The 51,614-nt window shown below is 40.0% G+C and carries 54 protein-coding genes and 2 rRNA genes; 54 read left to right on the forward strand and 2 right to left on the reverse strand.

Annotated features, from left to right (window positions below; genetic code table 11):
• Positions 1-14 precede the first annotated feature (14 nt).
• The 11 genes from rrf (at position 15) to rsmI (ending at position 7,336) form a co-directional block, all read left to right on the forward strand.
• A 5S ribosomal RNA gene (gene rrf, locus J7E81_RS22495) occupies positions 15-130 on the forward strand.
• Between the two features lie 207 nt (positions 131-337).
• Entirely contained in the window at positions 338-556 is a 219-nt protein-coding gene (locus J7E81_RS22500; protein WP_215045694.1) for a sigma factor G inhibitor Gin, read from the forward strand.
• A 94-nt stretch (positions 557-650) separates the two neighbouring features.
• On the forward strand, positions 651-2,093 hold the full coding sequence (locus tag J7E81_RS22505) for an aminotransferase class I/II-fold pyridoxal phosphate-dependent enzyme (protein ID WP_215045695.1): 1,443 nt from the start codon (positions 651-653) through the stop codon (positions 2,091-2,093).
• A gap of 25 nt (positions 2,094-2,118) precedes the next feature.
• Positions 2,119-2,751 carry a dTMP kinase gene (gene tmk / locus J7E81_RS22510; protein WP_251028824.1) on the forward strand — a complete coding sequence of 211 codons (633 nt, stop codon included), beginning with the start codon at positions 2,119-2,121 and terminating at the stop codon, positions 2,749-2,751.
• An 81-nt stretch (positions 2,752-2,832) separates the two neighbouring features.
• Entirely contained in the window at positions 2,833-3,162 is a 330-nt protein-coding gene (locus J7E81_RS22515; protein WP_098530279.1) for a cyclic-di-AMP receptor, read from the forward strand.
• A gap of 22 nt (positions 3,163-3,184) precedes the next feature.
• A complete protein-coding gene (gene holB, locus J7E81_RS22520; RefSeq protein ID WP_215045697.1) occupies positions 3,185-4,192 on the forward strand; it encodes a DNA polymerase III subunit delta' in 1,008 nt (335 codons plus the stop codon).
• Positions 4,185-5,012, forward strand: coding sequence for a PSP1 domain-containing protein (locus J7E81_RS22525; protein WP_215045698.1), 828 nt, complete (start codon positions 4,185-4,187; stop codon positions 5,010-5,012). The genes holB and J7E81_RS22525 overlap by 8 nt, the downstream gene beginning before the upstream one ends.
• 12 nt (positions 5,013-5,024) lie before the next feature.
• Complete coding sequence (yabA, locus tag J7E81_RS22530) at positions 5,025-5,399, forward strand: DNA replication initiation control protein YabA (protein WP_215045699.1); 375 nt, start codon at positions 5,025-5,027, stop codon at positions 5,397-5,399.
• A gap of 18 nt (positions 5,400-5,417) precedes the next feature.
• Positions 5,418-6,203 (forward strand): tRNA1(Val) (adenine(37)-N6)-methyltransferase, encoded by a 786-nt coding sequence (locus tag J7E81_RS22535; RefSeq protein ID WP_235741773.1) that lies wholly within the window; start codon positions 5,418-5,420, stop codon positions 6,201-6,203.
• The gene (locus J7E81_RS22540; protein WP_215045700.1) at positions 6,193-6,477 is read left to right on the forward strand and encodes a GIY-YIG nuclease family protein; all 285 of its coding nucleotides are present in this window, start codon (positions 6,193-6,195) and stop codon (positions 6,475-6,477) included. Before J7E81_RS22535 ends, J7E81_RS22540 begins: the two co-directional genes overlap by 11 nt.
• Entirely contained in the window at positions 6,455-7,336 is an 882-nt protein-coding gene (rsmI, locus tag J7E81_RS22545) for a 16S rRNA (cytidine(1402)-2'-O)-methyltransferase (RefSeq protein ID WP_215045701.1), read from the forward strand. Before J7E81_RS22540 ends, rsmI begins: the two co-directional genes overlap by 23 nt.
• A gap of 277 nt (positions 7,337-7,613) precedes the next feature.
• On the opposite strand, the gene J7E81_RS22550 is transcribed toward rsmI, so the two are convergent.
• Positions 7,614-7,898 (reverse strand): transition state genes transcriptional regulator AbrB, encoded by a 285-nt coding sequence (locus J7E81_RS22550; protein ID WP_098530272.1) that lies wholly within the window; start codon positions 7,896-7,898, stop codon positions 7,614-7,616.
• Between the two features lie 478 nt (positions 7,899-8,376).
• Here J7E81_RS22550 and metG point away from each other — a divergent pair, with 478 nt between their 5' ends.
• The 26 genes from metG (at position 8,377) to J7E81_RS22680 (ending at position 33,381) form a co-directional block, all read left to right on the forward strand.
• Positions 8,377-10,335 (forward strand): methionine--tRNA ligase, encoded by a 1,959-nt coding sequence (gene metG / locus J7E81_RS22555; RefSeq protein ID WP_215045702.1) that lies wholly within the window; start codon positions 8,377-8,379, stop codon positions 10,333-10,335.
• Between the two features lie 171 nt (positions 10,336-10,506).
• Positions 10,507-11,274, forward strand: coding sequence for a TatD family hydrolase (locus J7E81_RS22560; RefSeq protein WP_215045703.1), 768 nt, complete (start codon positions 10,507-10,509; stop codon positions 11,272-11,274).
• A gap of 237 nt (positions 11,275-11,511) precedes the next feature.
• The gene (locus tag J7E81_RS22565; RefSeq protein ID WP_215045779.1) at positions 11,512-12,693 is read left to right on the forward strand and encodes a G5 and 3D domain-containing protein; all 1,182 of its coding nucleotides are present in this window, start codon (positions 11,512-11,514) and stop codon (positions 12,691-12,693) included.
• A 207-nt stretch (positions 12,694-12,900) separates the two neighbouring features.
• Entirely contained in the window at positions 12,901-13,461 is a 561-nt protein-coding gene (gene rnmV, locus J7E81_RS22570) for a ribonuclease M5 (RefSeq protein ID WP_215045704.1), read from the forward strand.
• Positions 13,454-14,332 (forward strand): 16S rRNA (adenine(1518)-N(6)/adenine(1519)-N(6))-dimethyltransferase RsmA, encoded by an 879-nt coding sequence (gene rsmA, locus J7E81_RS22575; RefSeq protein ID WP_215045710.1) that lies wholly within the window; start codon positions 13,454-13,456, stop codon positions 14,330-14,332. The genes rnmV and rsmA overlap by 8 nt, the downstream gene beginning before the upstream one ends.
• Positions 14,333-14,505: 173 nt before the next feature.
• Positions 14,506-15,390 (forward strand): sporulation peptidase YabG, encoded by an 885-nt coding sequence (gene yabG / locus J7E81_RS22580; RefSeq protein WP_308162264.1) that lies wholly within the window; start codon positions 14,506-14,508, stop codon positions 15,388-15,390.
• 236 nt (positions 15,391-15,626) lie between these two features.
• A complete protein-coding gene (gene veg / locus J7E81_RS22585) occupies positions 15,627-15,890 on the forward strand; it encodes a biofilm formation stimulator Veg (protein ID WP_007084178.1) in 264 nt (87 codons plus the stop codon).
• 129 nt (positions 15,891-16,019) lie between these two features.
• Entirely contained in the window at positions 16,020-16,205 is a 186-nt protein-coding gene (locus J7E81_RS22590; protein WP_215045712.1) for a small, acid-soluble spore protein, alpha/beta type, read from the forward strand.
• Positions 16,206-16,508: 303 nt separating this feature from the next.
• Positions 16,509-17,378 (forward strand): 4-(cytidine 5'-diphospho)-2-C-methyl-D-erythritol kinase, encoded by an 870-nt coding sequence (ispE, locus tag J7E81_RS22595; protein ID WP_215045783.1) that lies wholly within the window; start codon positions 16,509-16,511, stop codon positions 17,376-17,378.
• A gap of 56 nt (positions 17,379-17,434) precedes the next feature.
• Complete coding sequence (gene purR, locus J7E81_RS22600) at positions 17,435-18,262, forward strand: pur operon repressor (RefSeq protein WP_215045714.1); 828 nt, start codon at positions 17,435-17,437, stop codon at positions 18,260-18,262.
• 1 nt (position 18,263) lies between these two features.
• On the forward strand, positions 18,264-18,638 hold the full coding sequence (gene ridA, locus J7E81_RS22605; RefSeq protein WP_215045716.1) for a 2-iminobutanoate/2-iminopropanoate deaminase: 375 nt from the start codon (positions 18,264-18,266) through the stop codon (positions 18,636-18,638).
• Positions 18,639-18,885: 247 nt separating this feature from the next.
• Positions 18,886-19,176: a septation regulator SpoVG gene (spoVG, locus tag J7E81_RS22610; protein WP_003347151.1), complete on the forward strand. Its 291-nt coding sequence runs from the start codon at positions 18,886-18,888 to the stop codon at positions 19,174-19,176.
• Between the two features lie 202 nt (positions 19,177-19,378).
• Positions 19,379-20,752, forward strand: coding sequence for a bifunctional UDP-N-acetylglucosamine diphosphorylase/glucosamine-1-phosphate N-acetyltransferase GlmU (glmU, locus tag J7E81_RS22615; RefSeq protein ID WP_215045718.1), 1,374 nt, complete (start codon positions 19,379-19,381; stop codon positions 20,750-20,752).
• Between the two features lie 24 nt (positions 20,753-20,776).
• Entirely contained in the window at positions 20,777-21,733 is a 957-nt protein-coding gene (locus J7E81_RS22620) for a ribose-phosphate diphosphokinase (protein ID WP_215045720.1), read from the forward strand.
• 75 nt (positions 21,734-21,808) lie between these two features.
• The gene (locus tag J7E81_RS22625) at positions 21,809-22,447 is read left to right on the forward strand and encodes a 50S ribosomal protein L25/general stress protein Ctc (protein ID WP_215045722.1); all 639 of its coding nucleotides are present in this window, start codon (positions 21,809-21,811) and stop codon (positions 22,445-22,447) included.
• 131 nt (positions 22,448-22,578) lie between these two features.
• A complete protein-coding gene (gene pth, locus J7E81_RS22630; protein ID WP_215045724.1) occupies positions 22,579-23,139 on the forward strand; it encodes an aminoacyl-tRNA hydrolase in 561 nt (186 codons plus the stop codon).
• Between the two features lie 131 nt (positions 23,140-23,270).
• Positions 23,271-23,501, forward strand: coding sequence for an anti-sigma-F factor Fin (gene fin, locus J7E81_RS22635; protein WP_215045726.1), 231 nt, complete (start codon positions 23,271-23,273; stop codon positions 23,499-23,501).
• A gap of 191 nt (positions 23,502-23,692) precedes the next feature.
• On the forward strand, positions 23,693-27,229 hold the full coding sequence (mfd, locus tag J7E81_RS22640; RefSeq protein ID WP_215045728.1) for a transcription-repair coupling factor: 3,537 nt from the start codon (positions 23,693-23,695) through the stop codon (positions 27,227-27,229).
• Positions 27,230-27,434: 205 nt separating this feature from the next.
• On the forward strand, positions 27,435-27,971 hold the full coding sequence (gene spoVT, locus J7E81_RS22645) for a stage V sporulation protein T (protein WP_098530257.1): 537 nt from the start codon (positions 27,435-27,437) through the stop codon (positions 27,969-27,971).
• An 89-nt stretch (positions 27,972-28,060) separates the two neighbouring features.
• On the forward strand, positions 28,061-29,704 hold the full coding sequence (locus J7E81_RS22650) for a putative polysaccharide biosynthesis protein (RefSeq protein ID WP_215045730.1): 1,644 nt from the start codon (positions 28,061-28,063) through the stop codon (positions 29,702-29,704).
• Positions 29,688-31,157, forward strand: coding sequence for a bifunctional methyltransferase/pyrophosphohydrolase YabN (gene yabN / locus J7E81_RS22655; protein ID WP_215045732.1), 1,470 nt, complete (start codon positions 29,688-29,690; stop codon positions 31,155-31,157). The genes J7E81_RS22650 and yabN overlap by 17 nt, the downstream gene beginning before the upstream one ends.
• An 18-nt stretch (positions 31,158-31,175) precedes the next feature.
• Complete coding sequence (locus J7E81_RS22660) at positions 31,176-31,448, forward strand: RNA-binding S4 domain-containing protein (protein WP_215045734.1); 273 nt, start codon at positions 31,176-31,178, stop codon at positions 31,446-31,448.
• Positions 31,449-31,523: 75 nt separating this feature from the next.
• A complete protein-coding gene (yabP, locus tag J7E81_RS22665) occupies positions 31,524-31,826 on the forward strand; it encodes a sporulation protein YabP (protein ID WP_215045736.1) in 303 nt (100 codons plus the stop codon).
• Positions 31,823-32,455 carry a spore cortex biosynthesis protein YabQ gene (gene yabQ, locus J7E81_RS22670; RefSeq protein ID WP_215045738.1) on the forward strand — a complete coding sequence of 211 codons (633 nt, stop codon included), beginning with the start codon at positions 31,823-31,825 and terminating at the stop codon, positions 32,453-32,455. The genes yabP and yabQ overlap by 4 nt, the downstream gene beginning before the upstream one ends.
• 16 nt (positions 32,456-32,471) lie before the next feature.
• Entirely contained in the window at positions 32,472-32,855 is a 384-nt protein-coding gene (locus J7E81_RS22675) for an FtsB family cell division protein (RefSeq protein ID WP_215045740.1), read from the forward strand.
• A 94-nt stretch (positions 32,856-32,949) separates the two neighbouring features.
• On the forward strand, positions 32,950-33,381 hold the full coding sequence (locus tag J7E81_RS22680; protein WP_215045742.1) for a S1 domain-containing RNA-binding protein: 432 nt from the start codon (positions 32,950-32,952) through the stop codon (positions 33,379-33,381).
• A 32-nt stretch (positions 33,382-33,413) separates the two neighbouring features.
• Here J7E81_RS22680 and J7E81_RS22685 read toward each other — a convergent pair whose 3' ends face one another.
• Entirely contained in the window at positions 33,414-33,674 is a 261-nt protein-coding gene (locus tag J7E81_RS22685; RefSeq protein WP_215045744.1) for a hypothetical protein, read from the reverse strand.
• Between the two features lie 176 nt (positions 33,675-33,850).
• Here J7E81_RS22685 and spoIIE point away from each other — a divergent pair, with 176 nt between their 5' ends.
• The 17 genes from spoIIE to J7E81_RS22770 all read left to right on the forward strand — a co-directional run.
• Positions 33,851-36,325 (forward strand): stage II sporulation protein E, encoded by a 2,475-nt coding sequence (gene spoIIE / locus J7E81_RS22690; protein WP_215045745.1) that lies wholly within the window; start codon positions 33,851-33,853, stop codon positions 36,323-36,325.
• A gap of 94 nt (positions 36,326-36,419) precedes the next feature.
• Positions 36,420-37,160, forward strand: coding sequence for a VWA domain-containing protein (locus J7E81_RS22695; protein WP_215045747.1), 741 nt, complete (start codon positions 36,420-36,422; stop codon positions 37,158-37,160).
• Positions 37,129-38,142 (forward strand): protein kinase domain-containing protein, encoded by a 1,014-nt coding sequence (locus tag J7E81_RS22700; RefSeq protein WP_215045749.1) that lies wholly within the window; start codon positions 37,129-37,131, stop codon positions 38,140-38,142. The genes J7E81_RS22695 and J7E81_RS22700 overlap by 32 nt, the downstream gene beginning before the upstream one ends.
• Before the next feature lie 329 nt (positions 38,143-38,471).
• Positions 38,472-39,857, forward strand: coding sequence for a tRNA lysidine(34) synthetase TilS (gene tilS, locus J7E81_RS22705; protein ID WP_215045751.1), 1,386 nt, complete (start codon positions 38,472-38,474; stop codon positions 39,855-39,857).
• A gap of 23 nt (positions 39,858-39,880) precedes the next feature.
• Positions 39,881-40,423 (forward strand): hypoxanthine phosphoribosyltransferase, encoded by a 543-nt coding sequence (hpt, locus tag J7E81_RS22710; protein ID WP_215045754.1) that lies wholly within the window; start codon positions 39,881-39,883, stop codon positions 40,421-40,423.
• Positions 40,424-40,547: 124 nt separating this feature from the next.
• On the forward strand, positions 40,548-42,506 hold the full coding sequence (ftsH, locus tag J7E81_RS22715; protein ID WP_215045755.1) for an ATP-dependent zinc metalloprotease FtsH: 1,959 nt from the start codon (positions 40,548-40,550) through the stop codon (positions 42,504-42,506).
• A 112-nt stretch (positions 42,507-42,618) separates the two neighbouring features.
• Positions 42,619-43,386, forward strand: a complete 768-nt coding sequence (locus J7E81_RS22720; RefSeq protein WP_215045757.1) for a type III pantothenate kinase — start codon at positions 42,619-42,621, stop codon at positions 43,384-43,386.
• A gap of 33 nt (positions 43,387-43,419) precedes the next feature.
• Positions 43,420-44,298: an Hsp33 family molecular chaperone HslO gene (hslO, locus tag J7E81_RS22725; RefSeq protein WP_215045759.1), complete on the forward strand. Its 879-nt coding sequence runs from the start codon at positions 43,420-43,422 to the stop codon at positions 44,296-44,298.
• 90 nt (positions 44,299-44,388) lie between these two features.
• A complete protein-coding gene (locus J7E81_RS22730) occupies positions 44,389-45,285 on the forward strand; it encodes a peptidyl-prolyl cis-trans isomerase (RefSeq protein ID WP_215045761.1) in 897 nt (298 codons plus the stop codon).
• A 199-nt stretch (positions 45,286-45,484) separates the two neighbouring features.
• The gene (gene cysK, locus J7E81_RS22735) at positions 45,485-46,411 is read left to right on the forward strand and encodes a cysteine synthase A (RefSeq protein WP_215045763.1); all 927 of its coding nucleotides are present in this window, start codon (positions 45,485-45,487) and stop codon (positions 46,409-46,411) included.
• A 95-nt stretch (positions 46,412-46,506) separates the two neighbouring features.
• Entirely contained in the window at positions 46,507-47,349 is an 843-nt protein-coding gene (gene folP / locus J7E81_RS22740) for a dihydropteroate synthase (RefSeq protein WP_215045765.1), read from the forward strand.
• Positions 47,342-47,701: a dihydroneopterin aldolase gene (gene folB, locus J7E81_RS22745; RefSeq protein WP_215045767.1), complete on the forward strand. Its 360-nt coding sequence runs from the start codon at positions 47,342-47,344 to the stop codon at positions 47,699-47,701. The genes folP and folB overlap by 8 nt, the downstream gene beginning before the upstream one ends.
• A 2-nt stretch (positions 47,702-47,703) precedes the next feature.
• Positions 47,704-48,231, forward strand: a complete 528-nt coding sequence (gene folK, locus J7E81_RS22750; protein WP_215045769.1) for a 2-amino-4-hydroxy-6-hydroxymethyldihydropteridine diphosphokinase — start codon at positions 47,704-47,706, stop codon at positions 48,229-48,231.
• On the forward strand, positions 48,183-48,389 hold the full coding sequence (locus J7E81_RS22755; protein WP_215045771.1) for a helix-turn-helix domain-containing protein: 207 nt from the start codon (positions 48,183-48,185) through the stop codon (positions 48,387-48,389). Before folK ends, J7E81_RS22755 begins: the two co-directional genes overlap by 49 nt.
• Before the next feature lie 17 nt (positions 48,390-48,406).
• A complete protein-coding gene (dusB, locus tag J7E81_RS22760) occupies positions 48,407-49,408 on the forward strand; it encodes a tRNA dihydrouridine synthase DusB (RefSeq protein ID WP_215045773.1) in 1,002 nt (333 codons plus the stop codon).
• A gap of 286 nt (positions 49,409-49,694) precedes the next feature.
• The gene (gene lysS, locus J7E81_RS22765; RefSeq protein ID WP_215045775.1) at positions 49,695-51,179 is read left to right on the forward strand and encodes a lysine--tRNA ligase; all 1,485 of its coding nucleotides are present in this window, start codon (positions 49,695-49,697) and stop codon (positions 51,177-51,179) included.
• 319 nt (positions 51,180-51,498) lie between these two features.
• Positions 51,499-51,614 (forward strand): 16S ribosomal RNA (locus J7E81_RS22770); the annotation flags it as partial.

The following is a 51,614-nucleotide window of genomic DNA, read 5'->3' on the forward strand; positions in this document are numbered from 1 at the left end:
TTTCAATTGAATAGTCTGGTAATTAAGGCGAGAAGGTCACACCCGTTCCCATACCGAACACGGAAGTTAAGCTTCTCAGCGCCGATGGTAGTTGGGACTTTGTCCCTGTGAGAGTAGGACGTTGCCAGGCATGTTTAGGACAATCCGGAAGGATTGTCCTTTTTCATTTATGGAAGAAAAAGATGCTTAAAAAGCAAATAGTACGAAGTGTTTTCAAAGAAAATACATATAGACATACACCCAATTAGAGGCATTAACATAAGATAATACAGGAGCCGGGTGAAAAGATTATTCAAAAAATTGTATACAAATCTGCGGTAATGGACAGAATGGATGTATGGAGGTGGAGGGATTGAATTCAATATTAGCACATAATCATTTTGAGGAAACGTGCGTTATTTGTGAAAGTCTAAAACCAAAAGGCATACATCTATACACTTCTTTTATTTGTACAGACTGCGAAAATGATTTAATTCATACTGATACAAATGATCCAAGATATAAATATTTCCTTAAACAGCTAAAAAAGATTACTACACCTGAAATATTTTCATAATAAGTCCTTAAAGGGCTTTATTTTTTTGTTGAAAAATAGGAAACTAGATAAAGTGATCTTTAAAAATGTCGTTTAATAGGCAAGGTAGATATAAATGAAAAATCAATTAGAAATCCCTTTGTATAATGCGTTGAAGAGGCATATAAGTAATAATCCTGTATCCTTTCATGTTCCCGGCCATAAATATGGTGAAATAGCTGCATATAAACAGGATGAATTTTTTAAAGGAATAGTAAAAATAGATGCAACAGAATTAACGGGTTTAGATGACCTTCATTCACCAGAGGGACCCATTAAAAAAGCAGAAGAGCTGTTAGCTGCGTTATATGGATCGAAAAAAAGCTACTTTCTTGTGAATGGTTCAACCGTTGGCAACTTGGCTATGATTATGGCTGTCTGTACGGTGGATTCAACAGTCCTCGTTCAAAGAAACTGCCATAAATCGGTGTTAAATGCTCTGAAGTTAGCAAAGGTAAGGCCTGTCTTTCTTGAGCCTGAGATCGATCAGGATTGGAAGGTAGCTGCATGCATCAGCATTCAAACCGTCCAACAAGCCATTAACCAGTATCCTGGCGCTAAGGCACTGATCTTAACTTACCCGAATTATTATGGGATGGTCGATGATTTAAAGGGAATAATTGAGTTGGCTCACCTCCATCAAATTCCGGTATTGGTGGATGAGGCACATGGTCCACATTTTATCATTGGAGAACCTTTTCCCCCATCTGCACAGCAATTGGGTGCGGATGTGGTTGTTCACTCTGCACATAAGACCCTTCCAGCGATGACAATGGGTTCCTTTTTGCACGTGAATGGGAACTTGGTAAACCTAACAAGGGTAGAAGAATATCTAGGGATATTTCAATCAAGCAGCCCGTCCTATCCAATTATGGCATCACTAGATATTTCCCGATATTATTTAGCAGGATATGAACCTGAAGATGTAGACTTTCTTCTATCTGAAATTCAATCGTTTAAAGAAGCTTTAGCTAAGATTGAAAGCATAAAAGTGTTAACCTATCCAAAGAACGAGGGTGACCCTCTTAAAATCACGATCCAATCTAAATCTAATTTAACAGGAATTGAATTACAAAAAAGGTTGGAAGCGAATGGAATCTATACGGAGTTAGCTGATCCGTATAATGTCCTCTTTATTTTACCTCTTTTAAAAAAAGGACAAGTCTATCCATTATTCGATACTGCGGAAAAAATGAAAAGTGTGCTTGCCGGATTGCCGTTTAACGACATAATAGAAGAAATTCCGACAGGCGGTGAAAGGATTTCGGAATTAGCCATCCGTTATAGTGAAATGGAAAAACTAAATGTAACGGAGGTCAAGATAGAGAGGGCATTAGGATTGGTTTGTGCGGATACGATCATACCCTATCCACCTGGAATACCTTTGCTAATGAAGGGAGAAAGAATAACAAGTGGAAAAATTGGACAGCTTAATCGTTTAATGCAAACAGATGCAAGATTTCAAGGGGATGTCTCTCTATTAAAAGCAGGTTATTTAAAGACTTTTTCTATAACGTAGGATGATACATACTGGAGGTTTTATTTTGAAAGAAAACGGAACTTTTATTACATTTGAAGGTCCGGATGGGGCTGGAAAGACAACGATTATCAATCTGATAGCCAAAGAGTTGGATCACGCTTTGTTGACCAGGGAACCAGGAGGCATTGAAATAGCTGAGCAAATTAGAAAGGTTATTTTAGATAAAGAAAATACCGCTATGGACCCTCGGACAGAAGCACTATTATATGCCGCGGCAAGAAGGCAGCATTTAATTGAAAAAGTAAAGCCGGCATTACAAGATGGAAAAGTAGTTCTATGTGATCGATTTGTTGATAGTTCATTAGCGTATCAGGGATATGCCCGTGGATTAGGAATGGATGAGGTTTATGCAATTAATCAATTTGCCATTGAGGACTTGAGCCCAGAGCTGACTATTTATTTTGATATAGAACCAGAATTAGGAATGAAGCGAATTAATCGTAATAAAGGAAGAGAAGTAAACCGCCTCGACTTAGAAAATCTCGATTTTCACCATAAAGTCAGAGAAGGATATCTTCTACTTTTGAAGCGTTTCCCAGATCGAATGGTCCGGATTGATGCGTCAGGTACCATTGATGAGGTCTATCAAAAAACATTAAATATAATCAAAGCAAGATTAGCAGAGAAAAGCCTTTAGCATAAGGCTTTTTTATTTAGGTATACCGGCAGATAACCTGTTATAATAAAATAAAGGAAAAAAGAGGAGAGGGTGTTCCATATGAAAATGATCATAGCCGTCGTTCAAGATCAAGATAGCAATCGTTTATCTAAAGCATTAGTAGATAATAATTTTAGAGCAACCAAACTAGCTAGTACAGGTGGTTTTTTGAAGTCGGGGAACACAACCTTTATGATAGGTACCGAAGATATCCGGGTAGACCGGGCTCTGCAAATTATTAAGGATAACTGCAAATCCAGGGATCAGCTGGTTGCCCCTGTTTCACCAATGGGAGGAAACGCTGACTCTTATGTCCCTTATCCGGTAGAAGTAGAAGTAGGCGGAGCAACGGTATTTGTATTACCAATTGAGCAATATATGCATTTTTAATTATAGATAGTGAGTGATTAATTTGGTTAAAACATGGGATCAACTACTAGAGCTGCAGCCGAAGGTATTGAAAATGTTAAAAAACAGCTTGCTGAAAAATCGAGTGGCCCATGCTTACCTTTTTGAAGGCATGAGAGGAACAGGAAAAAAGGAAATAGCCTTATTGCTCACAAAGTCTTTATTTTGTGAAAAGGTAATAGAAGGCTATAAACCCTGCGAGTCCTGTAATAACTGCCTTCGAATCAATAATGGTAACCATCCAGATGTTCATATGGTGGAGCCGGATGGATTATCGATTAAAGTAGAGCAGATTCGAGCTCTTCAAGCAGAGTTCTCGAAAAAGGGAGTAGAATCATTTAATAAAGTTTACTTGATCTCTCATGCTGATAAAATGAGTGTGAGTGCTTCAAACAGCTTACTAAAATTTCTCGAGGAACCAAATCCGGGTACGGTTGCATTTCTATTAACAGAGCAGGTTCAGCAGTTGCTGCCAACGATTTTATCTAGATGTCAAATGTTGGTATTTCAACCCTTAGCACCGCAGATGATGTTTAAACAGTTAATTGAAAACGGGGTCCATCCTGCTAAAGCACCTTTATTAGCACAGCTAACCAATAATTTGGAAGAAGCTCTCAAATTAAATGTCGATGAATGGTTTGCACAAGCCCAAAAAATAGTGGTAAAATTATATGAGGTGTTAAAAAAAAATCCGCTGGAGGCAATGGTTACACTCCAGGGAGATTGGTTTTTACACTTTAAAGAGAAAGAACAGATTCAACGTGGTTTAGATCTATTACTTTTAGTTTTTAAAGATTTACTATATATACAATTGGATAGGCAGGAGCAGCTTGTTTTTATTGAGGAGAATGAGCGGTTAAGACAATATGCTCTGCAAACATCTGGACGGCGCTTATCGGATCAAATGTCAGCTATTCTTGATGCCAAAAGGAAGCTGCAGGCAAATATGAATCCTCAGCTGATGATGGAACAGCTTGTGTTAAAATTGCAGGAGGGATCTTCATTTGTATGATGTTGTAGGAGTACGCTTTAAAAAAGCGGGGAAAATCTATTATTTTGATCCGGGAGACCTCTCAATTGCTAAGGATGACTACGTCATTGTTGAAACAGTTCGCGGTGTAGAATATGGGAAGGCAGTGATTGCCCGTAAACAGGTGGAAGAACATGATGTAGTTCTTCCGTTAAAAAAGGTAGTCAGAATTGCCGACCAAAAGGATCGAATGATTGTTGAAGAAAATAAGCAGGCAGCCCAAGAAGCTTATGAGGTTTGTAATGAAAAAGTGAATGAACATCAGCTGGATATGAAACTAGTGGATGTTGAATATACATTTGACAGAAATAAGGTAATCTTCTACTTTACAGCGGATGGAAGAGTTGATTTCCGAGAGCTTGTAAAAGATTTAGCAGCTATTTTTCGGACACGCATTGAATTACGCCAAATTGGTGTCCGCGATGAAGCAAAAATGCTTGGCGGTATTGGACCATGTGGAAGAATGCTATGCTGTTCAACCTTTCTAGGTGATTTTGATCCTGTCTCGATAAAAATGGCAAAAGATCAAAATCTTTCATTAAATCCAACGAAGATTTCCGGTTTATGCGGAAGACTTATGTGCTGCTTGAAATATGAAAATGATGAATACGAATCCGCTAAAGAAGCTCTGCCAGATTTAGGGGAAATCATTGAAACACCACAGGGTAAAGGAAAAGTGGTTGGATTAAATATATTAGAGCGGGTACTTCAGATTGAACTAAAGGAACAAGAACGGGTTCTGGAGTATACTTTGGATGAAATCATTAAAGAAGGTGCCTTTTCTATACAATCCACAGATTAAGAGGTGGAAGCCGTGGATAAAAAGGAAATTTTTGAATCAGTAAGTAATATGGAAACACAAATTGGCCATCTTTATCAGCAATTAGGGGAATTAAAGCAGCATTTAGCCGAGATACTAGAAGAGAATCATTATTTAAAGCTTGAAAATGAACATTTAAGGCGCCGTTTAGATGTAACCATGGAAGATGAAAAGAAAGAAACGGATCCAGCACAAGGCGCTGAAGCAGCTGTAGAAACTCCAAGGAGTAAGCATTTTGATGTTGGTGAAGGATATGATAACCTCGCAAGGCTCTATCAAGAGGGGTTTCATATTTGTAACCTTCATTTTGGCAGTTTGCGTAAGGAAGGCGATTGTTTGTTTTGTCTTTCTTTTCTTAATAAGAAATAATCTTAAGAGGCTGATTTGATGCAGCCTCTATTTTCATATCTTTTTGACAGGGTGATGGATATAGTGGTGTATTTAAAGGAAGATGAACGGCTTGATTATTTACTAGCTGAGAAGCTCCGAATTATTCAAAGCCCATCTGTATTTGCTTTTTCTCTCGATGCAGTCCTGCTGGCCCGGTTTGTATATGTTCCCATTCAAAAGGGGAACTTAATCGACCTCTGCAGCGGCAATGGGGTGATCCCTTTATTTTTAAGTACACGGACAAAAGGACAAATTACAGGTGTGGAGATACAAGAACGATTATATGATATGGCAGTTCGAAGCATTGAGCACAATGAGCTCAAAGACCGTTTAAAAATGATTCATGGCGATATTAAGGAAATGCCAAAAGCATTAGGGCATGGTAAATTTGATGTGGTTACCTGCAATCCTCCTTACTTTACCACTCCTTCTAAGGAAGAAATAAATCCTAATGAGCATTTAGCTATTGCCCGACATGAAATACTCTGCACACTTGAAGATGCAATCAAAGCTTCAAGTCAGTTAGTCAAACAAGGGGGCAAGGTTGCTTTCGTGCACCGTCCTGGCCGTCTCATTGATATCATTACATTAATGCGCCAGTACAAACTTGAGCCAAAGCGGATTCAGTTTGTTTACCCAAAGCAGGGAAAGGAAGCAAATATCCTTCTAGTAGAAGCGACTAAAAACGGCAGTCCAGATTTAAAAATACTTCCCCCATTGATCGTATACAATGAGGCGGGCGAATACACTCCTGAAATCAGTGGAATTTTATATGGAGAGTAATCGTCATTATTTTTATGTCTTAACATGCAGCGATGGAAGTCTGTATGGGGGCTATACAAATGATCTTAAACGTCGGGTTGAGCAGCATAATGAAGGCAAGGGAGCAAAATACACACGAGGCAGAGGACCGGTCAAATTGACGTATTATCAAGTTTTTGCGGGCAAAGGTGAGGCCTTAAGAGCAGAATATCAGTTTAAACAGTTAACAAGAAAGAAAAAGCTGGAGTATTTAAAGAAAGCAGGTGAATCGGATGTGGCAGCAAAAAAGCTTTGAAAACGAAGCGAATAAGGGAATCCTTTATCTTGTTCCTACTCCAATAGGAAATCTAGAGGATATGAGCTTTCGAGCCATTAGAATTCTGAAAGAGGCAGATTTGATAGCAGCGGAGGATACAAGGAATACAAAAAAACTCTGTAATTACTTTGAAATCGATACCCAGATTGTCAGCTATCATGAACATAATAAAGAAACTAGCGGAGAAAAGCTGATTGCAAAGGTCAAGCAGGGACTAAAAGTAGCACTGGTCAGTGATGCTGGAATGCCAGCCATCTCTGATCCAGGATATGAGCTCGTCCAAGCAGCGATTAGTGAACAAGTAGCGGTCGTTCCATTACCTGGAGCAAACGCAGCACTGACTGCTTTAATTGCCTCAGGAATTTCCTGTCAGCCCTTTTACTTTTATGGGTTTTTACATCGAAGCAAGAAAGAAAAGCGGGCAGAATTAGATAGTTTGAGGAAACAAAATGCGACCTTAATCTTTTATGAATCGCCCCATCGGATTAAAGAAACGTTAGCTATTATGCTTGATATTCTAGGTAATCGAAAAATTGTCATCTGCAGGGAATTAACAAAAAAGTATGAGGAATTTATTCGTGGAACCCTCGAGGAAATCATTGAGTGGGCTCATTCCGATGAAATTCGCGGAGAATTTTGTCTGATTGTAGAAGGAACTGAATATCAAGAAGTTAATGAAGAGGCAAATTGGTGGCAGGATTTATCTATAGAGGAACATGTTAAACACTACATAACCGTTAATAGCATTTCTTCAAAGGAAGCCATTAAGCAAACCGCAAAAGATCGAGATCTGAATAAGCGCGAGGTGTATCAAGCTTATCATATAGAAGAACATTAAAAATAAGAGGCTGACCAAAAAGGGTTGATGAATAATTTTTGCGGAAGGCACGAAGACTCCTCGAAAATGCTATCGCATTTCCTTCGTGCGTGGGCGGATTCGAGGATGCAAATTCAAAATCCTGCGGGAGTACGGGGCAGGGGAGACCCCGCAGGAGCGAAGCGACGAGGAGGCTCCCCGTACCGCCCGCGAACCGCTTGTGCCTGGAGCGGAAATCAACAGACTAGTTTAATGTATAAAAAAAGGTGCCCCGAAATTTGGGACACCTTCTATTATTTTATTTTACAAGTTCAAAATTCTTTTGAATTTCTTCTATTAATTGTTCTGCACCTTCACGGCTAAGGATTAATTTTCCGCCGGCAAGAGCCATGTTATCATCAGAAACTTCACCAGTTACTTGGCAAGTCATATTTGGCTTGTATTTTTTCAAGATAATACGCTCATCATCGACATAGATTTCAAGAGCATCCTTTTCTGCAATACCAAGTGTACGTCTTAATTCAATTGGAATAACGACGCGGCCTAACTCATCAACTTTACGAACAATACCAGTAGATTTCATTTTATAATCTCCTCTCATAACCACTCAAATTATTTATCTATCTTTCCTTTAGATTCGCCATTATTCGACAAATTTCTTATAAATTTATAATACCAGTACTTCCCAGATTCGTCAATTATTTTATTTTCAAAAGTATTAGTGAAAATTTTTCCATTTACAATATTGTTGATATAACAAGGATTGATATTAAAATTCAGTCGTCGTGCTGGTTAATAATACTATTGCAGGGGAAACATACTTCTTGTCGTAAAATAAATTAGAATTTCGACAAAGTTCTACAATAATCCTGTTGTCGTTCATAAGTTTCGTAGATTTTAACTCCTTTATGGGTGTAATAGGAAATAATTTTAAAAATCTGGAAGTCTAGCATTACGCTTTCTTGCACAAAAGTTTATTTTTCGGTATATTTTGATGATAGAAGTGTTAAAAAGAGGCAATAATGGTTTAATGGGTTTTGCATTGTTTAGGAGGGAATATAATGGAGGAAAAATCAAAGACTTTTTATTTAACCACACCGATTTATTATCCAAGCGGGAATTTACATATTGGACATGCGTATACCACCGTTGCTGGTGATGCCATGGCTCGTTATAAGCGGATGCGCGGTTTTGATGTTATGTATCTAACAGGTACGGATGAACATGGTCAAAAAATCCAGCGCAAAGCCGAGGAAAAGGGAATTACACCGCAGCAATATGTAGATGAAATTGTTGGAGGTATTAAAGACCTCTGGAATAAGCTTGATATATCTTATGATGATTTTATTCGGACAACAGAAGATAGACATAAACAAGTAGTAGAAAAAATCTTTGCTAAACTTCTTGAGCAGGGAGACATCTATCTTGATCAGTATGAAGGCTGGTATTGTACACCATGTGAATCCTTTTTTACAGACCGTCAGTTAGTGGAAGGAAATTGTCCTGATTGCGGCCGGCCTGTCGAAAAAGTGAAAGAAGAATCATACTTTTTTAGAATGAGTAAGTATGTTGACAGGCTTTTGCAATATTACGAGGAAAATCCAGAGTTTATTCAGCCTGAATCCCGTAAAAATGAAATGATTAATAACTTCATTAAGCCTGGTCTTGAGGATCTAGCTGTATCTAGGACAACATTTGACTGGGGTATCAAGGTGCCAGGTAATCCTAAACATGTCATCTATGTATGGATTGACGCGCTTTCCAATTATATTACTGCGCTAGGATATGGTACAGAGGATGATAGCAAATACAAAAAGTTTTGGCCAGCAGATGTTCATCTTGTTGGTAAAGAAATTGTCCGTTTCCACACGATTTATTGGCCGATTATGTTAATGGCATTAGATTTACCACTGCCAAAGAAGGTATTTGCTCATGGCTGGTTGTTGATGAAAGATGGCAAAATGTCAAAATCTAAAGGAAATGTAGTGGACCCGGTTACCTTAATTGACCGCTATGGTTTAGATGCCCTTCGCTACTATTTATTACGTGAAGTTCCATTTGGTGCAGACGGAGTATTTACACCAGAAGGATTTGTTGAAAGAATTAATTTTGACCTGGCTAATGACCTAGGCAACTTACTAAACCGGACAGTGGCGATGATTGAAAAGTATTTTGCCGGTGTGATTCCTGAATATGCTGGTTCTGTTGGTGACTTTGATGAATCGCTGCTCCAGGTAAACCGTGAAACAGTTGCAAAATACGAAGAGGCAATGGAAAAAATGGAATTCTCCGTGGCATTAACTTCCATCTGGCAATTAGTTAGTCGGACAAATAAGTACATTGACGAAACACAACCATGGACATTGGCTAAAGATGAAGAGCGAAAAGGAGAACTTGCTAGTGTAATGGTTCACTTGGCAGAATCTTTACGCCGTACGGCGATCTTATTAAAGCCATTTTTAACTCGTACGCCTAATGGGATTTTTGCACAATTAGGTATTCAAGATGAGGAATTGAAAACATGGGAGAGTCTCGAAGGCTTTGGTAAGATTCCAAGTGGAGTTAAGGTACAAAAGGATGCTCCGTTATTCCCGAGATTGGATATTGCTGAGGAAGTAGAATTCATCAAAACAAAAATGCAAGGAAGCGCGCCGGTTATTGAAGAAAAGAAAGAAGAAGAGAAACCAAAGGAGCCTGCGGAAATTTCTATCGACGATTTTATGAAAGTGGACCTGCGTGTAGCTGAGGTTATTCAAGCAGAGCCGGTAAAAAAGGCAGATAAATTACTCAAGCTTCAGTTAGATTTAGGGTATGAAAAACGGCAAGTGGTTTCTGGTATTGCCCAATATTATAAGCCTGAAGAACTTGTCGGCCGGAAGGTAATTTGTATTACCAACTTAAAGCCGGTTAAACTCCGCGGCGAATTGTCACAAGGTATGATTTTGGCTGGTTCTAAAGATGGCCAACTTTCGATTGCTACTGTGGATCAATCATTGCCAAATGGATCGAAGGTAAAATAAATATAGACAAAGGCGCCCGATTTGGGCGCTTTTTACTTAGAAAAATGTCGGGATTTGCATTAAAATGTTTCACGTGGAACATTTATCCTGTTCATTAGTTGTCTTTAGACAATGGAATACTAGAAGTACAAAATAGCGAGAAATTAACAAAAAAAGAGGAGTTTGATCCGTATGTTATTCGACACACATGCACATTTAAACGACACGCAATTTATTGAAGACCTTGAAGAGGTGATTGATCGGGCCCAAACGGAAGGAGTCTCCAATATGGTCATTGTAGGTTTTGATCGTCCAACGATTCAACGGGCTATGGAGTTAGTCGAACGCTATGATTTTATGTACGCCTGTGTGGGCTGGCATCCAGTTGATGCGATCGACATGACCAATGAAGACTTAAGCTGGATTGAGGAATTGACTTCCCATCCTAAAGTGGTTGCTATAGGTGAAATGGGCTTAGATTACCACTGGGACAAGTCACCAAAGGAGGTCCAGAAAGATGTTTTCCGCCGGCAAATCCGATTGGCTAAAAAGGTGAAACTGCCCATTGTGATTCATAATCGTGAAGCAACGGCTGATATCGTTGAAATTTTAAAAGAAGAAGGGGCAGAGGAAGTAGGAGGGATTATGCACTGTTTTAGCGGCAGCCCAGAGGTAGCAAAAGAATGTATAAAAATGAACTTTAGTATTTCTCTTGGGGGACCAGTTACCTTTAAAAATGCTAAAAAACCAAAAGAGGTAGCGGCAGAAGTACCAATTGAAAGGCTTTTAATTGAAACAGATTGCCCATATTTGGCACCTCATCCCCATCGGGGAAAGCGAAATGAACCAAGTTATGTGAAGCTGGTTGCCGAACAAATTGCCGAAATAAAGGGCTTGACTTTTGAAGAAGTGGCCCAAGCCACGACACAAAATGCTAAGAAATTATTCGGCATAAAATGATAAGGGATTTTGTCGAAACGACAAGAAGCCTGTCCTAATTTTTTCTGATAACAAAAAGTTCTACATGTCTCCTTTTCAACATAGGATGAACGTGTCGATAAGTTTTTCTTTGCAAAGCTTCTAAGGTTGTGCATAATTAGAACTACCTTCACAGGATTAGCAAGGATTGACAGCCGGCATATGGTTCTCTATAATCTCTCCAAAGAAAAGGAGGCGTTTTTCATCGTATTCCCAAACATGAAAAACCTGTTCCCAACGTCTTTGAGCGGGAGGTCATGGACCATCATATTTGCTAGTTTTATAGTTTTGCTTACAACTCTGGGAATTCTTTTATTTGAAGGCTCAAAGCATACTGTAGCAATGACACTAGATGGCAAGAAGATGGTTGTGAACACACATGCAGTTACCATCAAGGAACTTTTAGATGAACTGGATGTACCCCTCACGTCAAAAGACTACTTGTATCCAAGGGCAAGTACGAAGGTCAGGGATGACCTTAATGTCGTTTGGAAGCAGGCGAACATGGTTCACATTGTGAAAGACAACGAGAAGAAAACGATCTGGACTACAGCCGATACTGTGGCTGAACTCCTAAAAGAACAGAAGATTGTATTAAAGGAACACGATCAAATTTCACCAAATCCACAAACGGCAATTGAAAATAAGATGAATGTAAAGCTTAATATTGCGTTGCATCTTACATATGTGGACGGCGGAAAATCGCAAAAGGTTTGGTCCACTTCGACTACGGTCGCTGACTTTTTAACACAACAGGGCATTAAACTAAATGAATTAGACCGAGTGGAACCGTCACTAACAGATAAAATAACAGAGAATGGTGTTGTGAACGTCATTCGGGTAGAAAAAGTCACCGATGTAGTGGAAGAACCCGTTCAATTTGCCGTGGTAACGAAAAAGGATGAAAAATTGCAAAAAGGGCAGGAAAAAGTCATTGCTCCTGGAAAGCAGGGACGTGTCTCAAGACAGTACGACGTCGTGCTTGAAAATGGCAGGGAAGTTTCAAGAAAGTTGATCAACGAACAGAATATCTTACAAAAACAGGATAAAATTGTGGCTGTCGGTACGAAGGATTTGGCGTTACAGGTTTCCCGCGGTGAGGCTCCAAATGGACAGGAGTTTTATGTGACGGCAACTGCGTATACGGCCTATTGTAATGGCTGCTCCGGACATACAGCTACAGGTCTTAATCTTCGTGCTAATCCAAATATGAAAGTAATCGCGGTTGACCCAAGGATTATTCCACTTGGTTCGAAGGTGTATGTAGAAGGCTACGGCTACGCTGTAGCGGCTGATACAGGCGGAGCAATCAAAGGGTATATTGTTGATTTATTAATGCCATCACATGCGGATGCATACCGCTGGGGGCGTAAGAAAGTAAAGATTACCGTCCTAAACTAATTACTCAGGTGCAGAGGATTTTATTCCTCTGCATTTTGCTTTTTTTCTAAAATTCTTTATACTAACAACGAATACTTGCTTCAAATTTCTTTACCAAAGCCTATATCTAAATGTATGAAATCAATCCATAATATAGACGAACGATATTACAAAAATGTTTCAATTTTTTCATTTTTAATTTATTTCGATGGAGGCATTTATTTTTACATGAAAATTAAAGAAATCATTGTCGTTGAAGGAAAAGATGATACGACAACAATAAAAAGAGCCGTTGATGCTGATACAATTGAAACGAATGGATCGGCCGTCAATCAAACTACTATTGAAAAAGTAAAACGGGCCCAAGCAACACGTGGTGTCATCATCTTTACTGATCCAGACTATCCTGGTGAAAAAATCAGAAAGACGATTGCTGCAGCTGTTCCCGGCTGTAAACATGCCTTCTTGCCAAAAGAGGCGGCTATAGCTAAAAGAGGAAAGGGTGTGGGCGTAGAACATGCCAGCCCAGAGGATATTAGGGAAGCGTTAAAGGATGCGCAAATCATGCATGAGGTGATTTCAGAAGAAATTACCCAAGAGGACTTAGTAACGGCCGGCTTAATCGGCGGAGAGGGCGCTAAGGAGCGGAGAATCTTGCTGGGCAAGCTGTTAAAAATCGGTTATACAAATGGAAAACAGCTTCATAAACGATTAATGATGTTCCGCATTAGCAGACAAGAGTTTGCAGAAGCATTACGTGTTTTACGACAGGAGGAAAAGAATGGATAAGGATATAGCAACACCAGTCAGAACGAGGGCGATCCTCGAAAAATATGGTTTTTCTTTTAAGAAAAGCCTGGGACAGAATTTTTTAATTGATACAAATATATTAAAGAAAATTGTTAGTTTTGCCGATTTAAGCGAAAGTTCTGGTGCGATTGAAATTGGTCCTGGAATTGGCGCGCTGACAGAGCAGCTGGCACGGTCAAGCAAAAAAGTGGTTGCCTTTGAAATCGATCAAAGATTGCTGCCGATTTTACAGGATACCCTGTTGCCCTATGAAAATGTAAAGGTTATACATAAGGACGTGTTAGAAGCAGATGTTCGAATGGTAATGGAAGAGGAGTTTCCAGGAACGAATGATATTATGGTGGTGGCGAATCTTCCTTATTATGTAACGACCCCGATCATTATGAAGCTCCTTGAAGACCGGCTGCCGATTCGCGGGATTGTTTGTATGCTGCAAAAGGAAGTGGCAGACCGAATCTCTGCCAAGCCAGGCACAAAGGAGTATGGATCGCTTTCGATTGCTATTCAATACTACACAGAGGCTGAGACTGTCATGATTGTACCAAAGACGGTGTTTGTCCCGCAGCCAAATGTTGATTCTGCTGTGATTAGATTAACGAAGCGAGAGAAGCCTGCTGTTGTGGTAAAGGATGAAGATTTCTTTTTCCAAGTGACCAAGGCGAGCTTTGCACAGCGGCGGAAAACGCTATTAAATAATTTAACAAGTCAGCTGCCGGATGGGAAAGAGAAGAAAGAAGAGATTCTCACGGCCCTAAGTGCAAGTGGAATTGAGCCTGTTCGCCGGGGAGAAACCCTTTCTCTAGAAGAATTTGGCCGGTTAGCAGATGAACTATATTCATACTTTCATTAATACGAATGTCCTCATGATGAATTCATGAGGGCATTTGTTTTATCCACCGCGAAATACTCCCCTCCAAATGTCTCATTTTTCCTAAATTTTTAACAAGGACAACTTTCCATGCATAGCCTATGAAAGAACCCATAATTAAAAGGCCTAAGCTGGTCTTATTGGAGTGACGGGCAGTGGATATTAAGCAAATGGATATTGTCGGAAGGAAATCGTATAACTGCGACATCATGTTCCGCGTTATCGATTTTCAAAACATAAACAACCAGAAGGTAGCCATTCTCTATGGGGAGGATTTCCGTCTAGCTGCAGATGCACCATACACTGATTTGGTTATCCTTAATCAAAATGAACGGGTAAAATTGCAGCAAGAATATAGAACGCTTGAAGAACAGTCATTAAGACTATTTCGGCAGGATGCCGATTTAGTGAAACATCGTCAGGAATATGAATCGACCAGCGGTTATGTGAGACCAAGCAACTATTTTCAAATTCCTGGAAAGGTTCTTCACTTGGACGGTGATCCCTCCTATTTAAAAAAATGCATGGCCGTATACGAAAAAATCGGTATCCCTGTGGTAGGGATACACTGTAATGAAAAAGAAATGCCGGAACGAATTGGCGCCTTAATGGATCAGTACCGTCCCGATATCTTGGTTATTACTGGCCACGATGCCTATTCAAAGGCGAAGGGAAAGATGTCTGATATCAATGCCTATCGACATTCAAGGCATTTCGTCCAAGCGGTCAGAGAAGCTCGAAAAAGGGTTCCTCATTTAGATCAACTCGTTATCTTTGCAGGCGCCTGCCAATCTCATTTTGAATCACTCATCCATGCAGGGGCAAACTATGCCAGTTCTCCATCAAGGATCAATATTCATGCACTCGACCCGGTTTATATCGTCGCAAAAATAAGTTTCACCCCGTTTATGGAACGCATCAACGTCTGGGATGTATTAAGGAATACTCTAACAGGTGAAAAGGGTCTCGGAGGGATTGAAACGAGGGGTGTATTGCGGACAGGAATGCCTTTTCGGCCCATTATTGATGAGGCTGAATAAGTGATTAGAATAGTGGAGCTGCTAGTTTCATACTTGGCTCCCCTTATTCTAATCTTGCTTAATTTTTTTTAGATACATATTAACCACTAAATAAGGCAACGATAACAATGTTGAAAATTAGAAGAAAAAGTAGAAGAAAAAATATTGACAATCATTTTGTTGGACTGATATAATTTATATTTTTGTTTGACAGAACTATGTCAGTGTGTTATACTTTACACAGTGAGGTGGACCGAATGCCAAAAACCTTAGCCGATATTAAAAAGGCTCTTGACACAAATTTGGGAAAAAGATTATTGCTGAAAGCCAACGGTGGACGCAGAAAAACAATCGAACGTTCTGGAGTTTTAGCAGAAACTTACCCATCCGTTTTTGTTATTGAGTTAGATCAAGATGAGAATTCGTTTGAGCGTGTTTCATACAGCTATGCGGATGTTCTTACAGAAACAGTTCAAATTACTTTCTATGATGATGCAGCAGGACATGTAGCTTTAAGCTAGTATATAAGCAATGGGTGGCAGTAAACTAAGGTTTACTGCTTTTTGCTGTCTATATAATCTAAAATTCTTCATGAAAAGGATTGTTCTTTTACATACTAAGAATGCTGTGGTATGAAAGGGGTTGTTTAGATGGGCCGAAGAAGAGGGATTATGTCCCATCGCTTTAAAGAGGAGCTAGCCAAGGAACTTGGGTTTTATGATGTGGTTCAGAAAGAAGGCTGGGGCGGTATCCGTGCAAAAGATGCAGGGAATATGGTGAAGCGTGCCGTAGAACTTGCCCAGCAGCAGTTAGTCAATCAGAATCGTCAAACGTAACATAGATTAGCACCTCCGCATTAAACAAATCTTCACCACAGCTTGGTCAGTGCAAGGAACCGAAAGGGCCTCTTTTGCACTGGCCTTTTTCTTTTTTTGGCTGCGGCTTTTTTACTTTTGTCGAAAAAGTGGCTTTTTTCGACGAAAAACGACTGATATAATTATAAAATTGGGTAGATATCTTATATCTGACGTCTTACATTTATCTTTTTGTGGTAAAATAGGACAAAATGTGGATTTTTGGAATCGTATGCAAAAGCACCCCTTGGGTGCTAAGTGGATAAAACAAAAGTAGGTGACGTAGTGAAGCTTTTAGTCAAAGCACCGGCTAAAATCAATTTAGCATTAGATGTTTTACATAAACGCCCAGATGGCTATCATGAAGTTGAAATGATCATGACCACGATTGATTTAGCCGACCGGGTTGAACTAACCCTATTAGAACAGGACAAAATACATATTCTTTCCCATAATCGCTATGTACCGGATGATCAGCGAAATCTAGCCTATCAAGCAGCCCAGCTGTTAAAGGATCGTTTTGGCGTTAAAAAGGGTGTACTCATTTCAATCGAGAAAACAATTCCCGTGGCAGCCGGCTTAGCAGGAGGCAGCAGTGATGCTGCAGCCACGCTAAGGGGCCTGAATAAACTATGGGACCTTGGTTTAAGTTTGGATGAATTAGCAGCGCTCGGCAGCGAAATTGGCTCGGACGTTTCTTTCTGTGTCTATGGAGGTACAGCCTTGGCAAAGGGCAGAGGTGAAATCATTACGGAGCTTCCACCGCCGCCAACATGCTGGGTTATTTTAGCAAAACCCTTTATTGGGGTTTCGACAGCCGAGGTTTATCGCCGGCTTGATCTGAATGGAACCAAACATCCGGATATCTATGGAATGATCCAGGCAATTAAAGAACATGATTACCAGCGAGTCTGTGATAATGTCGGAAACGTTCTTGAAGGGGTCACTTTGAGTCTTTACCCAGAAGTTGCCCAAATCAAAGAACAAATGAAGCGTTTTGGGGCAGATGCGGTGTTAATGAGCGGAAGCGGACCGACCGTATTTGGAATTGTACAGCATGATTCAAGAATGCATCGAATCTATAATGGCTTAAGGGGCTTTTGTGACCAAGTTTTTGCAGTCCGCATGCTGGGAGAACGCCACTCACTTGATTAAAGACGTACAATAATGATATTCTTTAAATAGAATATTCGGGTTCTGGGAGGGTAGTTATGAAATTTCGCCGTAGTGAACGTTTGATTGATATGACCAATTATTTATTAGACCATCCTCGCCAGCTTGTGCCGCTCACTTTTTTTGCTGATCGATACGCATCCGCAAAGTCCTCGATTAGTGAAGACCTGGCAATTGTCAAAGAGACTTTTGAACAACGAGGAATTGGCACCTTACAAACCGTGCCGGGGGCGGCCGGTGGTGTGAAATTTTTTGTAAAAGTAAGCCAGGAAAAAGCAGAACCATTTGTAAATGAACTTTGTCAGTTAATCGCCAATTCCGAACGGCTATTACCAGGCGGTTATTTATATTTAACCGATATCTTGGGGGATCCGCAAATTGTTCAGAAAGCTGGACGAATTATTGCTTCCGCCTATGCGAACACAAAAATTGATGTGGTCATGACCGTAGCCACAAAAGGAATTCCTTTAGCATATGCTGTTGCCAGTCAATTAAATGTGCCGGTAGTCATTGTTCGAAGAGATAGTAAAGTGACGGAAGGTCCGACGGTTAGTATTAATTATGTATCTGGATCGGCTAAGAGGATTCAAACGATGGTACTCTCTAAAAGGAGTATGAGACAGGATTCCCGTGTCCTTATTGTAGATGATTTTATGAAGGCAGGCGGAACGGTAATGGGAATGATCAGTATGCTTGAGGAGTTTAATTCTCAGCTCGCTGGTATTGCTGTTCTAGTGGAAGATGAGAAAATCCAGGAACGGTTAGTGGATGAATATTTATCGCTGGTACAACTAGCCGATGTGGATGTAAAAGAAAAAAGGATAAGTGTTCAAGCAGGTAATTATTTTAATATATGGAGGGATTAACATGAAAGTTGTTCAAACCATTCAAGCACCAGCAGCCATTGGTCCTTATTCTCAAGGGATAGTGGTCAATAATTTATTCTATAGTTCGGGACAAATCCCATTAACTGCAGAAGGGGTTATGGTAACCGGAGATGTAAAGGAACAAACCCATCAAGTATTTAAAAATTTACAGGCAGTATTAGCTGAAGCAGGAGCATCGCTTGAAACGGTAGTAAAGGCAACTGTTTTTATTAAAAACATGGATGAGTTTGCTGATGTCAATGAGGTCTATGGCGAATATTTCTCCACTCATAAACCTGCCCGTTCTTGTGTAGAGGTAGCAAGGCTGCCAAAAGATGCATTAGTTGAAATTGAAGTAATCGCGCTCGTGAAGTAATTCGGGCGCTTTTTTATTTTAATTTGAAAATGTTTCCGCTTCATTCTTGTCCTAGGCTAAAACAGGAAATTCCGCATTTCTATTCGACGCTTTTCTACTGTACACGTGTTGAAAACGCTATTTTTTACAAATGTTCACGATTCCGCCCTAATTTTTCAAAAAAATTTTAAAATTCGAGAAGGATAATAGAATTAATTGTTGAATTTATTTAACTAGCATTTTATATAACAAAAAAGGGTGTGAGCACATGGAAGTAACTGACGTAAGATTACGCCGGGTTAATACGGATGGAAGAATGAGAGCGATTGCATCAATCACATTGGACAATGAATTTGTTGTTCACGACATTCGTGTTATTGACGGAAACAACGGTTTATTTGTAGCTATGCCAAGTAAACGTACTCCAGATGGAGAATTTCGTGACATTGCGCATCCAATCAATTCAGGAACACGCGGTAAAATCCAAGAAGCTGTTTTGGCGGAGTATCACCGTTTAGGTGAATTGGAAGTAGAATTTGAAGAAGCCGGAGCTTCCTAAAGATTTTAACAACTAGGGCCTTTCTTCTATGTAAGGCTCTTTTTATATTTTTTACCCCAAAACAATCTCCTCGACACATTTTCTTTTATCTAAAATTCTACATATTATGACAAAATTAGACACTTTCCCTTCATTCCTTGAAAAGCGAGCCCATTTACGTTAATATTTTTAATGGATAAAAAGGTAAATTGGAGGACTGTCCATGTCTAATCGTTATGCTGTGATTTTAGCTGCAGGGCAAGGAACGCGGATGAAATCTAAGCTTTATAAAGTTTTACACCCAGTGTGCGGTAAACCTATGGTACAACATGTAGTTGATCAAATAACGAAGCTTACTATTAAAGAGATAGTTACTATTATTGGCCATGGAGCTGAAATGGTCCAAACGCAATTAGGTGATCAAAGTCTCTATGCATTGCAAAAAGAACAGCTGGGTACTGCTCATGCCGTGATGCAGGCTCAAGATAGCTTAATGGGAAAAGAAGGCATAACTATAGTGGTGTGCGGTGACACTCCTTTAATTAAAGCTGAAACGATGGAATCTCTCTTTAACCATCATGAAAAGTTAAAGGCAAAAGCGACAATCCTTACAGCCAAAATAGATAACCCAACAGGTTATGGTCGAATTATCCGTAACCAAGAGGGCCTAGTCGAAAAGATCGTAGAGCATAAAGATGCTACAGAAGAAGAACGGAAAATCAATGAAATAAATACAGGTACGTATTGTTTTGACAACCAGGCATTGTTTGAAGCATTAAAAAAGGTATCCAATGACAATGTGCAAGGGGAATACTATTTACCAGATGTAATTGAGATTCTGAAGAAACAAGGGGAAGTAGTTACAGCTTACCAGACAGGTGAATTCGAAGAAACCCTCGGTGTAAATGACCGGGTTGCCTTAGCAGAGGCTGAACGGATTATGCGTTCCCGGATTAATGAATCCCATATGCGCAATGGGGTAACCATTATTGATCCTGCAAATACTTACATAGAAGCAGATGTTGAGATTGGGCAAGATACTGTTATCTATCCAGGAACAATGATCAAGGGGCAAGCTAAAATTGGTACGGAATGTATAATTGGTCCTAACACAGAAATTGATACATGTGAAATTGGTAATGAAACAGTAATCCGTCAATCTGCCGCTTTTAACAGTTCAATTGGATCTCATGTAAACATTGGCCCATTTGCCCACATTCGCCCTGAATCCACTATCCTAGATGAGGTGAAAATCGGCAACTTTGTTGAGATTAAAAAGGCGGTCTTTGGTAAGGGAAGTAAGGCGTCACATCTTAGCTATATTGGTGATGCAGAGGTGGGCAGCGATGTAAACATTGGCTGCGGATCCATCACGGTTAACTACGATGGGAAAAATAAATTCTTAACAAAAATTGAAGATGGAGTCTTTATTGGCTGCAATTCAAATTTAGTTGCTCCGGTAACCATTAAAAAGGGATCATATGTAGCTGCAGGTTCAACGATCACAAAGAATGTGCCTGAGGAAGCTTTAGCGATTGCTCGTGCAAAACAGGTTAACAAAGAAGGTTACGTTCAGAAACTTAATCTTAAGAAATAAAGCTATTACAATTGGAGGGCAATCATGTCAAATCAATATTTAGATCCAAACTTAAAGGTATTTAGTTTAAATTCAAATCTGCCGCTGGCAAGTGAAATTGCAAAATTTATTGGTGTAGAGCTTGGAAAATGCTCTGTAACGAGATTTAGTGATGGTGAAATTCAAATTAATATTGAAGAAAGTATCCGTGGCTGTGATGTGTATGTTATTCAATCAACTAGCTCGCCAGTGAACGAAAATATCATGGAAGTACTAATCATGATTGATGCCTTAAAAAGAGCTTCAGCCAAAACCATCAACATCGTTATGCCTTATTACGGGTATGCTCGTCAAGACCGTAAAGCACGTGCCCGTGAGCCAATTACCGCTAAATTAGTGGCAAACCTGCTCGAAACGGCTGGGGCAACCCGGGTTATCTGTCTTGACCTGCATGCACCGCAAATTCAAGGCTTCTTTGAAATCCCAACTGATCATCTAATGGGTGTACCTATTTTAGCGGATTATTTTAAAAGCCGCCAATTTAATGGTGACGTGGTGATCGTTTCCCCAGACCATGGCGGTGTAACAAGAGCACGTAAAATGGCAGAACGTTTAAAAGCTCCAATTGCAATTATCGATAAACGCCGTCCAAGACCAAATGTTGCAGAGGTTATGAATATTGTCGGTAATATCGAAGGAAAGATTGCCATCTTAATCGACGATATCATTGATACAGCTGGTACGATTACCCTTGCTGCAAATGCCTTAGTGGAAAATGGGGCAAAAGAAGTTTATGCCTGCTGTACACACCCTGTATTGTCAGGGCCTGCAATTGAAAGAATTCAAAACTCAAAAATAAAAGAATTAGTGATCACCAATTCAATTGAGCTTCCTGAAGAGAAAAACATTGAAAAAATTGTTCATCTTTCTGTGGCTCCATTACTGGGTGAAGCGATTATCCGCGTTCACGAAGAACAGTCAGTAAGTACACTATTTGATTGATAATAATGTTTAGACCATCCTATTTTGGGGCATTTCTATATAGAAAGTGTTAAAAATAGGAGGGTATCTAATCATATGAGTACGGTTTTACAAGCAAAGGAACGAACGGAACTCCGGCATTCGGCATTAAAGCAGCTTCGTAGTAATGGAAATATTCCTGCAATCGTATATGGTGCGAAAGTCGAAAGCAAACCAGTGTTTGTAAGTTCGGCTGATTTAACCAAAACAATCCGAACAGTCGGCAGAAACGGGATCATCTCCCTTGATATTGATGGAAACAAGCACGATGTCATCTTATCTGATTATCAGGAAGATTCCTTTAAAAAAGAAATCCTCCATGTTGATTTCTTAGCGGTAGACAAGTCCTCAAAAATTAATGTGCAAGTGAGACTAGCGCTAGTAGGGGAAGCAATTGGTGTAAAAGATGGCGGTGTCCTGCAGCAGTCCATTCACGAGTTATCGATTACATCCACTCCGGATAATATCCCACAGGCAATAGAAGTGGATATTACAAACCTTCAAGTTGGCGAGACAGTAGTGGTTGGGGATATTCCTGAAATCGGCGGCTTTACTATTAATCATGAAGATGAGGAAGTCGTTGCATCCATATTGCCTCCAAGACAGGAAGAGGAAATTAACTCTGGTGAACAACAGCAAGGGGGTCACCCTGATCAAGAAGAGGGAAGAGAGACCACTCCAGCCGGTGAAGAATAAATACGAGACGTAACCTATTTAAGGTTACGTCTTTTAACGCATAATTATGGAAATCATGTTATTATGGGAGAATGGCGATGTTTCAAAAAATTTATAAAAGGATGACTAAACCGGAAGAGGTGGGAACACAGATGAAATTAATCGTAGGTTTAGGTAACCCTGGGAAGCAATACGATCAGACAAGACATAATATTGGCTTTGAGGTAATCGATGCCCTTTCCGACCAATTCTCAATTCCGTTAAATCAGTCGAAATTTAAGGGGATGTATGGAATTGGCCTTCATAACGGGGAAAAGGTATTACTATTAAAACCATTAACCTATATGAACTTATCAGGGGAATCAATTAGAGCCGTAATGGATTATTATCAAATAGAGTTAGAGGATTTAGTACTCATTTATGATGACCTTGATTTGCCTGTTGGCAAAATAAGACTACGCCAAAAAGGAAGTCCAGGAGGGCATAACGGAATCAAGTCTACAGTTGCCCATTTAGGGACACAAGAGTTTAATCGAATTCGGATTGGCATTGACCGGCCAACTCCAGGGATGAGCGTACCAGATTATGTCCTTGGACGTTTTCGTGCGGAGGAAAGACCTTTAACTCAAGATGCCGTGAAGAGAAGTGCAGAGGCCTGTGCCGCCTGGCTGCAGAAACCATTTTTGCAGGTTATGAATGAATATAATCAATAATCGTTCATGATACAAGTCTTTCATTCATACATTGAAGAAAAACATCTGTTTTTCTCTGTTTAATCTAGTGAATAACTTCCACCTGCCAGGTTAATACTAGTAGTGGAATCCTAGATTAGGGAGGGACAGGCATGGCCATCCATTATCATTGCCGTCATTGTGGTACAAAACTTGGTTCAATTGAACAAACATCGATTCATGCAGAAACACTCGGCCTTCATAAATTAACGGATCAAGAAAGACAGGAAATGATATCATATGAACCGACCGGTGATATTCATATCACGGCCATATGCGAAGATTGTCAGGAAGCATTAGAACGAAACCCTGATTATCATCAATATGATTTCCTTATTCATTGATATAGTTGTAAAAAACTCTACTTAGATAATAGTCTAGCTTAGCGCCTTTCGCGGCTAGTATGCGCCGCTGACCGGGCGCTTCCGCTATTCTGCCCAGCTTTGGAAGCTCTCCAAAGCGTTTTTCTGTTTAAAAATTTACTCATATAAATATTGTTTTAATATAATTATTTTTTAGGAAGGGAGGAGAAACCTTGAATGGTTTAAAATCAATATTTTTAAAGCAGGAAGATGTTCACTCCATTATCGCCGGGATTGAAGAAGGATTAAAAGAACAACTGGTTGCAGGTCTTTCAGGATCATCACGTACAGTCCTAACTGCGTCCGTTTATGAAAAGATGAACAGGCCGATCATGCTTGTTACCCATAATCTACTACAGGCTCAAAAACTTTATGATGATCTTGTCAATCTATTAAGTGAAAAGGAAGTCTTTCTTTTTCCAGCGAATGAATTGATAGCCGCCGAGCTCAGCGTTGCCAGTCCGGAATTAAAAGCTCAGCGAATTGATGCCCTTAACTATTGGAGCAGACAAAATAAAGGGGTTTTAATTGTTCCAATTGCGGGGCTGAAAAAGATTGTTCCTCCTAAATCGCTATGGCAGCAATACCAGCTGTCGTTAAAGCTAGGAGAAGACATTGATATCGAAAAGTTGTTAAACACCTTTGTTAAAATGGGGTATGTCCGCTCTGAAATGGTAACAACTCCAGGGGAATTTAGTGTAAGGGGCGGAATTATTGATATTTATCCTCTTACGGAAGCTGACCCACTGCGGATTGAACTATTTGATACAGAAATTGATTCCATCCGTTATTTCTCCCTTGATGATCAGCGGTCTAAAGAAAAGATTCAAGAGGTGTTAATTGGACCAGCAAGCGAAATCATTCTTGAAGCCGAAAACTATAGCCGAATGATTGGGAAGCTTGAAGAAGGATTAGCTTTGTCATTACGGAAACTAAAAGATGATAAAGCAAAGATGCAGCTTAGTCAAAACCTCAGCTATGAGCTTGAACAGTTGAAGAACGGCCAAAAGCCAGATCAAGTCTATAAATATTTATCCTTAGCCTACGAGCGGCCTGCTAGTTTACTAGACTATCTGCCAAGTAATGGACTTGTGTTTGTAGATGAAATTAGCAGAGTTCAAGAGATGAATGATTCCCTTGTAAAAGAAGAAGCAGAGTGGTATACAGGGTTACTTTCTGAAGGGAAGATTATTCATGACCTGCATATTTCCCATGACTTACAGGCCATGCTGCAGCGAAAAGAATTTCCGCTTCTCTATATGTCATTATTTTTGCGCCATGTAGCCAATACAAGCCCGCAAAATATAATTAATATTACTTGTAAACAAATGCAAAATTTCCATGGGCAAATGCATGTTTTAAAAGCAGAAATTGACAGGTGGAAAAAAGGGAATTATTGCATTCTATTTTTAGGTCCGGATGAAGACCGGGTAAAAAAATTAGAACGGGTTCTAGAGGACTATGAAATAAGTGCGAGCATGATAAAAGGTGACCAGCCGCTCGTAGCAGGTAAAGTCCAGATCATGCAAGGAAATCTCCATGCAGGATTCGAACTCTCGATTCAAAAAATTGCTGTCATCACCGAGGAAGAATTATTTAATAAACGCGTTAAAAAATCAACCAGCCGGCAGAAATTATCAAATGCCGAACGGATAAAAAGTTACTCCGAGTTAAAAATTGGTGACTATGTTGTTCATGTTAATCATGGAATCGGCAAATATTTAGGAATTGAAACACTCGTTATTAACGGTATTCATAAAGATTACCTGCATATTCGCTATCAAGGATCAGATAAGCTTTACGTACCAGTGGAACAAATTGATCTGGTTCAAAAATATGTGGGATCAGAAGGAAAAGAGCCAAAGGTTTATAAACTTGGCGGCACTGACTGGAAAAAGGTTAAGAAGAAAGTTGAATCATCTGTACAAGATATCGCTGATGACTTGATTAAGCTATATGCCGAGCGGGAAGCGGCAGTTGGTTATGCCTTTTCACCCGATGGCGACCTGCAGCGTGAATTTGAAACTTCTTTTGCCTATCAAGAAACAGAAGATCAGCTGCGCTCGATTCATGAAATTAAAAAGGACATGGAAAGACCTCGCCCGATGGACCGTCTCCTTTGTGGTGACGTCGGTTATGGTAAAACAGAAGTGGCCATCCGTGCTGCATTTAAATCAATTGCAGATGGAAAACAAGTAGCCTTTCTGGTGCCAACAACGATTTTGGCACAGCAGCACTTTGAGACACTTAGGGAGCGTTTTCAGGATTATCCGATTAATATCGGCTTATTAAGCCGGTTCCGTACAAAAAAACAGCAGACAGAAACGATTAAGGGCTTAAAAGCAGGTACTGTTGATATTGTTGTCGGCACTCATCGTCTGCTATCAAAGGATATTATCTATCGCGATTTAGGCCTATTGATTGTCGATGAAGAACAGAGATTTGGTGTTACACATAAAGAAAAGATCAAGAAGTTGAAGACAAATGTAGATGTGTTAACCTTAACCGCTACACCAATACCAAGGACACTTCATATGTCCATGCTTGGCGTGCGTGATTTATCGGTTATCGAAACACCACCGGAAAATCGTTTTCCAGTCCAAACATATGTTATGGAGTACAATGGTTCATTGGTAAGAGAAGCGATTGAACGTGAGCTTGCCAGGGACGGACAAGTATTCTTTTTATATAACCGAGTCGAAGATATTGAACGTAAGGCTGAAGAAATTTCCATGCTTGTACCAGATGCCCGCGTAACGTTTGCACATGGACAAATGACGGAAAATGAACTGGAATCCGTTATGATTGGTTTCTTAGCAGGGGAATTTGATGTGCTCGTGAGCACAACGATTATCGAAACGGGTGTTGATATTCCGAATGTAAATACGTTAATTGTGTTCGATGCAGATCGAATGGGCCTTTCCACGCTTTATCAGCTGCGCGGCCGGGTTGGCAGATCCAACCGTGTTGCGTATGCCTATTTTACGTACAGAAAAGATAAGGTCTTAACGGAAGTGGCAGAAAAGCGTCTTCAAGCGATTAAGGAATTTACGGAGTTAGGGTCCGGATTTAAAATTGCGATGCGGGACTTATCGATTCGCGGTGCAGGAAACCTATTAGGTGCCCAGCAGCATGGATTTATTGATTCCGTAGGATTTGACCTTTATTCTCAAATGCTCAAGGAAGCAATTGAAGAGCGGAAGGGCGACCTTGGCGGCGAAGTGAAAAAATCCGTTGAAATTGATCTGGAAATCGATGCTTATATCCCAGATACGTATATTAAAGATGGACATCAGAAGATTGAGATGTATAAACGGTTTAGAGGGGCCGATAGTCTTGAGGAGATCGAAGAGCTTCAAACGGAAATTCGTGATCGCTTTGGCGAATATCCGGTAGAAGTCGATTATCTATTCCAAATTGCTGAAATCAAGGTTTATGCTCTGTTAAACGGGGTTGAGCAAATTAAACAAGTGAAACAAGAAGTCACCATCTTGGTTAATGAGCAGATTACCGGCAATATTGATGGAAGTAAAATATTCCATATAGGCAGCCAGTTTGGCAGAAATATTATTCCTGGGATGGAAGGCTCTAAGTTAAAAATCATGATTAAGACGAAAGAGTACGAAACAGCAGAGTGGCTTCATGCTGTTCAGGAAATGGTCAAAGGAATACCATTGGCGAAAAGGGGCCAAGGAAATCCTGTGAATTAATGGTAATTTGGCATCTCATTTGAACTCGACTAGTCCGATTTACCTACTATTTATATCCATAAATGTGATATTTCTCTTATATGTGAAAAAATATTAGGTTTGTGAATAGAACTTTCCAGATGAAAGATACTAATTTCAAAGCTGGTGATGATTAACATCATTGCCAAGTTAGTAAAATCATCAGATGAAAGTGAGGCAACATTGGATGAAAGCAACTGGAATTGTTCGTCGAATCGATGATTTGGGTCGTGTTGTTATTCCTAAAGAAATACGCAGAACTTTGCGTATCCGCGAAGGGGATCCGTTAGAGATTTTTGTTGATCGAGACGGAGAAGTCATTTTAAAAAAATATTCACCAATCAGCGAGCTTAGCGATTTTGCCAAAGAATATGCAGAAGCCCTATTTGATAGCCTCGGTAATCCTGTTTTAATTTGTGATAGAGATACGTATATTGCAGTAGCTGGTGGTTCGAAAAAGGATTATTTAAATAAGAACATCAGTGAGTTAGTCGAAAAAACGATGGAAGAACGAAATTCCGTTCTACATACACAGCAAGGTGAAATGGCATTAATAGAAGGAAATAACGAAACCGTCTCATCGTACACCATTGGTCCTATCATTGCAAACGGAGACCCAATAGGTGGAGTGATTATCTTTTCTAAAGAAGGTACTCTTGGTGAAGTAGAGCAAAAAGCAGTCGAAACTGCAGCAGGGTTCCTCGCACGACAAATGGAGTCTTAATAGAGGACTTATAATTTATAAAAAAGACAGCATCTGCTGTCTTTTTTATATGCTATAATACCTTGGAGTTTTAATAAGCGGGTGAGAAAATGCAAAAGTCGATAAAACAATCAAAAGCCGTCTTCAAAGGGGCCTTTATTTTAACCATTGCGGCGATTGTTACAAAAATCCTAAGTGCCTTTTACCGAATTCCTTTTCAAAATATTGTTGGGGATGTCGGTTTTTACATATATCAGCAAGTATACCCGTTTTATGGCATGGCCGTGGTTCTGTCCACCACTGGTTTTCCAGTGGTGATCTCTAAGCTTTATGCAGAGCAGAAGGAAAAGGGAGACGTTGTACGATCTCGTTTGCTTCTGTTTGCCTCGTACCTCTTTTTACAAGTTTTTGGAATCATTTGTTTTTTAATTCTCTTTCTAGGGGCTGAGGAAATTGCCGATGGGATGAACGATTCACATTTAACGATTTTACTAAAAATCGTCGCCATTGTGTTTTTAACCTTTCCCATCAGCTCTCTGTTAAGAGGATATTACCAGGCAGTCGGCGATATGGTTCCAACAGCTTTATCACAAGTCGGAGAACAATCAATCCGAGTGCTGACGATTATCCTTTTGTCCTCGATTTTTATGAACAAAGGTCTGTCATTGTATTTAGTCGGAGGCGGGGCGATGTTTGGCTCCATCACCGGAAGTATCCTTTCCGCTATCATTCTGTTTATGTTTTTAAGGATTCGTAAAGAATGGAAAATAATACAGCCTGTTAAAGGGATGTTTCAAAAGTATAAAAAGGAAATAGGCGCTATTTGGAAGGCGCTCTTTTTCCAAGGATTGATGATTTGTATCAGTGGAATGCTGATGATCTTCACCCAATTGGCGGATTCCCTTAATCTTTATTCCTTGCTTGTTGCGAATGGAATGGAAACAGAATTAGCCAAAAGTGTTAAAGGGGTCTTTGACCGGGGTCAGCCATTAATCCAATTAGGAACCGTTGCCGCGACCTCCATGTCACTCACCCTTGTACCGCTGATCACGAGAGCACGTTTAACCTCTAAGCGGGAGGAATTGCATAAACATATTCAATTAGCGTTAAAGGTTAGTATTGTTGTTGGTGTCGGAGCTTCAGCAGGCCTTTGGGCCATTATCGAGCCTACTAACATGATGCTGTTTGAAAATAAGTCAGGATCATCTGTTTTGGGTATACTTAGTTTTGTGATTTTTTTTACATCGATTATCTCAACGATCATTGCCATCATGCAGGGGATGGGAAAGGTATGGTATCCAGCCTTTGCTGTGGTCATGGTGTTTCCAGTAAAATATCTATTAAATGTTCTGTTCATTCCGATAGCAGGAATCAAGGGAGCGGCAGTTTCCTCGCTTATTTCATTAGCAATCGTTACACTAATCTTAATGGGTGGATTTAGAAAAATAACTACTGGAAGAATATTCGTAAATGGATACTTAAGAACGGTTCTGACAGCAACGATCAGTATGGTCTTGTTTTTAAAAGGTTATTTATACATAACAGATTACTTCTTTGCTTATTTTGAAGTGGAACGGCTGGGCGCCGCCGTCCAATCAATAAGCGCAGTAATAATCGGTGGTTTTCTGTTTTTGCTGATGATTATTCGCGGCGGGACTTTTTGTGAAGAAGAACTGGCATTATTTCCGCTTGGCAGCAAATTCATTCATTTATTAGCACGAAAGGATAGGAGTGAACATGGTGAAAGAAATTGAAATACTAGGATTGGGTGCTGGCGACTTAGAACAGCTGCCTGTTGGGGTATATAGAAAAATATTAAAGGCAAACCGTCTTTTCTTACGGACAAAGGAGCATCCAGTTGTCTCTAGCCTTGAAAAAGAAGGTCTAACCTATGTTTCATTTGATGCAGTCTATGAAAAGCATGATCAGTTTGAAGCCGTATATGAAGAAATTGTTCAAACCTTGCTGCAGGAGGCAATAACTGATTCGGTTATTTACGCCGTTCCCGGGCATCCACTGGTTGCAGAGCGCACGGTTCAGCTTCTTCTAGAATATGGCCCCGAAAAAGGGATTCAAATAACTATTGGCGGTGGACAGAGCTTTTTAGATGCCATTTTTGCTTCATTAAAGATTGACCCGGTCGAAGGGTTTCAACTGCTTGATGGTACAGCGCTCTTGGCCAGCCAGCTGCAGCTGGAGCAGCATATGTTTATCAGCCAGGTGTATGATCAATTTATCGCATCAGAGGTTAAACTTACCCTAATGGAAAAGCTGCCGGATGACTATGAGGTTTATATTGTGACAGCTGCCGGAAGCAGTCAGGAATCGATTGAAAAAGTTGCCTTGTATGAGCTGGACCGAAAAGTAACAGTTAACAATTTAACCTCTGTCTATGTTCCTCCTGTTAAGGATGAACATATATTGTTGAAAAATTTTGCAAAGCTTCGTGAGATTATTGCGATCTTAAGGAGTCCTGAAGGATGTCCTTGGGATAAGGAACAGACGCATGAATCGTTAAAGAGGTACTTAATTGAAGAAACCTATGAAGTCATCGAGGCGATTAATAGTGATGATATTGATCATTTAGTCGAGGAATTGGGGGATGTACTGCTTCAAGTCATGCTTCATGCCCAAATAGGCGAGGATGATGGATATTTTTCTATTGATGATATTATCGAGGTGCTGTCAGAGAAAATGATTCGCAGGCATCCGCATGTGTTTGGAAATAGAAAGGCAGATACTGCGGAACAAGTGGTTCAGAACTGGCAGGAGATCAAGCAGCAGGAAAAAGGAAGTCAGCAGCCTGCCTCCCTATTAGAGGGTGTTTCATTGGCACAGCCAAACTTGCTTCGTGCCTATGAACTGCAAAAGAAAGCAGCAAAGGTTGGCTTTGATTGGAAGGAAATTCAACCAGCGCTCGAGAAAGTAAAAGAAGAGCTCGATGAGTTTGTGAATGAGCTTGATGGAACAGAAGAAGGCCTTCTCCTAGCTAAAAAGGAATTCGGTGACCTGCTGTTTGCTTTTGTGAATGTGGCGAGATTTTTAAGCATTCATCCGGAAGAGGCCTTATTTGAAACAAATGAAAAGTTTATCCGAAGGTTTCGGTATGTGGAAGAAAAGGTAAAGAATAGTGGTCGGTCATTTGAAGAGCATACACTTGAACAGCTCGATCTATATTGGGATGAAGCGAAGGAAAAAGGTTTATAAAAGAGGGGGGAAGTGCAAATGCGCTTAGATAAGTTTTTAAAGGTTTCAAGAATCATAAAGAGAAGAACTTTGGCAAAGGAAGTTTCGGATCAAGGCAGAATTGAAATTAATGGTAAAGAGGCAAAGGCCAGCTCTACGGTTAAAGTAGGTGATGAATTAACCATTCGCCTTGGACAGCGGAAGATGACTGCCCGAATTGATCGAATTCAAGAAACATCGCGTAAGGAAGAAGCGGCTGAAATGTATACGATTTTACAGGAAGAGAAACTGGGCTCTCAAGACCCTTTTTAGGTAACGGTTCTAATTTAACTTTCCCTCACATAAAAATGTACAAAAGGGTTGTACAAATGATTGTGAGGGATGAAGATGAGTCAATATTATGATAGCAATCCACCAAAAAGCACTGTTCCTGACCATGATGTCATTATGAGAGGAAGAAAGCTGCTTGATATTACGGGAGTAAAACAAGTAGAAAGCTTTGATAATGAGGAATTCTTATTAGAAACAGTAATGGGGTTTTTAGCGATCAAGGGACAAAACCTGCAAATGAAGAATCTGGATGTCGAAAAAGGGATTGTCTCCATTAAAGGAAAAATCTTTGACTTAGTTTATCTGGATGAACAGCATGGGGAGAAAGCTAAAGGCTTCTTTAGCAAGTTATTCAAATGACCCTTTCAACGCAATTTCTTACCATGCTCTCCATGATTGGCATGGGGTCATTGTTTGGCGCCATGTTTGATACGTATCAACGGTTTTTAAATCGTCCAAAACAAAAAGCTTGGATCGTCTTCATAAATGATGTTTTATTTTGGGTTATTCAAGCTTTAATTATTTTCTATACCTTATTCATAGTAAATAGCGGTGAATTGCGTTTTTACATCTTTATTGCACTGCTATGCGGATATGCCGCCTACCAGGCATTGTTAAAAGGTATTTATCTTCATCTCTTAGAGATGGGGATTCAATCAGTGATCGCCATTTATAAATTTATAACCAAAATGACTCAAATGCTGATTTATAAACCTGTTGTTGGTCTTATTCAGCTATTGATTATGATCATTCTCGCACTTGGCAGGGGACTAATCACCCTTGTCAAATTTATTTATAAGGTTTTACTATTGATACTGAAAATAATTGTGTTTCCAATGCAAAAAATATTGCTGTTATTTTGGAAACTTTTGCCGAAGGGTATTAAAAAAACCGTCGAGAAGTTATATAATAAAACGGCAGGAAATTTAAAGGAAATCATGAATTATATTAATAAATGGCGAGATAAATGGAAAAAGAAAAAAGAGTAAGGAGGTTTTAGGGGAAATGGGAGCGGATTTAAACAGAAATGTATCTAAAATTCAGACAACCTATGTGGAGAAACAAGAATACGCCGAGATTGCCTCAAGCAGAAAAAGAAGATTAGTGCTAAGACGTTTATCGGTGTTTTTTGTTTTTGCTAGCCTGCTAACCTATTTGATGATTTCAAATCACATTTCCCAAACCGCTAAACTCGAAGCTAAACTGGCGCAAAAGAAAAAGCTTGATCATCAGCTTGCAGATTTGAAAAAACAGGAATCGATCCTTAAAGAAAATATTGTAAAATTAAACGATGATGATTATATAGGAAAGTTAGCGAGGAAAGAGTATTTTTTCTCAAAAAAGGATGAAGTTATCTTTAATATCCCTGATGACAGTAAAGAAAATTGACCTGCTGTGCGAGTTATTGACACTGATTTTTTGGTTTCTGTATAATATATAAAAAGTTTGATTTTTTGAAAATTTAAGGAGGAACATTCTTTTTATGTCAATTGAAGTAGGCAGCAAGTTACAAGGAAAGGTAACAGGGATAACCAATTTCGGAGCGTTTGTGGAGCTGCCGGATGGCTCAACAGGACTTGTACACATCAGTGAGGTTGCGGACAATTATGTAAAAGATATTAACGACCATTTAAAGGTTGGCGACCAAGTTGAGGTTAAAGTCCTTAATGTTGAGAAAGATGGAAAAATCGGCTTATCGATTAAAAAGGCAAAGGATCGGCCAGAGCCTGAAAAAAAGCAATATTCACATTCGCAACGCCCTCGTCAAAACCGTTCAAACGATCGTAATAACAATAAAGGGGAAACCTTTGAGTCTAAAATGGCCAAATTCCTAAAAGACAGTGAGGATCGTTTAACTTCCTTAAAGCGCCATACGGAATCCAAGCGTGGAGGAAGAGGAGCTAGACGGGGTTAACTTGCTGCACACTTAATGGGATAAGGCAGGTTTCACTTAATAGATAAAAGACAAGTCAACGGCGGCTTGTCTTTTTTGTTTGCACTAAAGGAAGGTATCCCAAATGGTTTAGGGATACCTTCTTTTTTATACATTAAACTAGTCTGTTGATTTCCGCTCCAGGCGCGAGCGGTTCGCGGGCGGTACGGGGAGCCTCCTCGTCGCTTCGCTCCTGCGGGGTCTCCCCTGCCCCGTACTCCCGCAGGAGTCTTCGCGCCTTCCGCTCCAATCAACAGGTGTGCAAATTTATTCATCAACCACCCTTTAGGTCGGCCTCCTTTTCTACTTTAAACGACATAAATATATTATTTGAATGATTATAGTGAAAACCGTCGAACGATTATTTGAACTTGTTCACTATTTTGACAAACTTTTAAATCTATTAATTTTATAATAGTTTGCAACGATGAAAGATTAGGGAGTGTGATTTATGGAAAAGACTAACGTAAGTTTCATAGAACCAGTCGGGGAAGTCAACCTTCATTCATCTAAATGGGATTTGGGAAAAGGATTACGGAAAGGTCAATTAATGCTTGAGTCCTTTTTTATTAAAAAGGGTTATCTATTAGTATTAGTAGGATTCTTACTTGGACGGGCTTTGATTTTAGCAAAGTTAACACCATTCTGCCTGCCTTTTTTCGCCTCAGTTTATTTAATCAAACGAGACCGGGCACCGCTTGCCCTAATCGGATTGATTGTTGGGGCCTCTACTATTTCCTTAGGAAATGCTGCCTTTACCTTTGCTGTGACTGTTCTATTTTTAACCATCTATCGGATTAGCGAAAAGTGGCTGACGAATGAGGTACGATCCCTGCCATTTTTTGTCGGAATAATCCTAGGCGCAGGAAAGTTAATTGAGTCCTTTATTCTATCAAGACAATTAACTCTCTATGATTTGATGATGGTAGGGGTTCAGGCAAGCCTGGCCTTTATCTTGACACTCATTTTTCTGCAAAGTATTCCACTATTAACTCTAAATAAACGGAGACAGCTGTTAAAAACGGAAGAGATTGTTTGTTTAATTATCATGCTTGCCTCGATTATGTCAGGGACCATCGGCTGGAAGGTTTATGATATGTCGATCGAACATATCATGTCGAGATATTTGGTATTGGTCTTCTCCTTCATTGCCGGGGCCACAGTCGGTTCCACGGTCGGAGTAGTGACTGGGCTGATTTTTAGTCTTGCAAGCGTATCCAGCTTCTATCATATGAGTCTGCTAGCCTTTTCGGGGGTGCTTGGCGGTTTATTAAAAGAAGGTAAAAAAATTGGAGTTTCTATCGGTTTGTTTATTGCCACCTTACTGATTGGCATGTACGGGGAAGGCGGGGGATCGATTCTCCAAACGGTTTTGGAGACTTTATCTGCCATTCTCCTCTTTCTCTTAACGCCACAAGCGCTAACATCAAGACTAGCAAAATATATACCGGGAACACCGGAGCATACGGCAGAACAGCAAAAATACATGCGAAAAATGCGTGATGTTACAGCACAAAGAGTATCCCAATTTTCGGGTGTCTTCCATGCACTCTCTAAAAGCTTCTCACAAATGGAAGTGATGCAGGAGGACGAGGAAGAAAACCGTGAAATGGATTATTTCATGAGCAATGTAACGGAACGGACTTGCCAGACCTGTTTTAAAAAGGAACAATGTTGGGCAAAGAACTTTAATACAACCTATGCATCAATGGAAGAAATTATTCATGAAATGGATCAAAATGATGGCACTGTTTCACCAAGGATGGCAAGGGAATGGGATAAAATTTGTTCCCGTCCGAAAAAGGTATACGAAACCATTGGGCAGCAGTTAACCTTCTATCAAGCTAATTTAAAATTAAAGAAGCAAGTGCGGGAAAGCCGTAAGCTCGTTGCAGAGCAATTATTGGGTGTTTCTGAAGTCATGGATAACTTTGCAAAAGAAATCCAGCGTGAAAGAGAGAATCATTATAAACAAGAAGAACAAATTATGGAGGCAATCCAGGATTTTGGGATTCAAATTGAACAGGTCGAAATTTACAGCCTCGAACCAAGCAACGTCGATATTGAGATGACCGTACCATTTTGTAATGGTCACGGGGAATGCGACAAATTAATAGCGCCGATGCTGTCAGATATTCTCGGGGAAACGATAATTGTAAACAAGGAGGAATGCGGTCGCCTCCCTCATGAATTATGTAATGTAAACTTCCGCTCATCGAAGGCCTATACCGTAGATACAGGTGTAGCCCATGCGGCCAAAGATGGCGGCTTAGTATCAGGAGACAGCTATTCGACGATTGAGCTCGGATTAGGTAAATTCGCCATCGCCATAAGTGATGGGATGGGGAATGGAGAAAGAGCTCATTATGAAAGCAGTGAGACACTTCAGCTGCTGCAAAAAATATTGCAATCAGGAATAGAAGAGAAGGTTGCGATTAAGTCGGTAAACAGCATCCTATCACTTCGGACGACGGATGAGATTTTTTCTACATTAGATTTAGCGATGATTGACTTGAAAGATGCATCTGCACGGTTCCTTAAAATAGGCTCGACACCAAGTTTTATAAAAAGAGGAAATAAAGTCATTAAAATTCAAGCTAGTAATTTACCAATGGGAATTCTTCAAGAGTTTGAAGTAGATGTTGTCAGTGAACAATTAAAAGCAGGAGATCTGCTCATTATGATGAGTGATGGGGTATTTGAAGGACCTAAGCATGTAGAGAATTATGATTTATGGATGAAACGAAAGGTACAAGAATTGGAGACGGACGACCCGCAAGAGGTTGCCGATTTAATCATGGAGGAGGTTATTCGCTCTAGATCTGGTTTGATTGATGATGACATGACGGTGACGGTTGCCAAAATTAAACACAACACACCAAAGTGGGCCTCCATCCCCATTCAAAAAGTAAAGCGACATGCCTAACTAGTTAATTTATCCATCCTTCCAATAATTTATGTATAAATCAACCAGATCCCGTCGAAAATGGTAGCAATACTATTTCTGGAGGGAGAAGGTTATGTACACAGGGAAGATTCGGCAAATTTTACTGATAACAGATGGGTGCTCAAACCAAGGGGATGACCCGATTGCGATGGCAGCTCTTGCAAATGAACAAGGGATTACAGTAAATGTCATTGGTGTCATGGAACATGACGTGATTGATGAAAAAGGAATCACCGAAATTGAAGGGATGGCCATGTCAGGCGGTGGAGTCAGTCAAATTGTTTATGCGGAAAGACTTTCCCAAACAGTCCAAATGGTTACTCGTAAAGCAATGAATCAAACCATTCAAGGTGTCGTAAACCGCCAGCTTCAGGAAATATTGGGAGGCTCACAAACAATGGAGGACCTGCCGCCTGAAAAGCGCGGCGAAGTAATGGAGGTTGTCGACGAATTAGGGGAAACTGTCGAATTAGAGGTGTTGATTCTTGTCGATACAAGCGCAAGTATGAAACACAAGCTCCCAACCGTAAAAGAGGCACTCCTTGACCTTTCTCTAAGCTTAAACGCCAGAACGGGTGATAATCTATTTTCTGTGTATGTATTTCCCGGGAAAAAGAATGATGTCGAAAAATTGCTCGATTGGACACCGAAACTACAAGTTTTGACAAGTGTCTTTTCTCAGCTGTCGACTGGTGGGATTACGCCAACTGGACCGGCATTAAAAATGGCCTTATCTGCTTTCACAGAAAAAAAACAATCATTAAGGAGCCTGCTGTCTCGTGATGATGAATCATACTTTGAAGAATCAATGTAAGGCTAGCCCAGGGACAATCATTACAGGCAAATGGCATGCGAAAAAATATACGATTATTAAGGAACTAGGATTTGGTGCAAATGGGGTGGTTTATCTCGCCAAGCATAATGACACACAGGTCGCTTTAAAAATGAGTGATAATGGTATGTCAATCACCTCAGAGGTTAATGTTTTAAAATCCTTTGCAAAGGTCCAGGGACACTCCCTCGGACCTTGTTTGCTTGATGTTGATGATTGGCATGGGAATAACAGCCGTATTTCCTTTTATGTGATGGAATATATTCAGGGACCGGATTTCCTATCCTTTTTGCAAACGAAAGGAACATCCTGGACGAGTGTTTTATTTTTACAGCTGCTGAATGATTTAGAACAGCTGCACCAAAATGGCTGGGTATTTGGGGATTTGAAACCGGAGAATTTAATCGTGACGGGGCCTCCTCCAAAAATCAGATGTATTGATGTGGGCGGCACGACCATTCAGGGCAGGGCAATTAAAGAATTCACTGAGTTTTATGATCGAGGCTATTGGGGGTTAGGCTCCAGAAAGGCTGAGCCCTCCTACGACTTATTTGCGGTTGCCATGATCATGATTAATACAGCCTATCCGAAACGATTTACGAAAACAACAGGTGGACTTCAGCAGCTCAAGAATGCGATTCGACAAAAACAAGAATTAATAAAATTTGAACCCGTAATTTTAAAGGCACTCCAAGGGAAATACATTCAAGCTAAACAAATGCGGGCAGATTTATTAAATTTAATGACTGAGAATAAGAACTCCTCCACACAAACAAAACCTCAGGTAAACAAACCTGATCCTTTTCAGGCGAAGCAAGCGGGCGGGAAAGATACGCAATCTGTTCCACTTTCAAGACAGAGCTACAGGCGAAAAAAGAAAAAAAGCGGCTGGATGGAATTTTTATTTATCTCAATTGTTCTAGGTGTGTTATATGCTTGGTATACTTTTAATAATTTACCGTAATAAATTGAAACCAATTTTACTTTCATCCGTATAAAGAGAAAAGCAAATTTTCACCGCCTTTATTTTTGATAGTTCCTAATCAAAAGTGGTAAGCTAAAAAGAAAAGCGGAAGCGCACGGTTAGCGGCGTATGGATTGGATCCGCTCCGAATGAGATAAAGGAAACACGGAGAGCGTAAGCGATCCGATGTTGACTTATCGTAAGGAGGAGAGGGCCAATACACTAGCCGCTGTGCGCTGAAGCTAGACAAAGAAAAGCGGAAGCTGACGGTTAGTGCCGTTCCCCATTTCGCTTTTAATCAAATTTGCTTTAGAAAGTGTGCAATTGATATGTTAGAATCAAAAGTCGAGTCCTTTTTGCAGCATCATTCTTTTTCCTTGGAAAACAAAAGGATTGTAGTGGGCGTTTCAGGCGGGCCTGATTCATTAGCACTGCTGCATTATTTGCTGAAGGAAAGAGAAAAAAGAAACCTGTTTCTTGTTGTTGCCCACGTTGATCATATGTTCCGTGGTGAAGAATCCTTCCAAGATGCCATGTTTGTCAAAGCCTTTTGCGGACAATACAACATCCCGTTTGAAATGGTTCAAGTTAATGTCACTAAAATCATGGAGGAAACAGGAAAAAGCTCTCAAATTGCGGGAAGAGAAGTAAGATATAACTTTTATCATACAATAATGGAACAGTACCACTCCCCGTATTTAGCATTAGGGCACCATGGTGATGACCAAATGGAGACCATGCTTATGCGGCTAACACGAGGAAGCAGTGGAAAGGCAAGAGCGGGTATCCCATTCTCCAGGCCGTTTTATGAAGGAATTATTTTTCGCCCTTTCTTATGCTTAACGAAAGAGGATCTTCAACACTATTGTAGTAGGCATCATCTCATCCCAAGAATAGACCCAAGCAATGCCAAGAGTATTTATAGCCGAAATCGTTTTCGTAAACAGGTCCTGCCTTTCCTTAAAGCTGAGAACAGGCAAGTACACGAACACTTTCAACGGTTTAGTGAAGAACTGCAAAGCGATGAAGAGTATTTGCAGGAATTAACAGCGGAGCAATTGAAAACAGTGTTGACAAAAAGAGAAGAGGACAAAATTACTATTGACATAAAACAATTCCAAACAATGCCTTTACCTTTACAAAGGAGAGGGATTCAACTAATATTAAACTATCTTTACAAAGAAAAACCTGCATCTCTTTCTGCAATACATATTGATCAAGTATTTTCTTTAATTTATCATCATGAACCTTCAGGAACACTTGATCTTCCTAATGGTTTAAAGGTTATTCGCTCCTATTTTCAACTTTTTTTTCAATATGAGCAAATAAAGCCAGAATCATTTTATTTTGAAATCAATGAGCCTGGAACGATTATGCTGCCAAATGGAGGGAGCATTATAATCGATTATATACCTGGGGAAAACCCTGAAGTGTTACAGAATAGTGCTATTTTTAATGCAGCTCTTCTTCCATTTCCATTGATTATCCGAAATAGAAAAAAGGGCGACCGAATGACAATCAAAGGCATACAGGGTTCGAAGAAATTAAAAGATATTTTTATTGATCAAAAAGTTCCACGGCAAGACCGGGATATCTGGCCGGTCATAACCGACGGAGAGGGATCCATTATTTGGCTTCCAAATTTAAAAAGGTCTTCTTTTGAAGGTATCGATGCAACTGCAGAACAATATATCCAACTAACATACATTATGTAATGATCTTCTAGGGGGCACATTTTATGATGAAAGATGATATTGAAAAGGTATTAGTTTCAGAAGAAGAAATTCAAGATAAGATTAAGCAATTAGCAGGCCAGCTAACGGAAGAGTATCAGGACCGTTTCCCGCTTGCGATTGGGGTTTTAAAAGGAGCAATGCCATTCATGGCAGACCTGCTAAAACGATTGGATTGTTATCTTGAAATGGATTTTATGGATGTATCAAGTTATGGTACGGCCCTTGTATCTTCCGGAGAGGTTAAAATTTTAAAGGACCTTGATACTTCGGTTGAAGGCAGAGACATATTAATTATTGAGGACATCATTGATAGTGGGTTAACACTCAGTTATCTGGTTGATTTATTCCGTTATCGCAAAGCAAAATCAATCAAAATTGTTACTTTGCTCGACAAACCGACTGGCAGAAAGAGCGACATCCAGGCTGATTATGTTGGCTTTGTTGTTCCAGATGCGTTTGTGGTGGGTTACGGATTAGATTATATTGAAAAATACCGCAATTTACCATATATTGGAGTATTAAAACCAGAAGTATATAGCAAATAATGAAGTAAGAAGAAGTAATGAGTCTGGTTTCTGAAAGCCTTTTTACTGAGAGTAATTCCTTGAATTAGTAAGATTTTCTATGATACTATTTAATATAGTTTTTATCCGCGGGAGGAGGTAAGAGATGAATCGGATTTTCCGTAATACCATCTTTTATTTATTAATATTTTTAGTTATTATCGGCGTGGTGAGTTTCTTTAATGGAAGCAATGAGCCGACAGATCATATTTCATATGATAAATTTGTATCGCAGCTAGAGAGTGGTAAAGTTAAGTCATTTTCTATGCAGCCTGAACGCGGTGTTTATGAGGTTCAGGGACAGCTAGAGGCTAATAACAAAAAGTTTATTACCTATATTCCTAACAGTGAAAAGATTCTCGACCGTATTGATAAGGCTGACTCGAAAGTAGAGGTTTTACCAGCAAAAGAAACAAGCGGCTGGGTTACTTTCTTTACTTCCATTATTCCGTTCGTGATTATCTTTATTTTATTTTTCTTCTTGTTAAACCAAGCTCAAGGCGGCGGAAGCCGAGTCATGAACTTCGGTAAATCAAAGGCAAAGCTGTATAACGATGATAAGAAAAAGGTTCGTTTTAGAGATGTTGCCGGTGCAGATGAAGAAAAAGCAGAGTTAGTTGAAGTAGTTGAATTCTTAAAAGACCCTCGAAGGTTTGCTGAACTTGGAGCAAGGATTCCAAAAGGTGTCCTTTTAGTAGGACCTCCTGGTACAGGTAAGACATTACTAGCACGGGCCACTGCAGGTGAAGCGGGCGTACCTTTCTTCTCAATCAGCGGTTCAGATTTCGTTGAAATGTTTGTCGGGGTTGGGGCTTCTCGTGTACGTGATTTATTTGAAAATGCGAAAAAGAATGCACCATGTATTATTTTTATCGATGAAATTGATGCCGTTGGACGCCAGCGTGGAGCTGGACTTGGCGGTGGACATGATGAACGTGAACAAACATTGAATCAGCTTTTAGTTGAAATGGATGGATTCGGAGCAAATGAGGGAATTATCATTATAGCTGCCACAAACCGGGCAGATATTCTCGATCCAGCATTATTACGCCCAGGCCGTTTTGACCGTCAAATTACGGTTGATCGTCCAGATGTAATCGGACGTGAGGCGGTGCTGAAGGTCCATGCACGTAATAAACCATTAGACGAAACCGTTAATTTAAAAAATATTGCAATGCGGACACCTGGTTTTTCCGGTGCTGATTTGGAAAACTTATTAAATGAAGCAGCACTAGTGGCTGCCCGCAGTAATAAAAAGAAAATTGACATGGAAGACATTGATGAAGCAACGGACCGTGTTATTGCTGGTCCTGCTAAAAAGAGCCGTGTTATTTCTGAAAAAGAACGCCGAATTGTTGCCTTCCATGAGGGCGGACATACTGTTATTGGATTAGTGCTTGATGAAGCGGATATGGTTCACAAAGTTACGATTGTCCCACGCGGGCAGGCTGGTGGATACGCTGTTATGCTTCCAAGAGAAGATCGTTACTTTATGACGAAACCTGAATTACTTGATAAAATTGTAGGTTTATTAGGCGGACGGGTTGCGGAGGAAATTGTGTTTGGTGAAGTAAGTACTGGTGCACATAATGACTTCCAACGCGCTACAGGAATTGCTCGTAAAATGGTAACCGAATACGGAATGAGTGATAAGCTAGGACCGCTTCAATTTGGTCAAGGGTCAGGCGGTCAAGTTTTCTTAGGACGTGACATTCATAATGAACAAAATTATTCTGATGCGATTGCCTATGAAATTGACCTGGAAATCCAAAGCATTATAAAAGAATGTTACGAAAGAGCTAGAAAAATTCTTATGGAAAATCGTGATAAGCTTGATCTCATCGCAACGACACTTCTTGAGGTTGAAACGCTTGTCGCTGAACAAATTAAATATCTGGTGGAAAATGGTCATATGCCAGAACCGTCTCTTCATTTAGAAACGGTTAAGATCGGACCTAAAAAAACAGATGATGTGAAGGTAAATATCAATAAAAAGAAGGATGAAGCTGAAAGTGAGGAAAAATCTTTCCTAGACAGCCCTTCAGATGATATTGATTATAAGTAATTAAAGTGGAAAAGAGTGCTTCAAGGAGGCACTCTTTTTTTTTACTCATATCCTATTTATGATATGATGTTGCGTATGAGGTAAAGAATATTAATAAAAGCGAGTGATAGATTTGATTTTCGTATTTGATGTGGGAAATACCAATATTGTCTTAGGTGTATATGATGGCGATGACCTGAAGTATCATTGGCGGGTGGAAACAAACCGCAACCGTACAGAAGATGAGTTTGGAATGAATATAAAGGCCTTATTTGACTTTTCAGGTCTTACCTTTTCTGATATTGATGGCATTATTATTTCCTCAGTTGTGCCGCCAATCATGTTAGCTTTAGAAAGAATGTGTCAAAAGTACTTTCACCTAAAGCCCCTTGTTGTCGGACCGGGCATAAAAACAGGACTTAATATTAAATACGAAAATCCAAGAGAGGTTGGCGCTGACCGAATTGTGAATGCTGTGGCTGCTATTCACGAATATGGAAGCCCGCTAATCATTGTGGATTTTGGTACAGCAACCACTTATTGTTATGTGAATGAGGAACGTCAATATATGGGTGGAGCAATTGCACCGGGAATTGGAATTTCGACGGAGGCTCTATATTCCAGAGCAGCAAAATTACCACGGATTGAAATTGCAAGACCAGAAGGGGTAATTGGAAAGAACACGGTTTCTGCTATGCAGGCAGGTATTGTCTATGGCTATGTAGGACAAGTGGAAGGAATTGTGAAAAAGATGATGGACCAAAGTGCAAAACAACCTACTGTCATCGCCACAGGCGGATTAGCAGGCTTGATTTCACAAGAGTCAAAGATTATCGATATCGTCGATCCTTTTTTAACTTTAAAGGGTCTTTCACTTATCTATAAACGGAACATGGGATAACCTAAACGTATTCAGCAAGAAGGGAGCGAGACAATGAAAGATTATTTAGTAAAGGCATTAGCCTATGATGGAAATATACGGGCATATGCTGTTCGCACAACAGATACCATCAGTGAAGCACAACGCCGTCATCAAACATGGCGCACGGCGTCGGCTGCGCTTGGCCGCACGATGACTGCAGCAGTCATGATGGGAGCTATGCTCAAAGGTGAGGATAAACTCACTGTGAAAATCAATGGGGGCGGTCCGCTTGGCCCAATCGTAGTTGATAGTAATGCCAAGGGTGAGGTTCGCGGATACGTGACTAATCCAGAGGTTGATTTTGAGTCCAATGAACACGGCAAACTTGACGTCCGCCGTGCAGTCGGCACCGAGGGCATGTTAGCTGTAGTAAAGGATATTGGCTTACGTGACTTCTTTTCTGGACAGGTACCTTTGGTATCAGGAGAACTAGGAGAAGACTTTACCTATTACTTTGCCACTTCTGAACAAGTACCTTCCTCTGTCGGAGTTGGTGTGTTAGTGAACCCGGATGACTCCATTTTGGCTGCAGGAGGATTTATTTTTCAATTAATGCCTGGAACACCTGATGAGCTAATTTCTAATCTAGAAGAACGATTAAAAACGATAGAGCCGATATCAAAACTAATTGAGCGGGGTCTTAGCCCTGAGCAAATCCTTGAAGAATTGTTTGGAAAAGAGCATGTTAAGGTCTTAGAAACGATGCCTGTTCACTTTGAATGTAACTGCTCCAAAGAGCGTTTTGCCAATGCGATTATTGGCCTAGGAGCTGCTGAAATAACTGCTATGATTGAGGAAGATGGACAGGCGGAAGCACACTGCCACTTCTGTAATGAAAAGTATCAGTATTCCAGGGAAGAGCTCGAAGCCTTAAGGTCTGAATCAAAATAAGCTATTATGCAAAAGGATCCAGCAAGCACCCAGTCCCAAAGTGGACTTCGCAAAACGGGTGCTTGCATTTTTCAAATGGAGGAGAAATGGTTGGGGAAGAAGCAGCTTTGGATGATCATTGCCGCCCTTGTTTTTTTAAACTGCCTGACTGTAGCCTATTTTTTAACAAGGGTAAACGAGGTAAATGGTATAGCCGTTAATGACGAGGCCGTGGCAAATATAGGGAAGAAGGAAATTACGAGACAAGCCTGGCTGAATGAGCTAGAGGCTAAATATGGCAAAGATGTATTGAAGGAAATGATTGATCAAAAGGTAATCGAAGAAATGGCGGCAAAATACAAAATTAAGGTATCAAATCAAGATATTGACCGAGAATATCGAATGCTTCAGACCACCTATAATGCTTTTAGTCAGAAAAATCATCAAACCGAAACTAAATGGAAGGATCAAATCCGCAGCAGTCTGCTCTTAGAAGAGCTTTTGACTAAGGATGTGTCTGTGTCCAACAGTGAATTAAAAAGGTATTATACTAAAAATAAAAATCTTTTCAGTGCACCAGCTGCCTACCATTTATCACATATTGTGGTTAAAACGAAAAAAGAAGCAGAAACAGCGTCAAAAGAGATTGCCCATGGGTCTAGCTTTTCAGCCATGGCTATGGAACGGTCGATTGAGGAGTTTTCAGCCAATGAAGGCGGGGATATCGGCTATATTAGTGAAGGAGATGAGCGGTATCCAAAGCAATATCTGACCGCGGCTAAAAAATTAAAACCAAAGGCTGTCAGCAAACCGATAAAGGTGAAGGACGGATACGTTCTCTTAAAACTAAATGGAAAAATGAGTGGAAAAAGCTATTCCTTTGCTGAGGTTAAAGACCAAATCCGCCGGCAAATTGCGCTAGAGCAAATGAAAACACCAGCTACAGCCTCTATTTTTTGGGATGAAGCTAAGGTCAATTGGTTTTACGGAAAGAAAGACTCAAATTAAAGACACCGTGATCATTCAATCCCCCTAAAAAGGAGTATTTGGAAATCTAGTCCAAAGGACTTATAATTAGGACATACCTACTAATAATATTTTCAATTTATTTGAAATTTTACAATCAAAACAATTGACAAGTTGGCTTGAAAACTGGTAAATTTAATAATATAAATCCAATAAAAATACTCGGAATAGGGGTGCCTTCATGGTTCGTGTTGCAAATTCAGTGGCTGAGTTAGTTGGCCAAACACCAATTGTAAAATTAAACAGATTAGTAGATGAAAATAGTGCTGACGTTTATCTAAAGCTTGAATATTTTAACCCAGGCAGCAGTGTTAAAGACCGTATTGGTCTTGCAATGATTGAAGCAGCAGAAGACGAAGGTTTAATTAAACCAGGTGATACCATCATTGAACCAACAAGCGGAAATACAGGGATCGGGCTTGCTATGATTGCAGCAGCTAAAGGTTACAAGGCAATCTTTGTTATGCCTGAAACAATGAGCTTAGAAAGAAGAAACCTTCTTCGTGCATATGGTGCAGAGCTTGTGTTAACACCTGGTCCAGCAGGTATGAAGGGTGCTATTGCTAAAGCAGAAGAACTAGTTAAGGAACACGGCTATTTCTTACCACAACAATTTAAAAACCAAGCAAACCCTGAAGTACATAAAAGAACGACAGGGAAAGAAATTGTGGAACAAATGGATCAACTTGATGCTTTTGTATCCGGAATCGGAACAGGTGGAACGATTTCAGGTGCAGGTAGTGTTATTCGTGAAAAGTTCCCAGAAGTAAAAATTGTTGCCGTTGAGCCAAAAGATTCACCGGTTCTATCAGGTGGTAACCCTGGTCCGCACAAACTTCAAGGACTTGGTGCAGGATTTGTTCCTGATACATTGAATACCAACATTTATGATGAAGTAATTCAAATCGGTACGGAAGAAGCATTTGAAGCATCCCGCCGTGCTGCTAGAGAAGAAGGTATCCTAGGCGGTATTTCTTCTGGCGCAGCTATTTCTGCAGCCCTAAAGGTAGCGAAAGAATTAGGAAAAGGTAAAAAGGTACTAGCGATTATTCCTGATAATGGAGAACGTTATTTAAGTACCCCACTTTACCAATATGATGCTGAATAAATAAAGAAGGAGGCGTTGGCGAGTTTTTGCCGAAGCCTCTTTTTTTTGTGAAAACTATGATAAAATGTGAAAAACAAGCTGTGGGGGAATATGGAATGAGAACAACTCAAGAACAAATCAAGTGCGGGCCCTATACCTTGGATTATTCGAAAAAGACCCTTGTAATGGGAATTTTAAATGTAACCCCTGATTCCTTCTCAGATGGCGGGGATTTTAATCAAATTGAGCGCGCGGTGGAACATGCTAAGGAAATGGCGGAAAATGGTGCGGATATTATTGATATTGGCGGTGAATCCACCAGACCGGGTTATACAGTCATTTCCGATGAGGAAGAAATTGGCCGGGTTGTCCCAGTAATAAAGGCCATTTCGGAACAGGTTCCCATTCCAATCTCAATCGACACCTATAAAGCAGAGGTTGCCAAGCAGGCAATCGAAGCGGGGGCTCATATTATTAACGATATTTGGGGAGCTAAAGCCGATACTAGAATGGCAAGGGTTGCAGCTGACTACAATGTTCCGATCATCCTGATGCATAATCGTCATGACCAAAATTACAACTCCTTTATGAGAGATGTCTTAAATGACCTTTATGAAAGTATTACAATTGCAAAAAATGCCGGAGTAAGCGATGAAAATATCATTTTGGATCCCGGTATAGGTTTTGCGCGTAATTATCAGGAAAACGTGTTAACCATGCAAAACTTAGAAAAGTTTGTCATGCTGGGCTATCCTGTACTATTAGGAACATCTAGAAAGTCAATGATCGGACAAGCATTAAACCTGCCTGTTCATGAAAGAATCGAAGGCACTGGTGCAACTATTTGTTATGGGATTCAAAAAGGCTGCCATATGATCCGAGTTCATGACGTAAAAGAAATGAGCAGAATGGCTAAAATGATGGATATATTGATGGGGAAGGATGCTGTCATTGGATAAAATATATGTAAATAGGATGGAGTTTTATGGTTATCATGGCGTTTTTCCCGAGGAAAATCGGTTAGGTCAGCGATTTATTGTGGATTTAGCAGTTTCTGTTGATTTAAAAAAAGCGGGGACAACGGATGAACTTAAGTTTTCCGTTAATTATGGTGAATTGTACCAGGTTTGCAAAGAAGTGGTTGAGGGGAAACCATATAAGCTCTTAGAGGCAGTCGCTGAAGAACTTGCGGCAAATATCTTAAGGGTATTTCCACTTGTAATGGATGTTACTGTTAAAGTAATTAAACCAGATCCTCCAATCCCAGGGCATTACAAATCGGTGGCCGTAGAAATTACGAGGAGTAGATAAAAGTGGAAAATACAGCATTTATTGCCCTTGGCTCTAATATAGGAAACCGTTATGATAATATAGTTAATGCAATTAATCGATTAAAGAGTTATCCTGCTATCCAATTGGTAAATTTGTCATCTGTGTACGAAACGGACCCTGTTGGATATGAGGATCAAGATTTATTTTTGAACATGGTAATCAAGGTACAAACGAACCTAAGTGCGATGGAGTTATTAGAAACATGTTTAAAAATTGAATTAGAACTTGGAAGGAAAAGGGACATTAAGTGGGGCCCACGGACAATAGACCTTGACATTCTAACTTTTAACCAAGAAAATATTGAATCAGAGAAACTTACTGTACCGCACCCAAGAATTGTTGAGCGGGCGTTTGTATTAGTTCCATTAGTTGAAATGGATCAAAACCTTAGAATAACTGGGGTGGATAAACCTCTTAACATATTGTTAGACGAACTACCAGATAAAGAAGGGGTCCGATTATGGAAGCGGAAAAATGGGGAAGACGTATTCGTGCCTATCGGAAGCTAAAGGGTTATACACAAGAAGGCTTTTCGAGGGAATTAGGTGTATCAGTATCTATTTTAGGTGAGATTGAAAGAGGAAATCGCCTGCCTGCCGAAGATTTAATCGAGAGGATTGCTGATTCTTTAAAAATTAGTATAGAAGATTTAAAACCAAGAGAATAGAGAAAAGGAGGTACCGAATGTTAAAAATAGGTGATATTGAAATAAAAAATCCTGTGGTTTTAGCGCCTATGGCGGGTGTATGCAACTCAGCATTCCGTTTGACGGTTAAAGAGTTTGGAGCGGGATTAGTTTGTGCGGAAATGGTCAGTGACAAGGGAATTGTTGTTAAAAATGAAAAAACCATGAACATGCTGTATATCGATGAGCGGGAAAAGCCACTTAGTCTGCAAATTTTTGGCGGTGAAAAAGATACGCTTGTGGAAGCAGCCAAATTTGTTGATCAAAACACAAACGCCGACATTATTGATATCAATATGGGCTGCCCTGTTCCAAAAATCACTAAGTGTGATGCCGGGGCAAGATGGCTGTTGGATCCAGATAAAATTTATGAAATGGTATCAGCTGTTGTTGATGCGGTAGAAAAGCCTGTAACAGTAAAAATGCGTATGGGCTGGGATGATGAGCATATTTTTGCGATTAAAAATGCCCAAATGGTTGAGCGGGCTGGTGGAAAAGCTGTTGCAATGCATGGCCGTACCCGTGTGCAAATGTATGAGGGAAAAGCAAACTGGGATATCATTCGTGAAGTAAAACAGTCTGTTAACATCCCTGTTATCGGAAATGGGGACGTACAAACGCCTCAAGATGCGAAAAGAATGCTAGAAGAAACAGGTGTAGATGGCGTCATGATCGGCAGGGCTGCACTAGGGAATCCTTGGATGATTTACCGTACCGTTCAGTATTTAGAAACGGGTAAACTTTTAAGTGAACCGTCGGCGCGGGAAAAAATCGACGTATGTATCCTTCACTTAGATCGTTTAATTGCTTTAAAAGATGAGTATATTGCAGTTCGTGAAATGCGCAAGCATACAGCGTGGTATTTAAAAGGAGTCCGCGGTAATGCGAGAGTGCGGAATGCCGTTAACGAGTGCAACACGAGAGAAGACCTAGTTACCGTATTAAGAGGGTTAGTAGCTGAAGTAGAAGAAATGGATGAAAGTCAGTTAATCGTGGGTTAATTTGACAGTCCTCGCCCTATTTTCTATAATATCTTTAGTTTACTGATTAGAGCTGCCAGTAGCGTTACTGGCAGTTTTTATGTATTTATGAACTTTTTTGATGTCTGAATTGCCATGTTTGTGTAAAATAATATAGTATGCAAAAAAAGTGGAAGGACCGAAACCTGCAAATGGGGCTATTAGAGCTATGCATTTGTTAAAGGGTAGGTGCTAAAGCTAGACAAGTTAATCGGCCAGTATTCTTTTAGTTTTACATAAAATAGAAAGTTATGGAGTTGAAGTAATCATGAGTCAGGAAGAATTAAACGACCAATTCTTGGTCAGACGTGAAAAAATGAATACAATGCGTGAAAATGGATTAGATCCATTTGGAAAGCGTTTTGACCGTTCTCACACTACAAAAGAGTTGATTGACCAATACGCTGAATTAGAAAAAGAGGAAATTGAAGCTAAAAATGTTTCTGTTACATTAGCCGGACGGATCATGACAAAACGCGGGAAAGGTAAGGCCGGATTTGCCAATATTCAAGAATTAACCGGTCAAATTCAAGTATATGTGCGTCAAGATGCTGTTGGTGAAGAGTCCTATAAGGTATTTGATTCAGCTGACCTTGGGGACATCATTGGGGTATCAGGCACCCTGTTTAAGACCAAAGTAGGTGAACTATCTGTAAAAGTAGACAATTTTGTATTCCTTACAAAAGCACTTCGTCCGCTTCCAGATAAGTTTCATGGTTTGAAGGATGTAGAGCAGCGTTATCGTCAACGTTATTTAGATCTAATTATGAGTCAGGAAAGCAAGGAAACATTTATTACTAGAAGCCGAATTATCCAATCGATGCGCCGTTATCTAGATGACCATGGTTATTTAGAGGTTGAAACACCAATGATGCATGCGATTGCCGGTGGTGCTTCCGCACGCCCGTTTATTACACACCACAATGCTCTTGATATGCCTTTATTTATGAGGATAGCCATTGAACTTCACTTAAAGAGACTAATCGTTGGCGGACTTGAAAAGGTCTATGAGATTGGCCGTGTATTCAGAAATGAAGGTGTTTCTACTCGTCATAATCCTGAATTTACAATGATTGAACTTTACGAAGCCTATGCAGATTACCGGGATATTATGAGTCTTACTGAAAACCTAATTGCCCATATTGCTCAAGAAGTTTTAGGGACAACGACTGTTCAATACGGTGACTATGAAGTAGATCTTAAACCTGAATGGAAAAGACTACACATGGTTGATGCGATAAAAGAATATACAGGAGTCGATTTCTGGAAAGAGATGACTGTTGAAGAAGCTCGTACACTTGCTAAAGAGCATAATGTAGAAATAACAGAACACATGCTCTATGGACATATTGTTAATGAATTTTTTGAACAGCGGGTAGAAGAAAAGTTAATTCAGCCTACTTTCATTTACGGGCATCCTGTAGAGATTTCACCGCTTGCGAAGAAAAATGAAGAGGATCCACGTTTCACTGATCGTTTTGAGTTGTTTATCGTTGCTCGTGAGCATGCAAATGCCTTTACTGAACTTAATGATCCGATTGATCAAAGAGAGCGTTTTGAGGCTCAAATAAAAGAGCGTGAACAAGGTAATGATGAAGCCCACCAAATGGACGAGGACTTTGTGGAGGCATTAGAATATGGTATGCCGCCAACAGGTGGATTAGGAATTGGTATCGACCGCCTAGTTATGCTGTTAACTAATTCCCCATCAATCCGAGACGTACTATTATTCCCATTAATGCGTCACAAGTAAGGAATTTAAAAGTGCCAGAGTAGTCTGGTGCTTTTTTTGTTTATAAAAAAGAAAGAATATTTTTACTTTGAAAAAAGGTGTTGCAACCACCGTCAAATGGTGGTATATTATTATCTGTTGCTGCGAGACAGTAACACGAAAGAAAAAAGATTTAAAAGGTTGTTGACATTACGTTAATAACTTGGTAAGATGATAAAGTCGCTTTTGGGCGATAGAAAAATTGCTCTTTGAAAACTAAACAAACAAAAACGTCAACAAACAATAATATTAGTTTCTATTATGAAACTAAGCCAACGTAACAAATTGAGCTAAATCAACTTTCTTGGAGAGTTTGATCCTGGCTCAGGACGAACGCTGGCGGCGTGCCTAATACATGCAAGTCGAGCGAAACAACAGGAGCTTGCTCCTGTTGTTTAGCGGCGGACGGGTGAGTAA

Source organism: Bacillus sp. ISL-18, from assembly GCF_018613415.1.
Classification (GTDB): domain Bacteria; phylum Bacillota; class Bacilli; order Bacillales; family Cytobacillaceae; genus Neobacillus.

Coding starts and splice junctions, on each gene's coding strand:
- J7E81_RS22500 (WP_215045694.1), top strand. CDS start 338: ATGGAGGTGGAGGGATTGAATTCAATATTAGCACATAATCATTTTGAG.
- J7E81_RS22505 (WP_215045695.1), top strand. CDS start 651: ATGAAAAATCAATTAGAAATCCCTTTGTATAATGCGTTGAAGAGGCAT.
- J7E81_RS22515 (WP_098530279.1), top strand. CDS start 2,833: ATGAAAATGATCATAGCCGTCGTTCAAGATCAAGATAGCAATCGTTTA.
- J7E81_RS22535 (WP_235741773.1), top strand. CDS start 5,418: ATGCAGCCTCTATTTTCATATCTTTTTGACAGGGTGATGGATATAGTG.
- J7E81_RS22540 (WP_215045700.1), top strand. CDS start 6,193: ATGGAGAGTAATCGTCATTATTTTTATGTCTTAACATGCAGCGATGGA.
- rsmI (WP_215045701.1), top strand. CDS start 6,455: ATGTGGCAGCAAAAAAGCTTTGAAAACGAAGCGAATAAGGGAATCCTT.
- J7E81_RS22550 (WP_098530272.1), bottom strand. CDS start 7,898: ATGAAATCTACTGGTATTGTTCGTAAAGTTGATGAGTTAGGCCGCGTC.
- metG (WP_215045702.1), top strand. CDS start 8,377: ATGGAGGAAAAATCAAAGACTTTTTATTTAACCACACCGATTTATTAT.
- J7E81_RS22560 (WP_215045703.1), top strand. CDS start 10,507: ATGTTATTCGACACACATGCACATTTAAACGACACGCAATTTATTGAA.
- J7E81_RS22565 (WP_215045779.1), top strand. CDS start 11,512: ATGAAAAACCTGTTCCCAACGTCTTTGAGCGGGAGGTCATGGACCATC.
- rnmV (WP_215045704.1), top strand. CDS start 12,901: ATGAAAATTAAAGAAATCATTGTCGTTGAAGGAAAAGATGATACGACA.
- rsmA (WP_215045710.1), top strand. CDS start 13,454: ATGGATAAGGATATAGCAACACCAGTCAGAACGAGGGCGATCCTCGAA.
- veg (WP_007084178.1), top strand. CDS start 15,627: ATGCCAAAAACCTTAGCCGATATTAAAAAGGCTCTTGACACAAATTTG.
- J7E81_RS22590 (WP_215045712.1), top strand. CDS start 16,020: ATGGGCCGAAGAAGAGGGATTATGTCCCATCGCTTTAAAGAGGAGCTA.
- purR (WP_215045714.1), top strand. CDS start 17,435: ATGAAATTTCGCCGTAGTGAACGTTTGATTGATATGACCAATTATTTA.
- ridA (WP_215045716.1), top strand. CDS start 18,264: ATGAAAGTTGTTCAAACCATTCAAGCACCAGCAGCCATTGGTCCTTAT.
- spoVG (WP_003347151.1), top strand. CDS start 18,886: ATGGAAGTAACTGACGTAAGATTACGCCGGGTTAATACGGATGGAAGA.
- glmU (WP_215045718.1), top strand. CDS start 19,379: ATGTCTAATCGTTATGCTGTGATTTTAGCTGCAGGGCAAGGAACGCGG.
- J7E81_RS22620 (WP_215045720.1), top strand. CDS start 20,777: ATGTCAAATCAATATTTAGATCCAAACTTAAAGGTATTTAGTTTAAAT.
- J7E81_RS22625 (WP_215045722.1), top strand. CDS start 21,809: ATGAGTACGGTTTTACAAGCAAAGGAACGAACGGAACTCCGGCATTCG.
- pth (WP_215045724.1), top strand. CDS start 22,579: ATGAAATTAATCGTAGGTTTAGGTAACCCTGGGAAGCAATACGATCAG.
- fin (WP_215045726.1), top strand. CDS start 23,271: ATGGCCATCCATTATCATTGCCGTCATTGTGGTACAAAACTTGGTTCA.
- spoVT (WP_098530257.1), top strand. CDS start 27,435: ATGAAAGCAACTGGAATTGTTCGTCGAATCGATGATTTGGGTCGTGTT.
- J7E81_RS22650 (WP_215045730.1), top strand. CDS start 28,061: ATGCAAAAGTCGATAAAACAATCAAAAGCCGTCTTCAAAGGGGCCTTT.
- yabN (WP_215045732.1), top strand. CDS start 29,688: ATGGTGAAAGAAATTGAAATACTAGGATTGGGTGCTGGCGACTTAGAA.
- J7E81_RS22660 (WP_215045734.1), top strand. CDS start 31,176: ATGCGCTTAGATAAGTTTTTAAAGGTTTCAAGAATCATAAAGAGAAGA.
- yabP (WP_215045736.1), top strand. CDS start 31,524: ATGAGTCAATATTATGATAGCAATCCACCAAAAAGCACTGTTCCTGAC.
- yabQ (WP_215045738.1), top strand. CDS start 31,823: ATGACCCTTTCAACGCAATTTCTTACCATGCTCTCCATGATTGGCATG.
- J7E81_RS22675 (WP_215045740.1), top strand. CDS start 32,472: ATGGGAGCGGATTTAAACAGAAATGTATCTAAAATTCAGACAACCTAT.
- J7E81_RS22680 (WP_215045742.1), top strand. CDS start 32,950: ATGTCAATTGAAGTAGGCAGCAAGTTACAAGGAAAGGTAACAGGGATA.
- J7E81_RS22685 (WP_215045744.1), bottom strand. CDS start 33,674: ATGAATAAATTTGCACACCTGTTGATTGGAGCGGAAGGCGCGAAGACT.
- spoIIE (WP_215045745.1), top strand. CDS start 33,851: ATGGAAAAGACTAACGTAAGTTTCATAGAACCAGTCGGGGAAGTCAAC.
- J7E81_RS22695 (WP_215045747.1), top strand. CDS start 36,420: ATGTACACAGGGAAGATTCGGCAAATTTTACTGATAACAGATGGGTGC.
- J7E81_RS22700 (WP_215045749.1), top strand. CDS start 37,129: ATGATGAATCATACTTTGAAGAATCAATGTAAGGCTAGCCCAGGGACA.
- tilS (WP_215045751.1), top strand. CDS start 38,472: ATGTTAGAATCAAAAGTCGAGTCCTTTTTGCAGCATCATTCTTTTTCC.
- hpt (WP_215045754.1), top strand. CDS start 39,881: ATGATGAAAGATGATATTGAAAAGGTATTAGTTTCAGAAGAAGAAATT.
- ftsH (WP_215045755.1), top strand. CDS start 40,548: ATGAATCGGATTTTCCGTAATACCATCTTTTATTTATTAATATTTTTA.
- hslO (WP_215045759.1), top strand. CDS start 43,420: ATGAAAGATTATTTAGTAAAGGCATTAGCCTATGATGGAAATATACGG.
- cysK (WP_215045763.1), top strand. CDS start 45,485: ATGGTTCGTGTTGCAAATTCAGTGGCTGAGTTAGTTGGCCAAACACCA.
- folP (WP_215045765.1), top strand. CDS start 46,507: ATGAGAACAACTCAAGAACAAATCAAGTGCGGGCCCTATACCTTGGAT.
- J7E81_RS22755 (WP_215045771.1), top strand. CDS start 48,183: ATGGAAGCGGAAAAATGGGGAAGACGTATTCGTGCCTATCGGAAGCTA.
- dusB (WP_215045773.1), top strand. CDS start 48,407: ATGTTAAAAATAGGTGATATTGAAATAAAAAATCCTGTGGTTTTAGCG.
- lysS (WP_215045775.1), top strand. CDS start 49,695: ATGAGTCAGGAAGAATTAAACGACCAATTCTTGGTCAGACGTGAAAAA.